The organism is Streptomyces sp. NPDC028722 (assembly GCF_040637655.1).
Classification (GTDB): Bacteria; Actinomycetota; Actinomycetes; order Streptomycetales; family Streptomycetaceae; genus Streptomyces.
This window is the reverse complement of the sequence record NZ_JBEZWU010000024.1, coordinates 1-57,671: the sequence shown is the minus strand read 5'-3', so window position 1 is coordinate 57,671 and position 57,671 is coordinate 1. Positions and strand designations below refer to the sequence as shown.

The window sequence follows — 57,671 nt, the reverse complement described above, 5'->3', positions numbered from 1 at the left end:
GAAGGCGTTCGAGCAGGTCGACGTGATCGTCTCCCCGACGACCCCGACCACCGCCTTCCCGATCGGCGAGCGCGCCGACGACCCGATGGCGATGTACCTCGCGGACCTGTGCACCATCCCGACCAACCTGGCGGGCAACGCGGCCATGTCCCTGCCGTGCGGTCTCGCCCCGGAGGACAACCTCCCGGTGGGACTCCAGATCATCGCCCCCGCGATGCAGGACGACCGGCTCTACAAGGTCGGCGCCGCCGTCGAGGCGGCCTTCGTGGAAAAGTGGGGGCACCCGCTGCTCGAGGAGGCTCCGTCGCTGTGAGTGCACTGACCAAGGCCAAGGGCTTCAAGAAGTCCAGGTCCGGTACCTACCTGTCCATGGCCGGGACCGCGTTCGGCGCGTTCGGTGTGGCCAAGCGTCTGAAGAAGGCCCGCGCCGAGCAGGACACGCTGGTCCTGATCGACGCCACCGTGTCCGCCGTCGCGATCGTCACCGGCCTCGCCATTCTCTACCGCGAGCTGAAGCGGCTGGGCGACGACGACGTCCTGCTGGGCTGAGAGGGAAGTTTTCACCGTGACCACCACGACCGACCTGGTGTCGTACGAGGACGCGCTGGCGTCGTACGACCCCGTCATGGGCCTCGAGGTCCATGTCGAGCTCGGCACCAAGACGAAGATGTTCTGCGGGTGCTCGACCGAGCTGGGCGCCGAGCCCAACTCGCAGACCTGCCCCGTCTGCCTCGGCCTGCCCGGCGCGCTCCCGGTCGTCAACGCGACCGGCGTCGAGTCCGCGATCAGGATCGGTCTCGCGCTGAACTGCGAGATCGCCGAGTGGTGCCGCTTCGCCCGGAAGAACTACTTCTATCCGGACATGCCGAAGAACTTCCAGACCTCCCAGTACGACGAGCCGATCGCCTTCAACGGCTACCTCGACGTGCAGCTGGAGGACGGCGAGACCTTCCGCGTGGAGATCGAGCGCGCCCACATGGAGGAGGACACCGGCAAGTCCACCCACGTGGGCGGCGCGACCGGCCGTATCCACGGCGCCTCGCACTCGCTGCTCGACTACAACCGCGCCGGCATCCCGCTGATCGAGATCGTCACCAAGCCGATCGAGGGCGCGGGCGAGCGCGCCCCCGAGGTGGCGAAGGCGTACGTCCGTGAGCTGCGCGAGGTCATCAGGGCGCTCGGCGTCTCCGAGGCCCGCATGGAGATGGGCCAGATGCGCTGCGACGTGAACCTGTCGCTGCGCCCGCACGGCCGCGAGAAGTTCGGCACGCGCAGCGAGACGAAGAACGTCAACTCGCTGCGGTCCGTCGAGCGCGCGGCCCGCTTCGAGATCCAGCGGCACGCGGCGGTGCTGTCGTCCGGCGGCACGATCGTGCAGGAGACCCGCCACTTCCACGAGGACACCGGATCCACGACCTCGGGCCGCGTGAAGGAGGAGGCCGAGGACTACCGGTACTTCCCGGAGCCCGACCTCGTTCCCGTGGCACCCTCGCGCGAGTGGGTCGAGGAGATCCGCGCGTCCCTGCCCGAGCTGCCGCTGGTCCGCCGTACCCGGCTGCTCGCCGAGTGGGGCATCTCCGCCACCGACATGCAGGCGATCCTCAACGCCGGCGCGCTGGACCTGATCGTCGAGACGATCGACGCCGGTGCCGACGCGGCCTCCGCCCGCAAGTGGTGGATGGGCGAACTGGCGCGCAGCGCCAACGAGTCCGGCACCGCGCTGGACGAGCTGGCGATCACCCCGCAGCAGGTGGCGCGGGTCACCGAGCTGGTCGCGAAGGGTGACCTGAACGACAAGCTGGCCCGTCAGGTCATCGAGGGCGTCCTCGCGGGCGAGGGCACCCCGGACGAGGTCGTCGACAAGCGCGGGCTGAAGGTCGTCTCCGACGAGGGCGCGCTGACCACCGCCGTGGAGGAGGCCATCGCCGGCAACCCGGGCGTCGCGGACAAGATCCGCGGCGGCAAGGTGGCCGCGGCCGGCGCTCTGGTCGGCGCGGTCATGAAGGCCACGCGCGGCCAGGCCGACGCGGCCCGGGTCAAGGAGCTGATCCTGGAGAAGCTGGGCGTCGCCGAGGGCTGAGCCCCGTCGTCGCACGGCTGACCGCACGGCCCCGGAGGCATGGCCTCCGGGGCCGTCGCCGTCTTCGCACCCGGGAACGCGACGGTCGTCCGGTCCCGCGTGCGGCCCCGCGTCCGGTCTCCCGGACGGGAGACGCTACGCTCGCCCGCCATGAGTGGACGCACCAATTCCGGCCCCGGGCCCGCGATAACCGAGCCGGACGACCCGCGGCGGACCGCGGCGGACGGCGGGCAGGAGACCGCCGACGGCGCGCAGGAGTACGTCGAGGACGCCCGGCGGGCCCGCTGGACGGCCACCGGCTCCGGAGCCCTGCTGACCCTGGCCGGACTGGCCGCCGCGCTCCTGCGGAGCACCGGCACGTCCCCGGCCCTCGTCCCCGCCGCCTACGCCCTCGGCGCCGCGGTGTGCGCCCTCGCCACGGCTCTCGGCGCCCGGGGCCGTACCCGCAGGGCCCTGTGGCTGCTGATCGCCGGGACGATGGTCATGGCGCTCGGAGACCAGTTCGACTGACGGACCGGTCCGGCCCCGCCCACCCCGGACGATCATTCTCACCCGCAAGAGCCCCGACACCGGTTCGTGCCCTCGCCGCCGGGGTGCCGCGCCGCCCGTGAGAGGCTCTGCGCGGTCTCGACGGAGGAACTGCGGAAGGAGCAGCGCCGCGATGTACGCGACATCCCTGGGTGACGACGGAGCCGAACTGCGACCCCTGGAGGTCTGGCACGCCGGGGAACTCCTCGCCCACATCGACCGGGGGCGGGAGTTCATCGGCCGGCACGTCGGCCTGCCGGACGTGGTGTCCGACCTGGACGGGGCCCGGGCGTGGCTGACGTCGTACGCGGACAAGCGCGGCGCCGACGCCGGCAGCGTGCACGGCATCTGGCGGGACGGAACGCTCGTGGGCGGGCTGCTGTTCCGCGTCTGGGACACCCCGAGCGGCGTCTGCGAGGCCGGCTGCTGGCTGGAGCCGGCGGCGGCCGGGCGCGGCCTGGTCACGCGCGGCCTGCGGGTGCTGCTCGACTGGGCCTTCGAGGAGCGCGGCATGCACCGGGTGGAGTGGCACGTGTCCTCCGCCAACGAGCCGAGCATCGGCGTGGCCCGGCGGCTCGGCATGAGCCGTGAGGGCGTGCTCCGCGAGAACTACCCGCACCGGGGTGTGCGCACCAGCACCGAGATCTGGGCGGTGCTGGCACCCGAGTGGCGTGCGGCACGCGCGCGTACCCCGCACAGCGGGCGTTAAGAGGCCTCTCAGACAGCGTCCGTACGGTGCCGGGCATGGCAACGAAGACATCGGAAGGCGCCGAGCCCGGCCCCGAGGCGCGCACGGACGACGAGACGACCACGGCGGCGGCCGGAACCGCCGGGCAGGCGCAGGCCCCCGGGAACACGGAGGCCATGGTGGCACCGGCTCCCGGGAACACGGAGGCCGGAAAGCGGGACGCCGAGGAGCGCGACGCGGAGGAGGAGGGCCCGGAGGAGCGTCCGGACGCGGCACTGTCCGGGGAGGACGGGCGCGGGACGGAGGCCGAGGCCGCCGGTGACCGGGCGCCCTCCGGCGTCGGCCAGGGCGCGGGGGCCGTCGTCTCCGCCGCGCTGGGCCTGGTCTCGCTCAGCGGCGGCTGGATCGGCACCGTCGCCTCCGCCCGCGAGCAGCTCGTCGGCCAGCTGCGGACCTCGTCCACGGCGAGCGTGTCCCGCCAGCTCAAGGAGGTCTACGGCGACGCCTGGCACACCACCGCCCTGTGGGCCGGTCTGTTCGCGCTGGCCGCCCTGCTCACCGGTGTCGTGGTGCTGGCCCGCCCCGCGTTCGGCGCCCCCGGCCGCCCGCAGGCCGCCTGGATCAGGTCGGTCGCCTGGGCGGGCGTCTCGCTCGGCGTCATCGGGCTGCTCCTGGCCGTCCTGAAGTACTCCGACGCACTGCTCGGCCTGCCCTCGGCCGGCTGAACTCCCGCGGTTCCCCGGGGCCTTAGGTCGTCCGTGCGCCCGGCACGGACGACCTAAGGCCCCTTACGCGCGCGTGCGGCCCGCCGGCCGGCCGAAGATGCGGAACTTCCCCGATGCGGCACGCCCCCTGCGGGGACGAGGGTGGAGTCCGTCGCAGAACGCGACGCACGACACCGCCCGCACCGAAGGATCTGCCATGTACGAGCTGGAACTGCAACGCATCCGGTCCGCCGAACTGCGCCGCGAGGCCCAGCGGGACCGCCTGGCCCGTGAGGTCGTCCGCGCCCGCCGCGCCGCCCGCCACGGAGCCCCGGCCGCCGAGTCCCATACCGAGCGGCCCCGCCGGACCCGGCTGCCGCGCACCGCGTGACGACGCAGGCGGAGGGCGACCGCACGGGGGTCGGCCGCCCACGCTCCGCCGGCCCGGGGCGTACGCCTGCCCGGCGCGGCAGCGGGCCTCTTCCGGCCACCGGTACGGCTCCTCCGTCCGTCGGTGGCCGCGCGCCCCTTCCGGCCACCGGTACGCCGCCTCCCCCTGCCGGTACGACCATCGCACCGGGGTTGTGGAAAACCGGTGCCCCGCCGTACCGGCCCCGTGCGATGCTCGGGCCCGTGGAGACCTGGTTCGTCAGTCCCGTGTTCGTCGGCCGCACCGACGAGCTGGGCACGCTGAAAGACGCGCTCGCCCGTGCCGCCGCGGCCGAGCCGCAGGCGCTGCTGCTCGGCGGTGAGGCGGGCGTCGGCAAGACCCGCCTCGTCGAGGAGTTCGCCACGGCCGCCGCCCGCCGCGAAGCCGTCGTCGCCGTCGGCGGCTGCGTGGAGGTCGGCGCCGACGGACTGCCGTTCGCCCCCTTCTCCACCGCGCTGCGCGCCCTGCGGGACGCCCTGCCCGAGGAGTTCGCCGCCGCCGCGGCGGGCCAGGAGGAGGAACTGGCCCGGCTGCTGCCCGACCTCGGCGAGGCCGGTGCCGGCCGCCACGACGAGCAGGGCATGGCCCGTCTGTTCGAGCTGACCGCCCGGCTGCTGGAGCGGGTCGCCGCCGCACACACCGTCGTGCTCGTCCTGGAGGACCTGCACTGGGCCGACGCCTCCACCCGCCACCTCCTGGCCTACCTCTTCCGCACCCTGCGCGCCGGCCGGCTCCTGGTCCTCGCCACCTACCGCTCCGACGACATCCACCGCCGCCACCCGCTGCGCCCCCTGCTCGCCGAACTGGACCGGCTGCGCACCGTCCGCCGCATCGAGCTGGCCCGCTTCACCCGCGACGAGGCCTGCCGTCAGATCGCCGGCATCCTCGCCGCCGAACCCGACCCCGCCCGGGTCGACGAGATCTACGAACGCTCCGACGGCAACGCCTTCTTCGTCGAGGAACTCGCCGTCGCAGGCCGCCAGGGCGACTGCGCCGGCCTCACCGACTCCCTGCGCGACTTGCTGCTGGTCCGGGTCGAGGCCCTGCCCGAGAGCGCCCAGCGGGTCACCCGCGTCGTCGCCGAGGGCGGCTCCACGGTGGAGTACCGACTGATCGCCGCCGTGGTCCAGCTCTCCGAGGACGACCTCATCGAGGCGCTGCGGGCCGCCGTCGGCGCCAACATCCTCACCGTCACCCGGGCCGGCGACGGCTACCGCTTCCGGCACTCCCTGGTCCGCGAGGCCGTCGCCGACGACCTCCTGCCCGGCGAACGCTCCCGGCTCAACCGCCGTTACGCCGAGGCCCTGGAGGCCGACCCCGGGCTCGTCCCGGCCGACGCCCGCGTGATGCGCCTGGCCAGTTACTGGTACCACGCCCGCGACGCCGCGAAGGCCCTGCCCGCCGTCCTGGCCGCCTCCGTCGTGGCCCGTCGCCGGCACGCCTACACCGAGCAGCTGGGCCTGCTGGAGCGGGCGATGGAGCTGTGGGACGGCGCCCCGCGAGAGGTGCGCCGCGCCCTGCGCCCCGTCGACTGCACCGAGGCGTACCCCCCGTGCGGCTGCGACCCGGCCACCACCCCCCTGCGCTACCTCGACCTGATGGCCGAGGCCGCCGTGGCCGGCCGCTTCGGCGGCGAACGGGAACGCGCCCTCAAAATCACCAAGCGGGCCCTGCGCCTCCTGGACGACGAACCGGACCCCCTGCGCGCCGCCTGGTTCTGGGTGCAGCGCTCCCGGCTCGTGCAGGCCCAGGCCCGCGGCGACGGCCGGCACGAACTGGCCACCGCGCAGGACCTGGTACGCGGTCTGCCGCCGTCCGAGGTGCACGCCGAGGTGCTGGCGGTCGCCGCCAACTGGTCCATGCAGCACCGGCCCGGCCCCGAGGCCTTCGCCGCCGCCGAGCGGGCCGTGGAGTACGCGCGGATGGTGGGCGCCCGCGAGACCGAACTGCACGCCCGCCTCACCCTGGGCGGTCTGATCGTCGACTCCGGCGACCCCGAGACCGGCCTGGCGCAGATGCGGCAGGTCCTGCGGGAGACCCGGGCGGAGGGCATGCACCCGGTCGCGGGCCGCGCCTACGTCAACCTGCCGTCCGCGTTGCAGAGCATCGGCCGGGACCGGGAGGCCGCCCCCCTGCTGCGCGAGGGCGTCGACTTCTGCCGCCGGTTCGGGCTGCTGGACTCCGAGGCCTGGGTGTGGGGCAACCTGTCCGACGCGCTGTACTCGCTCGGCCGCTGGACGGAGGCCGCCGAGGCCGCCGCGCACGCGACCCGGGTCGGTCACAGCGCCAAGCCCCGGGGCGCGGGTGCCCTGCGTCTGGCCCACCTCGCCCTGGCCCGCGGCGACCTCGCCGAGACCGCCCGGCAGCACACCGCCGCCCGCACCCGGTACGGCACCCACGACCCGATCCCCCAGCAGTCGCTGCCGCTGGCCCGGATCACCGTCGGTCTCGCCGCCGCGGAGGGCCGTCTCGCCGACGCCCGCGCCGCGCTGCACCAGGCCCTGGACGCCGGCCTGCCGCCCGGCACCCACCGCTACGGCTGGCCGTTGCTGCTGGCCGCCGCCACCGCCGAGGCCGACGCCCGCTCCCTGCCCGCCGCCCAGTCCGGCCGCGCCGAGTTCCTGGACCGCCTCTCGACGGCCGTGGGCACGCTCACCACCGGCGTCCCCCTCTGGCAGGCGTACGGCCAGTGGACGCGCGCCGAACTGCTGCGCGCGCGGGGCCGGGACACCGCCGGCACCTGGTCGCCGGTCGTCGCGGCCTTCGAGTGCCTGGACCGCCCCTACGACCTCGGCCGGGTCCGCCACCGTCTCGCCGGGGCGCTGCTGGCCGAGGGCGGCGAAGACGAGCGCGACCGCGCGGTGGAACTGCTCCGGCTGGCCGCCGCGGTCGCCGCCCACCTGGACGCCCGGCCGCTGGCCGACGCAGTCGCCCGGCTCGCCCAGCGCGCCCGCCTCAGCCTGACGCGCACGTCCCGGCAGGACGCGATCCCGGCCGACCCGGTCGCGGCGCTCGGCCTCACCAGCCGGGAGCGGGACGTCCTCGGCCTGGTCGCGGCCGGCCGCACCAACCGTCAGATCGCGCAGGAGCTGTTCATCTCCCCGAAGACCGCGAGCGTCCACGTCTCGCACATCCTCGGCAAGCTCGGTGTCTCGGGCCGGGGCGAGGCGGCGGCGGTGGCGCACCGGCTGGGACTGTTCACCGCCGAGCCCCTGGCCGCCGAGGCGCGGGGCTGAGACCTGTGCCGGAGAAGACCGGCAGTGAGGGGGAGCCGTGTTCGAAACCTTCGACGACCTGTTCGCACCCGGCCGCAAGCACACCCGGGACGAACGGAACCGGCTCGCGCTGACCCGCGAGGAAACCGGCGACAACGACCCCGGCCGAGGCCCCATAGACCTCACGTCCGGAAAGGCACTCGTACGCCTGCCCGCGCCGAAACCGCCGGGGCCGGCATCGGCGGGGCCGGGGCCGACGCGGCTGGAACCGACCGCACTGGAACCGGCTGCACCGGAAGCGGCCGGACCGGAAGCGGCCGAGCCGTCCGCCTGACCCGGCCGCCGAGTCGCTACCCGCCACGCCCCCCGGCCCGCCGAGCCGGCGCGACCGGGACCGGCCGAGCCGTTGGCCAAATCTCCGCCGGCCGAGCCGGAAACCGGCCGAGCCGTTGGCCAAATCTCCATCGGCCGAGGTGGAAACCCGCCGAGCGGGAAACCGGCCGAGCCCGCCGACCCTCGCCCGCCGAGCCGGCGCGACCGGGACCGGCCGAGCCGTTGGCCAAACCCAGCCGGCCGAGCCGCAAACCCGCCGAGCCCTTCGCCCCCGTAACCCCGGCCCGCCGAACCCCAACCCACCGACCGCCCGCCGAACCTCAACCCGCCGCCCCCACCCCCGGGCCGCCGAACCTCAACCGCCGCCCCCGGCCCGCCGAACCCCAACCCACTGACCGACCGCCCGCCGAACCTCAACCCGCCGCCCCCACTCCCGGTCCGCCGCCCCCCACTCCCCGCCCGCCGGAGCAGCACCGGACGAGCAGTGACCGGGGTGGAGGGGGTTACCGGACCCGGGCCTCCAGTAGGCGGTCGTCGCCCTTCTTCGGGGTGCCTCGGCCGTCCGTGTTGCTCGTCATCAGCCAGATCCGGTCACGGCCCGCCGGGACCACCGTACGAAGGCGGCCGTAGACGCCCGTGAGGAACGCCTGCGGGGCGGCCGACGCAGCCGTGCCGCGCAGTGGGACGCGCCACAGCCGCTTGCCCTTCAGGGCCGCCATCCAGATCACCCCGTCGACGGCGGCGATGCCACTGGGGGAGGCGTCGTCGGTGTGCCACTGGGCGACCGGGTCGAGGAACCCGGCCTTGTCGGACCTGCCCTCGGCGACGGGCCAGCCGTAGTCGCCGCCGGGCTTGATCGCGTTCAGCTCGTCCCAGGTGTCCTGGCCGAACTCGGAGGCGAACAGCCGCTGTTCGCGGTCCCAGGCCAGGCCCTGGACGTTGCGGTGGCCGTAGGAGTACACCACGGAGCCGGGGAACGGGTTGCCGGGCGCCGGTTCGCCGTCCGGGGTCATGCGCAGGATCTTTCCGCCCAGGGACTTCTTGTCCTGCGCCAGGCCCCGCCGCCCGCTCTCGCCGGTGCCCGCGTACAGCATGCCGTCCGGGCCGAAGGCGATCCGGCCGCCGTTGTGGATGAAGCCCTTGGGGATGCCCTTGAACACCGTGTCGGGAGCGCCGAGTTGTTCACCGTCAGGTCTCCGTTCGTCGTAGCGCATGCGGACGACGCGGTTGTCCGAGGCCGAGGTGAAGTAGGCGTAGATCATGTGGTCCGCGGCGTAGTCGGGGGAGAGGGCGATGCCGAGCAGGCCGCCCTCGCCGGCCGGCGCGACCCCGGAGACCGTGCCCAGTTCCGTCTGCCGGCCCGTCCGCTCGTCGATCCGGAGGATCGTGCCCTCGTCCCGGGAGGAGACCAGTAGATCGCCGCCGGGCAGCGGAGCCAGTCCCCACGGGGTCTTCAGACCCTCGGCCACCGTGCGCAGCACCTTCACCGAGCCCTTGGCGGGAGGTGCGGGGAAGGTGGCCCGCGGCGAGGAGGCACCGGGCGCCGTACCCGTCGCCGTACGCCCGCCGCCCGGCGACGGCCCGCCTCCGCCGCCGGAGCAGCCGGCTGCCAGCAGGAGGGAGGCCGCGGCCAGCACGGCCGTCACAGCTCGACGTTCCACGATCATGGTCCCTTCGACACGGCGGTCCGGCGGCACGCTCTCCCCCTCCTACCCCGCCCGCGCCCTCCCGGGTTCCCGCTTCCCGGTGGCCCATGGCGGGAACGTCAGTCCCACGACTCCTGTGCCGGCGGCAGCCGGGACACCTCCGCCAGGTCCTCCCCGGTCAGCCGCAGCCCGCCCGCCGCCGCGTTCTCCGCCGCCCAGCGTTCCCGTTTGGTGCCCGGCAGGGCGATCACATGGCGGCCCTGCGCCAGCACCCAGGCCAGGGCCACCTGGGCCGGCGTGACGTCGTCGCCGTACCGGCGGGCGATCCGGCGCAGGCCCGCGACGATCGGCTGGTTCGCCGCCATCATCTCGGCCGTGAACCGGGGGTGACGGGCCCGTACGTCGTCCGGTTCGAAGCCCTGCCCCGGCGTGAGCGTGCCGGTCAGGAAGCCGTTGCCGAGCGGCATCGCCGCCAGCAGGCCCACGCCGCGCGCCTCGCACCACGGCAGCAGCGCCTGGAGCGCCTGCGGCGACCACACCGACAACTCCGCCTGCACCGCGGTCACCGGGAACACCTGCTGCACCCGCCGCAGCTGGCGCAGCGTGGTGTCGTACAGCCCGGCACCGGGGCGGCGCCCGCCGCGCACCCCCATCGCGCACAGGCCCAGCGCCCGAACCTTCCCGGCGCGCACCAGGTCCGCCATCGCGCCCCAGGTCTCCTCGACGGGCACCTCGGGGTCGGCGCGGTGCAGCTGGTACAGGTCGATCACGTCGGTCTGCAACCGCCGCAGCGAGGCGTCGCAGGCCCGCTTCACATAGCCGGGGCGGCCGTTGGCCACGATGTGCTGATCGCCCACCAGCAGGCCCGCCTTCGTGGACACGAACGCGTCCCCGCGCCGCTCCTTGAGCGCCCGGCCCAGCAGCAGCTCGTTGGTGAACGGGCCGTACATGTCCGCGGTGTCCAGGAGGTCGCAGCCCAGGTCCAGCGCCCGGTGCACGGTTCTGAGCGACTCGTCGCCCCGCCGCCGGGATCCGCTGTACGCCCAGCTCATCGGCATGCACCCGAGTCCGACGGCCCCCACCGCGAGCGCCCCCGCGCCGATCGTCCTGCGCTCCACCTGCTCGTGACCCTCCCTCTGCCCGGCCACCAACCTAACCTCTGCACGCGCGCGTGCCTGACATAGCCTCCTGGCATGACTTCAGACGTGTGGCTGCCCCTTCCGCCCGACGGGATCGAGGGGCTTCCCGAGGGGCCCCGGTACCTGTTCTGGGACGGGGGCGAGGACGGCGAGCAGCCGTTTCCCGGCGACCCCGCCCGGTGCGCGGTGTACGTGGTGCCGTACATGAAGCCGTATCCCGTCAGGGTCCGCCCGCTGGCGCGGCTGACCGGCGTCCGGGTCATCCAGACGCTCACCGCCGGCGTCGACGACATCACCGCCCGGCTGGCGGACATCGCGCCGGGCGTCCAGCTGTGCAACGCCCGCGGTGTGCACGAGACGAGCACGGCCGAACTCGCCCTCACCCTGACGCTGGCCGCGCTGCGCGGCATCCCCGGCTTCGTCCGCGCCCAGCAGCGCGAGCGCTGGGAGAGCGGCTTCCACCCCTCGCTCGCCGACAAGAACGTCCTCATCGTCGGCTACGGATCCATCGGCGCCGCCGTCGAGGACCGGCTCGCACCCTTCGAGGTCGCGCGGGTGGCGCGCGTCGCGCGCTCCCAGCGCACCACGGCGCGCGGTCCCGTGCACCCGATCACCGATCTGTCCTCGCTGCTGCCGGACGCGGACGTCGTGATCCTCTGCACCCCGCTCACGGAGGCCACCCGGGGGCTCGTCAACGCCGGTTTCCTCGCCCGGATGAAGGACGGCGCGCTGCTCGTGAACGTCGCGCGCGGACCCGTCGTCGACACGAAGGCGCTGCTCGCCGAGGTGGAGACGGGCCGGATCAGCGCCGCCCTGGACGTGACCGACCCCGAGCCGCTGCCGCCGGGCCATCCGCTGTGGCAGGCGCCGGGGGTGCTGATCAGTCCCCATGTGGGCGGTCCGTCCTCGGCCTTCCTGCCGCGCGCCCGGCGGCTGCTCGCCGACCAGTTGACCCGGTTCGTGAACCACCGGCCGCTGCGGAACGTGATCCTTACGACGGGGGACGGCAGCACGGGATCAACCGGGCGGTAACCCGCTTCCGGCACCCTCCGCAACCTTTCGGACGCGGGCTGTACCGGCATATCCGCTGGTCGTCACGGAGCGTAGAGGAACTATGTCCCTGAGTGACGATCCTGGTGTATCGTCCCGACAGGGGCTGCGCCGCTGACCGTTCGGCGCGGGGGATGGACATTTCAGATTTGTGAGGGGGGCGACGGGCGATGCACGGCCTATGGACCAACGATCCGACGCGGCGGGGCCGTCGACGGCGACCCTGGCGGACGGCCACGCGCAGGCGCGGCCACCACACCCACCACACGCACCAGCAGCGCAGGCCCGGCGGCCGTCGCAGGCACGCCCGTCCGGCGCACCGGGACCGTCGGGCCCCGGGAGCGACGCGCAACGGGAGGCCCCGGTGAGCGCCCCGCCCTCGGTGACGACCGCCCTCGACGAAGCCGTGCGCGCACCGCACCCGTACCAGCCGCCGCCCCGGCGACCGGCCCCCGGTGAGAGTGCCCGTCTGGTGGAGCAGCTCGTTCTCGCCCTGGTCTGCGCGGCCTATGCCGTCGGCGCCGCGTCCGGCTGGGGCACGAAGGCAGTCGCGGACGTCATGGGCGACTTCGGGCTCAGCGCGGCGGCCGGCACCGCCGCAGTCTCCTGTTTCCTCTACGCCCGCAACCCGCGCGTGCGCTTCCGGTCCGCCTGGCTGCTGTTCGCCCTCTCCGCGACGATGACGGCCCTGGGCAACGCCGTCTGGGGATGGTACGAGGTCGTCCTGGACGTGGACGTGCCCAGCCCCAGCTACGCCGACCTGTTCTTCCTGTGCTTCGCGCCGCCCGCCATCGTGGGTCTGCTGGTCCTCGCCAAGCGGCCGGTCAGCCGGGCGGGCTGGATCTGTCTGGCCCTGGACGCCTGGCTGATCGGCGGCTCCCTGCTCACCCTCTCGTGGAGCCTCGCGCTCGCCCAGACGGCCAGGTTCGACGGGTCGAGCGTGGCCCACGCCGCGCTGTCGCTGGCGTACCCGCTGCTGGACATCGCGCTCGTCAGCATGGTCCTCGCGCTGCACTTCCGCCGCGCCCCGGGCAACCGTACGGCGGTGAACACCGCGATCGGCGCGCTCGCGCTGACCGTCATGTGCGACGCGCTGTTCACCTCGCCGCTGCTGCACAGCAGCTACCGCTCCGGACAACTGCTGGACGCCGGCTGGTTCGCCGGCTCCCTGCTGCTGGCCTACGCGCCCTGGGCCACCCCCCGGCGGCCGTCCGGCGCGCCGGAGACGCGCGCGCCGGACGGACACACGCGCGTGGTCCACGAGCACGTCCCCGGACAGCGCGGCGCGGCCCACCACCCGGTGTCCCCGCCCGCCCCGGGCGGCGAGCACTGCCGCTATCCGGCCGGACGGCCGCTCACCGGCTCCCTCGCCGCTCTCACCCCGTACCTCGCCGCCGCCGTCTGCACCCTGGGCATCCTGTACAACGTCCTGAACGGCCGCAGGCCCGACCACGTCGTGCTGATCACCGCGGGCTGCGTGGTGCTGGCACTCGTCATCCGGCAGGGCATCATGCTGCTGGACAACATCACCCTCACCCAGGAACTCGCGCAGAAGGAGAACCACTTCCGCTCCCTGGTGCAGGGCTCCAGCGACGTCATCATGATCGCCGCGCCCAACGGCATCCTGCGGTACGTCTCCCCGGCCGCCGCCGGGGTGTACGGCCGGCCCGCCGAGGATCTGGTCGGCAGCGAGCTGGCGAGCCTGATCCACCCGGAGGACCTGGGCTGCGTGGTGCACGAGGTGCGCCGCTTCCTCGCCGCCAGCCCGGCCGAGGAGCCGACCACGCGCATCGAGTGCCGGTTCCGGTCGGGCGCCGGCGGCTGGCTCAACGTCGAGTCCACCGTCAACCGGCACCACGGCGGACTGATCTTCAACAGCCGGGACGTGACCGAGCGGGTGCGCCTCCAGGCGCAGTTGCAGCACAACGCCGAGCACGACCCGCTGACCGACCTGCCCAACCGCGCGCTGTTCACCAAGCGGGTCCAGCAGGCCCTGTCCGGCCGCCGCGCCACCGACCGGGGCGCCGCCCTGCGCGGTACGGCGGTGCTCTTCATCGACCTGGACGGCTTCAAGGCCGTCAACGACACGATCGGCCACCAGGCCGGGGACGAGCTGCTGGTGCAGGCCGCCCGCCGGCTCCAGGACGCGGTCCGGCAGGGGGACACCGCGTCCCGGCTGGGCGGCGACGAGTTCGCCGCCCTGATCGTCGGGGACGGCACCCGGGACCGGGCGGCCCGGGAACGGAACATCCTGGAACTGGCCGACCGCCTCCGGTTGACCCTCTCCCAGCCGTACGCCATCGGTGGCAACGATGTCCGGGTCAACGCCTCCATCGGTGTCGCCTTCGCCGAGCCGGGCCTCGGCGCGGGCGAGCTGCTGCGCAACGCCGACCTGGCGATGTACCGCGCGAAATCGGCCGGCAAGGGCCGGGTCGAGCTGTACAGACCGCAGATGCAGCAGGACGTCGTCCGCAAGGCGGAGCTGGCCACCCGGCTGCGCGCCGCGCTGCACGACGGTGAGTTCGCGCTGCTGCACCAGCCCGTGGTGTGCCTCCGGAACGGCAGGATCACGGCGGTCTCCGCGCAGGCGCGCTGGCGCTCCTCGCAGGGGGTGCTGTTCACCCCGGCCGAGTTCCTGCGCGTGGCGGAGGACGGCGACAAGGCGGCCGAGCTGGACCGCTGGGTCCTGCACGAGGCCGTGGAGCGGGCCGCCGAGCGGGCCGGCACCGGGGCCGTCGTCCCGGTGGCCGTCCGGATGAGCGCCCGGCGGCTGCTGGACCGCTCCACGCCGCTCGCCTCCGTCGAGGCGCTGCTCGCCCGGCACGGGCTGCCGCCCGGGGCGCTGGTCCTGGAGCTGTCCGACACCGACCCGCGGGTCTCCCTGGACGAGCTGGAGCGCCGGCTGACCGCGCTCAGCCGGCTGGGGGTGCGGATCGCGCTGGACGGCCTCGGCAGCGGCTACGCGGCCATCACGGCGCTGCGCAGGCTGCCCGTGGACATCCTCAAGCTCGACCGCGGCCTGGTCGAGGGCGTGGTCGAGTCCGCGCGGCTGCACAAGATCACCAGTGGTCTGCTGCGGATCGCCGGGGACCTCGGGCTCCAGTCGGTCGCCGAGGGCGTGGACCTGCCGGAGCAGGTGGTCGCGCTGCGCGCGATGGGCTGCACGCACGGCCAGGGCATGGCGTTCGCCGGCGCGCTGGACGAGCTCCGGCTGCGCCGGGCGCTCGGTTCCGGTCACTATCCGGTGCCGCACGCCCCGGCGGAACCGGCGTTCGCGGGCGGTGTGCGCGAGCCGTCCGCCGCGCCCGGGAGATGAACGGCACCCGGGACGGGGCACGGGGAGGTGCACGGAGGGCGCGGGCGCTGTCCGCGGAGGTGGCCGCACCCTCTGCTCACATTCTGAGACTCCCGTCCCACCTACTTGACACGTGGTGCGTGCCGGGGGGAGGGTCAGTGCCATGCGCACCCGAATTCTCGTACTTGGACAGCGCGTCGGCTGAGCTGGGACCCACCGGAGGACGATCCGGAATCCCCAGCGACCACACCCGGCGCGCTCCCCTCGCTTGCCTTGCGGCACGAGGGGTTTTTTGTTGCACGAGCACTGTTCGGGCAACGCCCGAACTCCGTCCGAACCTCGCATAAACCCTCAGCATCGAGAAGAGAATGCCGATGACCGAGCAGGCCACCGGGGCCCACCATCCGCAGCCGCGGCCCCGTTCCGGAGGACACTCCGCCCCCGTCGAGCACGTCACGGGTGCGCAGTCCCTCATCCGCTCCCTCGAGGAGGTCGGCGCGGACACGGTGTTCGGCATTCCCGGCGGCGCGATCCTCCCCGCGTACGACCCGCTGATGGACTCCACCCGGGTGCGCCACGTGCTGGTCCGGCACGAGCAGGGCGCCGGCCACGCGGCCACCGGCTACGCGCAGGCCACCGGCCGGGTCGGCGTCTGCATGGCGACCTCGGGACCGGGCGCCACCAACCTGGTCACGCCCATCGCGGACGCGCACATGGACTCGGTGCCGCTCGTGGCGATCACCGGCCAGGTCGCCTCCAAGGCGATCGGTACCGACGCCTTCCAGGAGGCGGACATCGTCGGCATCACCATGCCGATCACCAAGCACAACTTCCTCGTCACCAAGGCCGAGGACATCCCGCGGGTCATCGCGCAGGCGTTCCACATCGCCTCCACCGGCCGCCCGGGTCCGGTCCTGGTCGACATCGCCAAGGACGCCCTCCAGGCGAAGACGGTCTTCTCCTGGCCGCCCACCATGGACCTGCCCGGCTACCGCCCGGTGACCAAGCCGCACGCCAAGCAGATCCGCGAGGCGGCCAAGCTGATCACCGCCGCCAGGCGGCCCGTGCTGTACGTCGGCGGCGGTGTCCTCAAGGCCGGGGCCACGGCCGAGCTGAAGGTCCTCGCCGAGCTGACCGGGGCGCCGGTCACCACGACGCTGATGGCGCTCGGCGCGTTCCCCGACAGCCACCCGCTGCACGTGGGCATGCCCGGCATGCATGGCAGCGTCGCCGCGGTCACCGCGCTCCAGAAGGCCGACCTGATCGTGGCCCTCGGCGCCCGCTTCGACGACCGCGTCACCGGCAAGCTGGACAGCTTCGCGCCGTACGCCAAGATCGTCCACGCCGACATCGACCCGGCGGAGATCGGCAAGAACCGCACCGCCGACGTGCCGATCGTCGGTGACGCCCGCGAGGTCATCGCCGACCTGGTCCAGGCGGTGCAGAAGGAGCACAGCGAGGGCCACCAGGGCGACTACACCGCCTGGTGGAGCGACCTGAACCGCTGGCGCGAGACCTACCCGCTCGGCTACGACCTGCCCGAGGACGGCTCGCTCTCCCCGCAGCAGGTGATCGAGCGCATCGGGCAGCTGGCGCCGGAGGGCACGGTCTTCGCCGCGGGCGTCGGCCAGCACCAGATGTGGGCCGCGCACTTCGTCCGGTACGAGCGGCCCGCCACCTGGCTGAACTCCGGCGGCGCCGGCACGATGGGCTACGCGGTCCCGGCCGCCATGGGCGCCAAGGCCGGCGTGCCGGAGCGGACGGTCTGGGCGATCGACGGCGACGGCTGCTTCCAGATGACCAACCAGGAACTGACCACCTGCGCCCTGAACAACATCCCGATCAAGGTCGCCGTCATCAACAACGGCGCCCTCGGGATGGTCCGACAGTGGCAGACCCTCTTCTACAACCAGCGCTACTCCAACACCGTGCTGCACAGCGGGCCCGACGACATCAACCCGCAGGCCCGGGGTACGCGGGTGCCGGACTTCGTGAAGCTGTCCGAGGCGATGGGCTGCGTGGGCCTGCGCTGCGAGCGCCCCGAGGACCTGGACCGGGTCATCGCGGAGGCGAACGCCATCAACGACCGTCCGGTCGTCGTCGACTTCATCGTCCACGAGGACGCGATGGTCTGGCCGATGGTCGCCGCCGGCACCTCCAACGACGAGATCATGGCCGCCCGGGACGTCCGCCCCGACTTCGGCGACAACGAAGACGACTGAGCGAGAGAGACGTAAAAAGACATGTCCAAGCACACGCTCTCCGTCCTGGTGGAGAACACGCCGGGCATCCTCGCCCGCATCGCCGCCCTGTTCTCGCGCCGCGGCTTCAACATCGACTCGCTCGCGGTCGGTGTCACCGAGCACCCCGACATCTCCCGCATCACCATCGTGGTGGGCGTCGAGGAACTGCCGCTGGAGCAGGTCACCAAGCAGCTCAACAAGCTCGTCAACGTGCTGAAGATCGTCGAGCTGGAGCCCGGTCAGGCCGTCCAGCGCGAACTCGTCCTGGTGAAGGTCCGCGCCGACAACGAGACCCGGTCCCAGATCGTGGAGATCGTCCAGCTGTTCCGCGCCAAGACCGTGGACGTCTCCCCGGAGGCCGTGACGATCGAGGCCACCGGCTCCGGCGAGAAGCTGACCGCCATGCTCAAGATGCTGGAGCCGTACGGCATCAAGGAACTGGTCCAGTCCGGCACGATCGCGATCGGCCGCGGCGCCCGTTCGATCACGGACCGCTCGCTGCGCGCGCTCGACCGGACCGCGTAGGGCCGTGGACGGGCGGCGGCGCGCCGCGCCGCCGCCCGTATACCGAGACCCCGAAACTTCCGTCCCGCCCACCGTCATACGGTGGGACGCATCACCTGCACACAAGGAGAGAACCCAAAGTGGCCGAGCTGTTCTACGACGCTGACGCCGACCTGTCCATCATCCAGGGCCGCAAGGTCGCGGTCATCGGCTACGGCAGCCAGGGTCACGCCCACGCGCTGTCGCTCCGTGACTCCGGTGTCGACGTGCGTGTCGGCCTGCACGAGGGCTCGAAGTCCAAGGCCAAGGCCGAGGAGCAGGGCCTGCGCGTGGTCACCCCGGCCGAGGCCGCCGCCGAGGCCGACGTCATCATGATCCTGGTCCCGGACCCCCTCCAGGCCCAGGTGTACGACGAGTCCATCGCCCCGAACCTGAAGGACGGCGACGCGCTGTTCTTCGGCCACGGCCTGAACATCCGCTACGGCTTCATCAAGCCCCCGGCGGGCGTGGACGTCTGCATGGTCGCCCCGAAGGGCCCGGGCCACCTGGTCCGCCGCCAGTACGAGGAGGGCCGCGGCGTGCCCTGCATCGCCGCCGTCGAGCAGGACGCCTCGGGCAACGCCTTCGCCCTCGCCCTGTCCTACGCCAAGGGCATCGGCGGCACCCGCGCCGGCGTCATCAAGACGACGTTCACCGAGGAGACCGAGACCGACCTGTTCGGTGAGCAGGCCGTGCTGTGCGGTGGCACGGCCGCGCTGGTCAAGGCGGGCTTCGAGACGCTGACCGAGGCCGGCTACCAGCCGGAGATCGCCTACTTCGAGTGCCTGCACGAGCTGAAGCTGATCGTGGACCTCATGTACGAGGGCGGCCTGGAGAAGATGCGCTGGTCCATCTCCGAGACCGCCGAGTGGGGCGACTACGTCACCGGTCCGCGCATCATCACCGACGCCACCAAGGCCGAGATGAAGAAGGTCCTCGCCGAGATCCAGGACGGCTCCTTCGCCCGCGCCTGGATGGACGAGTACCACGGTGGTCTGAAGAAGTACAACGAGTACAAGCAGCAGGACTCCGAGCACCTGCTGGAGACCACTGGCAAGAAGCTGCGCAAGCTGATGAGCTGGGTGGACGAGGAGGCGTAAGCCTCGGGACAGGGGCCGGGGCCAACGCTCCGGCCCCTGTTGTCCACCGCGTCCTGCCACGGACGGGTGATCCTTCCGCGGAGGCGCAATGCGGTCTTCGGCACGCCACTACACTTCTGCACAACACGCGTCAGGCCCACAGCGTCGTGCGTCTTCCGCGGCTAGCCCCCCTCCACCGCCTGCGGCCGTCGGGACGGCCGTCCGCATCGCACCTGTGAGGACTCACGTGAGCTCGTACCCCAGTCAAAAAGCCACGGTACTCATCGCTGAGGAGCTGTCGCCTGCCACCGTCGACGCACTCGGTCCGGACTTCGAGATCCGGCACTGCAACGGAGCGGACCGCTCCGAGCTGCTTCCGGCCATCGCCGACGTGGACGCGATCCTCATCCGTTCGGCCACCAAGGTCGACGCCGAGGCCATCGCCGCCGCGAAGAAACTGAAGGTCGTCGCGCGTGCCGGCGTCGGTCTGGACAACGTCGACGTCTCCGCCGCCACCAAGGCCGGCGTGATGGTCGTCAACGCCCCCACCTCCAACATCGTGACCGCGGCCGAGCTGGCCTGCGGTCTCATCCTCGCGACCGCCCGCAACATCCCGCAGGCCAACACCGCCCTGAAGAACGGCGAGTGGAAGCGCAGCAAGTACACGGGTGTCGAGCTGGCCGAGAAGACGCTGGGCGTCGTGGGCCTGGGCCGCATCGGCGCCCTCGTCGCGCAGCGCATGTCCGCCTTCGGCATGAAGGTCGTCGCCTACGACCCCTACGTGCAGCCCGCGCGGGCCGCGCAGATGGGCGTCAAGGTGCTGTCGCTGGACGAGCTGCTGGAGGTCTCCGACTTCATCACCGTCCACCTGCCCAAGACCCCCGAGACCCTCGGCCTGATCGGTGACGAGGCGCTGCGCAAGGTCAAGCCGAGCGTGCGTGTCGTCAACGCCGCGCGCGGCGGCATCGTCGACGAGGCGGCGCTGTACGCGGCGCTGAAGGAGGGCCGGGTCGCCGGCGCCGGCCTCGACGTGTACGCCAAGGAGCCGTGCACCGACTCCCCGCTGTTCGAGCTGGACCAGGTCGTGTGCACCCCGCACCTCGGCGCCTCGACCGACGAGGCCCAGGAGAAGGCGGGCATCGCGGTCGCCAGGTCGGTGCGGCTCGCGCTCGCCGGTGAGCTGGTGCCGGACGCGGTGAACGTCCAGGGCGGTGTCATCGCCGAGGACGTCAAGCCGGGCCTGCCGCTCGCCGAGCGTCTGGGCCGTATCTTCACGGCGCTGGCCGGCGAGGTCGCCGTCCGTCTCGACGTCGAGGTCTACGGCGAGATCACCCAGCACGACGTGAAGGTGCTGGAGCTGTCCGCGCTCAAGGGTGTCTTCGAGGACGTCGTCGACGAGACGGTGTCGTACGTCAACGCGCCGCTGTTCGCGCAGGAGCGCGGTGTCGAGGTGCGCCTGACCACCAGCTCCGAGTCGGCCGACCACCGCAACGTGGTGACCGTGCGCGGCACGCTGGGCACCGGCGAGGAGGTGTCGGTCTCCGGCACGCTGGCCGGCCCGAAGCACGTACAGAAGATCGTCGCCGTCGGCGAGTACGACGTCGACCTCGCGCTCGCCGACCACATGGTCGTCCTGCGCTACGAGGACCGTCCGGGTGTAGTCGGCACCGTCGGCCGGGTCCTCGGGGAGGCCGGCATCAACATCGCCGGCATGCAGGTCGCGCGTGCGGCGGTGGGCGGCGAGGCGCTGGCCGTGCTCACCGTGGACGACACGGTGGCCCCCGGCGTGCTGGCCGAGCTGGCCACCGAGATCGGGGCGGCCTCGGCCCGGTCCGTGAACCTGGTCTGAGCACACGACGGACGCCGGGCGTGCCGACTTCGGTCGGCCCGCCCGGCGTTCCGCGTATCCGCTACCGGTCGGTGGTCCGCAGGGTCAGCGCGGCGCCGGCCGCCGCCAGCGCCAGCAGCACCGCCCCGGCGACCGCCACGCCGTGCATGCCGCTGGTGAACGCCTCCCGGGCCGTGGCGAGCAGGGACGCGCCGGGCCGGGCGGGCAGCCGGGCGGCCGTGGTGAGGGCCCCGCCCAGGGTCTCGCGGGCCTCGGCCGGGGCCGTGTCCGGCATGGCGTGGCGGTAGACGGCCGTGCCGATGGAGCCCAGGACCGCCATGCCGAGCGCCCCGCCGAACTCGGTGCCGGTCTCCAGCAGGGCGGACGCCGTGCCCGCCTGTTCCGCGGGGACGCCGCTCATGGCCAGGTCGGTCAGCTGGGACAGCACCATGATCATGCCGCAGGCGAGGACGCCGGCCGCGGCCAGTACCAGCCACAGGGAGTCGGTGCCGGCGAGGGCGAGCAGGGCGTACCCGGCCGCGCTGACCGCGAAGCCGCTGGTGACGACGTAGCCGCGGTGGACGCCCCGCTGGACGAGGGCGGTGGTGAGGGGCCCGGCGGCCCCGATGAGCACCGACGGGAGCAGGCTCCACAGCGCCGCCGCCAGCGGGCTCTTGCCGAGGACCGACTGGAGGTACTGCGTGGTGAAGATGGCCGAGCCCATCATCCCGAACGCGGACACCAGGGTGAGGACCAGCGACGGGGTGAAACCCCGGCCCCGCAAGAGGGCCGGCGGGACCAGCGGGGAGGCGCCGGTGCGCTGGCGGCGGACGAACAGCGCCCCGAAGAGCAGGCCGACGACGACCGGGACGACGTACCGCGGGTGCCAGCCCTCGGACGGGATCTCCTTGAGGCCGTAGACCACCGGGAGTACGGCGGCCATCGACAGGGGCACGCTGGCCAGGTCGAAGCGGCCGGCCCGGGGATTGCGCGTCTCCGGCAGCAGGACCGGGCCGAGGACCAGCAGCAGCGCCATCGCGGGCAGGTTGACCAGGAAGACCGAGCCCCACCAGAAGTGCTCGACCAGGACGCCGCTCATCACCGAGCCGAGGGCGACCCCGCCGGTCATCACACCGGACCACAGGCCGATGGCCTTGGCACGCTGGGCGGGGTCGGTGAACATCGTGCGCAGCAGGGCCATCGTGGACGGCATGAGGGTCGCGCCGCCGACGCCGAGGATCGCGCGGGCCGCGATCAGGGTCCCGGCGCTGTTCGCGCAGGCCGCGAGCAGGGACGCCGCGCCGAAGGCCGCGGCCCCGGTCAGGAGCAGCTTGCGGCTGCCGAAGCGGTCGCCGAGCGAGCCCATCGTCATCAGCAGGCCGGCCAGGACGAAGCCGTAGATGTCGAAGATCCACAGTTGCTGGGTGCCGGTGGGGTGCAGGTCGGCGCTGATGGCGGGGGCCGCGAAGTAGAGGACCGACACGTCCATCGAGACCAGCAGCAGCGGCAGCATCAGCACCCCGAACGCGGTCCACTCGCGGCGTCCGGCGCGGACGGGGGCGCGTTCGGCGCCGACGGGGACGGTGGTGCTCGTCGAGTTCGTCATGCCGAGGAATGTACGGCTGTATTAAACGTCTGTCTAGGACGATTGTATAATTCAGTCGTCTAGGACGGATGTATGGACGCCGGTTAGGCTGGCGGACATGGGACACCGTGAGGATCTGCTCGAAGGCGCCAAGCGCTGCCTGCTGGAGAAGGGCTTCGCGCGGACGACGGCGCGCGACATCGTCAAGGAGTCGGGGACGAACCTGGCCTCGATCGGCTACCACTACGGCTCCAAGGACGCGCTGCTGACCCGGGCCTATGTCTCCCTGCTCGAGACCGTGGGCGAGAGCTTCGGCCCGGGCCTCGGCGGGGAGGTCACCCAGCCCCCGGGATCGCCGGCGCGCTTCCAGGAGATCTGGGCGAGCGTCCTGCGCACCGTCCCCGAGTCACGTGCCATCTGGCTGCTCAGCTTCGAGCTGATGTTCCAGGACGAGCGGGTAGCGGAGGTGCGCAAGCTGCTGGCCGAGGCGCAGGAGGAGGGCCGGACAGGGCTCGTGGCCCTCTTCAGCGGCGTGCCGGAGACGGAGATCGACCAGGAGACCACGGACAGCGAGGGCCGCCTCTACCAGACCCTTCTCAACGGCCTCATGGTCCAGTGGCTCTTCGACCCCGGTTCGGCGACCACCGCGGAGCAGCTCACCGAGGGGCTCAGGCGTGTCATGCGGCAGGCCGCGCAGCACTGACCGGCAGTCACAGCCGCGCCCGTTTCAACGTCATGTGCAGCAGCAGCCGGTCCTCCCCGTCGTCCAGGTCGAGCCCGGTCAGCTGCTCCACCCGGGACAGGCGGTAGTACAGCGTCTGGCGGTGGATGCCCAGCTCGGCGGCGGTGCGGCCGGCCTGTCCCGCGCAGTCGAGGTAGACCTCCGCGGTGCGGGCCAGCTCCCGGTGGGCGGGGGAGAGCAGCGGACCGGCCACGGGGTCGTACGCGGCCTCGGGGGGCAGTGCGGTCAGCAGCCGGTACGGCCCGATGCGCCCCCACTCCGCGATCGGCGCGAACCGTGGCTCGGCCAGCGCGGCGCGCGCGGCGGCCCGCGCCTCCTGCCAGACCGTGCCCAGCTCGGCGAGACCGGTGCGCGGCTCGCCGATCCCGGCGGCGCACCGCGCCCCGGCGGCGAACCCGGCCACCCGGCCGGCCCCGGCGGCTGCGGCCCCTGTGGTGCCTGCGGTCCCGGCAACCCCGGCGGTCCCGGCAACCCCGGCGGTCCCGGCGGCTCCGGTGGGCGCCGGGTGTCGCGCGGCCACGGCGGCGGCCGTACGCGCCCCCGCTCCCCGCGCCTTCGCTCCTCCGGCGCCCTCGGCGTCCCTGAGCAGCCGTGCCGCCGCCGTCAGCGCCGGTGTCGGCACAGCCGTCGTCCGCAGCCGCACCAGCACCGCGAGGGTCAGCCCGGTCGGCCCCCAGGGCAGCGTGCACAGGGCGGTGGCGTGCGGGACCGTACGCGGGGCCGGGGCGTCGTCCGGGTCGGCCGAGGGCCAGGGCGCCACACAGACCAGCGTGTGCGGGCCGTCCGCGCGGGGGCCCAGGGCGGTGCGCAGGTCGGCCACCGCCATGTCCCGCTGCCAGCCGCGCTCCGCCGTGAGCACCGCCCGCAGCTCCCGGCTCAGCCCCGCCCCGGCCTCCGCCTCGTCGGCGAGCAGCGCCCCGATCCGGTCCGCCACCCGCAGCGCGGCGGCCAGCTGGGCGTCCGTCGGCCCGGGGTCGCCGTCCAGCAGCCAGACGTAGCCGAGGACGACACCCCGATGGCGTACGGGGAGGCAGATCCGGCCGCGGTACACGCCGGCCTCCGGGCTCGGCGGGATGCGTACCGGACCGGTTGCGCGCGTGATGCCGAAGCCCTCGAACCAGGTGCGGACCGCCGCCGTGGAGCGCCGGGTCAGGATCGAACGGGTGCGGACCGGGTCCAGCGCGGACGGGTCCAGCTCGTCGTCGCTGTCGTACGCGCCGAACGCGATCAGCTCGAAGTCGCGGTTCTCCAGGGTCGCCGGAACGCCCAGCAGCTCGGAGATCTCGTCCACCAGCTCCTGGTAGTCACCCATGCTTCCGAAGGATGCGCCATCGGCCTTCACCCGGGCATTGTCCCCCATTCCCCGGCTGCCCTCATACACCTGTCTGAGAACCCGTGCACGGATGCGTGACAGCTGTCGATGGCTCAGGATCGGAGAGATCCCTAGGTTTCACGGTGGTTCTCCGTGTCGTACCCGAATCGTCGGGTAGGGCCGTTTCGGTGCTTGTCTGTGGAGGTGCCCCGTGCTGGGTCCCGTGATTCTCGCCGCGTCGCGCAGCGACCGGATGCGTCGTCTGATCTCGGCGGCCCCGGTGACCAAGCAGGTCGTCGACCGGTTCATCCCCGGCGAGACCGTGGCCGACATCGTCCCGATCATCGAGGACCTCACGGCCAAGGGCCTGGAGCTGACGATGGACGTCGTCGGCGAGGACATCACCACCCCGGAGCAGGCCGCCGCCGCCCGGGACGCCTACCTGGCGCTGGTCGGCCACCTCGAGCGGCTGGAGCTGGGCGAGAAGGTCGAGATGTCGGTCAAGCTGTCCATGTTCGGCCAGGCGCTGGAGGGCGGCCACGAGCTGGCACTCGCCAACGTCCGCCCGGTCGTCGAGGCCGCCGCCGCCATCGGGACGACCGTCACGCTCGACGCCGAGGACCACACCACCCTCGACTCGATGTTCGCCATCCACGAGGAGCTGCGGAAGGACTTCCCGCAGACCGGCTGCGTCATCCAGGCCTACCTCTTCCGCACCGAGGCCGACGCCCGCCGCCTCGCGGAGTCCGGCAGCCGTGTGCGCCTGGTGAAGGGCGCCTACAAGGAGCCCGCCGAGGTCGCCTACCAGCAGAAGCACGAGATCGACAAGGCCTACGTGCGCATCCTCAGGACGCTCATGGAGGGCGAGGGCTACCCGATGATCGGGTCCCACGACCCGCGTCTGATCGCCATCGCCCAGGAGCTGGCCCACAAGGCCGGCCGCAAGCTCGACGAGTACGAGTTCCAGATGCTGTACGGCATCCGGGGCGAGGAGCACCTGCGGCTGGCCGCCGAGGGCCACCGCATGCGCGTCTACACCGCCTACGGCACCGACTGGTACGGCTACTTCATGCGCCGCCTCGCCGAGAAGCCCGCCAACCTGCGCTTCTTCCTGCGCTCGATGGTCAGCACGGGCTGAGCCCGAACACCCGCTCACGTACAAGGAGTTACGGATCTCATGGACGCTGTGACCCAGGTCCCCACCCCCGTCAACGAGCCGGTGCACGGCTACGCCCCCGGCTCGCCCGAGCGCGCCCGCCTGGAGGTCAGGCTCAAGGAGCTGGCCGACAACCCGATCGACCTGCCGATGACCATCGGCGGCGAGAAGCGCATGGGCGGCGGCGAGACGATCCAGGTCGTCCAGCCACACAACCACAAGGCGGTCATCGGCACCCTGCGCAACGCCACCCGGCAGGACGCGCAGGACGCCATCGACGCGGCCCTGGCCGCCGCCCCGGCGTGGCGCGCGATGGCCTTCGACGACCGCGCCGCGATCATCCTGCGCGCCGCCGAGCTGCTGGCCGGCCCCTGGCGGGAGACGATCGCCGCCTCCACCATGCTGGGCCAGTCCAAGACCGCCCAGCAGGCGGAGATCGACAGCCCCTGCGAACTGGTCGACTTCTGGCGCTTCAACGTGCACTACGCGCGCCAGATCCTCGCCGAGCAGCCCCCGGCGAACTCCCCGGGTGTCTGGAACCGCCTGGACCACCGCCCGCTGGAGGGCTTCGTCTACGCGATCACGCCGTTCAACTTCTCGGCGATCGCGGCGAACCTGCCCACCGCGCCGGCCCTGATGGGCAACGTGGTGCTGTGGAAGCCGTCCCCGACGCAGACCCACGCCGCCGTCCTGCTCATGCAGCTGCTGGAGGAGGCGGGCCTGCCCAAGGGCGTCATCAACCTCGTCACCGGCGACGGCATCGAGGTCTCCAAGGTCGCCCTGGAGCACCGCGACCTCGCCGGCATCCACTTCACCGGTTCGACCAAGACCTTCCAGTACCTGTGGAAGACGGTCGGCAACAACATCGAGAAGTACCGCTCCTACCCGCGTCTGGTCGGCGAGACCGGCGGCAAGGACTTCCTGGTCGCCCACCCGAGCGCCGACCGCGCGATCCTGAAGACCGCCCTGACCCGCGGTGCCTTCGAGTACCAGGGCCAGAAGTGCAGCGCCACCTCCCGCGCCTACATCCCGGCCTCCATCTGGAACTCGGGCTTCAAGGAGGAGTTCGCCGCCGAGGTCGACTACCTGACCATGGGTGACGTCACCGACCTGTCCAACTTCATGGGCGCGGTGATCGACGAGCGGTCCTTCGCCAAGAACAAGGCGGCCATCGACCGCGCCAAGCAGGACCCGTCCTGCACCGTCGTGGCCGGCGGCAGCTACGACGACTCGGTCGGCTACTTCGTCCGCCCGACCGTCATCGAGTGCACCGACCCGGAGAACGAGGTCTTCACCACCGAGTACTTCGGCCCGATCCTCGCCGTGCACGTCTACGAGGACGACGCGTACGAGGAGATGCTGACCCAGATGGAGTCGGTGTCGGACTACGCCCTCACCGGTTCCGTCATCGCCAACGACCGCGCCGCCGCGGCCCACACGATGGAGAGGCTCCGCTTCGCCGCGGGCAACTTCTACATCAACGACAAGTCGACCGGCGCCGTCGTCGGCCAGCAGCCCTTCGGCGGCGGCCGTGCCTCGGGCACCAACGACAAGGCGGGCGCCCCGCAGAACCTGCTGCGCTGGACCCTGACCCGGGCCATCAAGGAGACCCTGGTCCCGCCGACCGACTACGCCTACCCGCACATGGGCTGACCGCCCCCGCGAACACGGCCCGGGAGGCCCGACATCTGGTCGGGCCTCCCGGGCCGTTCCCATCCCCCACGGGGCCGGACGCGGTCCGCGCCGACGCGGGCAGGGTGATACTGGCCTCGTGACTCCGCGCCCCCGCCTCGTCCACACCGCCGAACTGACCCCGGCCGAACTCCGCGAGCTGCGTGCCCTGTTGGACGACGCCTTCGACGGCGCGTTCGCCGACGAGGACTGGGACCACGGGCTGGGCGGCCTGCACGCGCTCGTCCGGGACGATGCCGGGCTCGTCGCCCACGGCTCGGTCGTGCTGCGCCGGACGCGGCACCGGGGGCGCTGGCTGCGCACCGGGTACGTGGAGGCCGTCGCCGTACGGGCCGACGCGCGGCGGACCGGGCTCGGCGGCCGGGTGATGGCGGAGCTGGAGCGGGTCATCGGCCGGGCCTACGACCTCGGCGTGCTCTCCGCCGGCGACGCGGGCGCCCGGCTGTACGCCGCCCGGGGCTGGCGGCGATGGCCCGGGCAGGTGCACGCGCTCTCACCGGAGGGGATCGTACGGCTGCCGGAGGAGGAAGGCGGCCTGTACGTGTGGCCCGCTCTCGCCGGGCCGCCCGACCCGGCCGGGGAACTGGTCCTCGACTGGCGCGACGGAGACGTCACCTGACGGGGAGCACCCTCACCGGTTACCCCCGAACACGCGAACGCCCAGTTCAGGGCGGGGTGAGCCGGTGTGCCGTCTCAGATAGTAGGAAGTCCGAGTAATGATGCAGACAGACGCGGACGGCTCCCTTAGCGTGGAAGGAGCCGAACGTCTCGCTCCATCCAGCGAATGGCGGTCGTGAGCCGGGCCCCGTGCAGGCAACCCCTGCGGCCATCGTTTCCCGCCCCTTTCCGGGAGTCTCCCTCCCACGCCTCCATGAGGCAGCGGGGGGCGTGCCCCCGCACCGCCGCACTCCGCGTCTGCCGAAGGAGTCGATTGCCATGGCCGAGACGACCGTCCGCCGCGTCCGCCACGTGCCCCGCACGAGCGAGTCCGACCGCAAGAACGCCGCCGCCGCCCTCCAGCGAGCCCTCGACCGCCGGGACAACGGCGGCGCGACCGGCCACTGAGCCGGTACGGGAACGGACCACCACCAGCCGGGAGCCGCACCCGCGCGGGGTGCGGCGCGGTCCTCATCCGCCGCGCCGCACCTCGAAGTGGTCGATCCGCCGCCCGTCGTGCGCCAGCGCCGACACCGCGAGCCGTGGTGCCGCGCCGGCCCGCACCTCCACCGAGAGCAGCGAGAAACCGGTGTAGCGGACCCTCGACCACTCCACCGTCTCCGGCGCGCGGTCCCGGTCCTTCGTCCAGGCGAAGGTGCCGACCGGCTCGTGCCGGGTGACGTGTCCCTCGTAGCTGTCCCGGACGCCCGGGGGGAACGCGTACAGGTCCCGGCCGCCGCCGCCCGCCGTGACGTACACCGTGCCGTCCCGGGCCGGGTCGGTGGAGCCGCCGACGGGCACGGCCCGGCCCACCCGCCCGCCGCGGACGGCGTCGGTGCGCTCGTACACGTGGTTGTGCCCGTTGATCACCAGGTCCACCCGGTGCTTCGCGAACAGCGGCAGCCACCGCGCGCGCACGCCCCCGTCGGACGCGTGCTGGGAGGTGGAGTAGGCGCAGTGGTGGAAGAAGACGACCACGAAGTCGATGCCGCGGGCCGCGCGCAGCGCGCCCAGGGTCCGGTCCAGCCAGGCCGTCTGCCGGCCGCCGCTGTGCCCGAGGTTGGCGGGGATCTCGTACGACACGTCGTTGGCGTCCAGTGCGACGAAGGCGGCGTTGCCGTAGGTGAACGCGTACGCGCCCGGCGTGCCGTGCGGGTCGAAGCCGTTGTCCGGCAGGGAGAACCGGGCCAGCTGGCCGCCGTAGCCGTCCGGCGAGTACCAGGCCTCCATGTCGTGGTTGCCGGTGGTCACCATCCACGGCACCGACCGGGCGACCGGCTCGTTCTGCTTCAGGAACAGGTCCCAGAAGGCGGGGTCGTAGCCGTCCGACCGCCGCCCGGTGCCGTTGACGTCCGCGTAGCAGAGGTCGCCGGCGTGCAGGTGGAACGCGGGTTCCTGGCGCAGCATCAGATCGTCGCCCGCGTGCGCCGCCCGGCCCACGCCCTGGTCGCCGAAGGCCGTGAACACGAACCGCTCCGGGTGCGCGGGTGCCGTGCGGAAGGAGGCGAGGGCCGCGCAGTGCGCGGACGCGGTGGGCTCCCAGCCGTCGTGGCCGACGCCGTAGTAGTAGGTCGTGCCGGGCGTGAGGCCGTCCACGGCCGCGTGCACGTAGTACTGCTCCAGCGCCGGACGCACCCCCGCCACCCCGGGCGTGCGCAGCGGGCGTATCTCGGCCGCCACGCGCGGGCCGAGGCCGTCGGGGCGCAGGCCCAGCCGGACGTACGGCCGGCGCACCGCGGAGGGCACCTGCCAGGCGATCCGCATCTGGGTCCGGGGGTCGGCGCCGAAGGCGAGATGCCGGCCGAACGGGCGGGCCGCCGCGCCGGACGCCCGCGAACCGGCCGTGGCGGGCGCGTGCCGGGAGCCGGTGCCGCAGCCGGTCAGCAGGCCGCCCGCCACCGCGCCCGCCGTCACCAGCGTGCGCCGGCGCACCACGCGCTCGCGCAGGTACGCGTACTGCTCGGCCATGCTCAGCCGTTCCGCGAGCCGCCGCGGGATGCCGACATCGGGAGTGTCCATGGCGGGAACCTTCCACCGGAGCCCGACGCCCGCGCCACCTACGGGTGAACGCCGTCCGGCGGAAGGGTGCCGGCCACCCGTCCGGTTGTCCGCATGCCGGACAGGGCATGTCATCCCCTGGGACGAGGAGTAGGGTGCCCGCATGTCTCGCAGCCTCAATCTCGCAGTGATCCCCGGTGACGGCATCGGCCAGGAGGTCGTGGCCGAGGGTCTGAAGGTCCTCTCCGCCGTCCTGCCGCAGGATGTGAAGCTGGAGACCAAGGAGTACGACTTCGGTGCCCAGCGCTACCACGCCACCGGTGAGACCCTCACCGACGCCGACCTCGACGCGCTGAAGCGGCACGACGCCATCCTGCTCGGCGCCATCGGCGACCCGTCGGTGCCGTCCGGCGTCCTGGAGCGCGGTTTCCTGCTCAAGCTCCGCTTCGCCTTCGACCACCACGTGAACCTGCGCCCGTCGAAGCTGCTCCCCGGCGTCGCCACCCCGCTCGCCGGCCAGCCGGAGATCGACTTCGTCGTCGTGCGCGAGGGCACCGAGGGCCCGTACACCGGCAACGGCGGCACCATCCGCAAGGGCACCCCGCACGAAGTCGCCACCGAGGTGTCCGTCAACACCGCCTACGGCGTCGAGCGCGTCGTCCGTGACGCCTTCGCCCGCGCCCAGGCCCGCCCGCGCAAGAAGCTCACGCTGGTCCACAAGAACAACGTGCTGACCTTCGCCGGACACCTGTGGACGAACGTCTTCACCAAGGTGGCCGAGGAGTTCCCCGAGGTCACCACCGACTACATCCACGTCGACGCGGCCACGATCTACCTGGTCACCGACCCGGGCCGGTTCGACGTCATCGTCACCGACAACCTCTTCGGCGACATCATCACCGACCTCGCCGCGGCCGTCTCCGGCGGCATCGGCGTGGCCGCCTCCGGCAACATCAACCCCGGCGGCGAGTTCCCGTCCATGTTCGAGCCCGTCCACGGCTCGGCCCCGGACATCGCCGGCCAGGGCAAGGCGGACCCCACCGCCACCGTCCTGTCCGTCGCCCTGCTGCTGCGCCACCTCGGCTACGACGCCGAGGCCGACCGCATCGACGCGGCGGTCACCGCCGACCTCACCGAGCGGGGCTCCCTGCCCGCCCGCCGCACCTCGGAGATCGGCGACGCGCTCGCCGTACGCGTAGCCGGCTGACCCGCCGCGCTCCACCCAAGCCGCCGGGTCGCTACCGCACCCGGCGGCTTTTCCTGTGCCTCGCCGGGTGCCACCATCAATCCCTGGACCGCTTCACCCCGATTCCGTCCGCCGCCGCCCCCGCGCGATAATCGAACGCGGAGCCGCGATATGAGGGAATGCTCGGACGTCCTAGCACTGACGACCCGCAGTACAGGCGTGAGCGCGGCCCGTCACTACAACCGGTGAAGGACAACCACTGATGACGACGCCCACGATCGAGCTCAAGCCCTCCGCCAGCCCGCTCGCCGCCGCAGAGCGCGAGGCGATCCTGGCCAACCCCGGGTTCGGCCGCCACTTCACCGACCACATGGTGACGATCCGGTGGACCGAGGGGCGGGGCTGGCACGACGCCCAGCTCGTCCCGTACGGCCCGATCTCCCTGGACCCCTCCACCCATGTCCTGCACTACGGGCAGGAGATCTTCGAGGGTCTGAAGGCCTACCGCCAGCCCGACGGCTCGATCGCGCTGTTCCGGCCCGAGGCCAACGCCCGCCGCTTCCGCAACTCCGCCCGCCGCATGGCCATGGCCGAGCTGCCCGAGGAGCTGTTCATCGCGGCGCTGGACGCGCTGCTCACCCAGGACGCCGGCTGGGTCCCGCCGCACGGCGGCGAGGAGGCGCTGTACCTGCGGCCGTTCATGTTCGCCACGGAGGCCGCGCTCGGCGTGCACCCGGCGAACGAGTACCTGTTCATGCTGATCGCCTCCCCGTCCGGCGCCTACTTCGCCGGCGGCGTGAAGCCGGTCACCATCTGGGTCTCGGAGGACCACGTCCGCGCCGTCCCGGGCGGCACCGGCGACGCCAAGACCGGCGGCAACTACGCCGCGTCCCTGCTGCCGCAGGCCGAGGCCGCCGCGCACGGCTGCGACCAGGTCGTCTACCTCGACGCGGTCACCCGCACCAATGTCGAGGAGAGCGGCAGCATGAACGTCGCCTTCGTCTACGGCGACCGGATCGTCACCCCGTCCCTCACCGGCTCCATCCTGGAGGGCATCACCCGCGACTCCCTCCTCCAGGTCGCCCGCGACCTCGGCTACACCGCCGAGGAGGGCGTGATCACCCTGGAGCAGTGGCGTGCGGACGCCGCCTCCGGCGCGCTCACCGAGGTCTTCGCCTGCGGCACGGCGGCCGTGGTCACCCCGATCGGCCACGCCAAGACGAAGACGGACCAGTGGACCCACGGCGACGGTACGCCCGGCCCGGTCACCCGGCGGCTGCGCGAGGCCCTGCTCGGCATCCAGCGCGGCCTGACCGAGGACGAGCACGGCTGGATGCACCGCATCGGCTAGGGTCTGTCGTTCGGATCAGGGCTCGGGGTGTCGACGGTGCCTGTCACCCCGCGTCCGCGGCATGATCCGAACAACAGGCCCTAACGCTCACCCGACATGCTGAGGGCCGCCCCGGACGGGTCCACGTCCGGGGCGGCCCCGGCGTGTTCCCGGCGGGAGGTCAGCAGCAGGTACGCCGCGCCGCCCACGGCCCCCGACAGCAGGAAGCTGCAGTCCACGCCGCCGGTCAGGCGCAGCAGCGGACCCTCGTACGACGGCAGGGACACCGCCAGCAGGCCGATCGCCGCGCCCAGCGCCCAGGACGCGGTCGCCCGGACGTTCCAGCCCGCCCGGTACCAGTAGACCCCGCCCCGGGCACGGCGGTTGAAGACCTGGAGGGCGTCGGCGTCGTACACGCCGCGGCAGCGGACGAAGCCGATGAGGGTGATGACCGCCCACGGGGTGCCGATGGCGGTGAGCAGGAGCACGAAGGACGTCATCGCCGACTGGGCGTCCCAGGCGTAGTGGCCGGCGAAGACGCAGGCGGTGGCGACGACGGCCACGGCGCAGGTGGCGCGGGCGCGGGAGGCGCGGGGCAGGATCGCGTCCAGGTCCAGGCCCATGGAGTACAGCATCAGGCCCGCGTTGCCGACGGAGCCGGCCGAGGCGGACAGCAGCAGCGGCACGAGGTACCAGGTGGGGGATGCGGTGACCAGCGGTCCGGCGTAGTCGGTGGCCGCGCGGGCCGCGTACGCCGTGAAGGTGCCGAAGAGCTGGGGGACCAGCAGGCCGAGGACCAGGCCGAGCCAGGTGGCGTGCAGGACGCGGCGGCGCGAGTGGCGGGCGGGGGATATGTAGCGGGTGTAGTCGCCGAGCAGGGTGATGAAGGCGATCGGCCCGGAAAGCCCCGCCGCGACCGCCGCGAGCAGCCAGGTCGGCCAGAAGGAGCCCAGCAGCAGGCCGCCCGCGCCCGGCGGCGCCGAGGTGGTGAAGTGCGGGGCGTAGGCGAGGACGCCGAGGGCCAGCAGGGCCGTCATGCCGACCGCCAGCACCCGGGACATGGCCAGCAGCACCCGGTATCCGTAGACGGCGCCGGCGACGGTCCCCGCGGCGAGCACGCCGTAGACGAGGGCGTACGACACCCCGTCCGCCGGCACGCCGAGGAGCCGGCCGAGGACGCCCAGCATCACGTCCCCGCCGATCCACACCGTCAGCGCGGTGTAGCCGAGGGCCAGGAGCAGGCCGACCACCGAGCCGACCAGCCGCCCGCGCACGCCGAACTGGGCGCCGGAGGAGGTGGAGAGGTTGGTCGCGGTGCGCAGGGAGACCAGCGCCAGCGGGGCCGTGAACAGCGTGCCCACGACGGTGCCCGCGACGACGGCGCTGACCGAGGCCCACCAGTCGAGCCCGAAGGACGGCGGCAGCCAGCCGAAGACGACCACGCCGAGGCAGAGGTTGGAGCCGAGCAGGATCGAGACGAGGTCCCGCGGGCGGCTGGTCCGCTCCTCGTCGGGGATGGCGTCGACTCCGTGCTGTTCTATCGGCATGGCTGGGTCTCCTTGAGCGGTGTTTGAGCAGCGTTCAATGTGACGTGTGCAGCCGTCCTCGGTCAATGCTTCTGTTTCCCCGATTCTGTGTTTAGAGTGATGTTCTAACCAAGGGAAGGCAAGGAGGTGCCGCGGCGTGAGACTCACCCCGACGGAACGTGACCGGCTGCTGCTCTTCGGAGCCGCCGAACTGGCCCGGGCCCGCCGGGCGCGCGGCCTCAGGCTGAACGTGCCGGAGGCCACCGCGCTGATCGCGGACACCGTCTGCGAGGCCGCCCGGGACGGCCGGCGGCTCGCCGAGGCCGTCGAGGCGGCCCGGTCGGTGCTCGGTCCCGACGACGTGCTGCCGGGCGTCGCCGACGTCGTCACCGAGGTGATGGTCGAGGCCGTCTTCGACGACGGCTCCCGGCTCGCGGTGGTCTCCGACCCCATCGGCGGCGGCCTGGGCGAGCACGCCCCCGGCGCGCTGCTGCCCGGCCCGGAGCACGCCGACCCCGAGCCTGCCGTCCGGCTCCGCGTCACCAACACCGCCGCCGTGCCGGTCTCCGTCACCTCCCACTTCCACTTCTTCGAGGCCAACCCGCGCCTCGACTTCGACCGCCGCCGTGCCTACGGCATGCGGCTCGCCGTACCGGCCGGCTCCTCGGTCCGCTTCGGGCCGGGGGAGAGCGAGGAGGTCGGGCTCCTGCCGATCGGCGGCGAGCGGATCGCGATCGGCTTCGCCGGCCTGGTCGACGGGCCGCTGGACGCGCCCGGAGCACGAGAGGAGGCCCTGCGCAGGGCCGCCGCCTGCGGATATCTCGGCGCCGGAACACAAGGAGGCGAGCGATGAGCCGCTCGAAGGGACGCGAGGTCAGCCGGTCGGTCCACATCGACGCGCAGGCCTACGCGGCCACCCACGGCCCCCGCGCCGGTGACCGCGTCCGCCTCGGCGACTCCGGGCTCACCGTCCGTGTGGAGTCCGACTCCCAGCGGTACGGCGACGAGTTCCTCGCCGGGTTCGGCAAGACCGCCCGCGACGGACTGCACCTGAAGGCCGCCGCCGTCCGCGCGACCTGCGACGTCGTGATCAGCAACGTCGTAGTGATCGACGCGGTGCAGGGCATCCGGAAGGTGTCGATCGGCATCCGCGAGGGGCGGATCTGCGCGATCGGACGGGCCGGCAACCCGGACACCCTCGACGGCGTGGACGTCGTCGTCGGCACCGGTACCTCGATCGTGTCCGGCGAGGGACTCATCGCCACCGCCGGGGCCGTCGACACCCACGTCCACCTGCTGTCGCCGCGCATCATGGAGGCCTCCCTCGCCTCCGGCGTGACCACGATCATCGGGCAGGAGTTCGGCCCGGTGTGGGGCGTCGGCGTCAACTCGCCCTGGGCGCTGCGCCACGCGTTCGGCGCCTTCGACGCCTGGCCGGTCAACATCGGCTTCCTCGGGCGGGGTTCGTCCTCGTCGGACGCGCCGCTGGTCGAGGCGCTCGCCGAGGGCGGCGCCTGCGGCTTCAAGGTGCACGAGGACATGGGCGCCCACACCCGGGCGCTGGACACCGCGCTGCGCGTCGCCGAGGAGCACGACGTCCAGGTGGCCCTGCACAGCGACGGGCTGAACGAGTGCCTGTCGGTGGAGGACACCCTGCGCGTGCTGGAGGGCCGCACGATCCACGCCTTCCACATCGAGGGCTGCGGCGGCGGACACGTCCCCAACGTGCTGAAGATGGCCGGTGTCCCGAACGTCATCGGCTCCTCGACCAACCCCACCCTGCCCTTCGGCCGGGACGCGGTCGCCGAGCACTACGGCATGATCGTCTCCGTCCACGACCTCAAGCCCGACCTGCCCGGCGACGCCGCCATGGCCCGCGACCGGATCCGCGCCGGCACGATGGGCGCCGAGGACGTGCTGCACGACCTGGGCGCGATCGGCATCACCTCCTCCGACGCGCAGGGCATGGGCCGGGCCGGGGAGACGGTCCGGCGCACGTTCGCCATGGCCGGGAAGATGAAGGCCGAGCTGGGCCCGCTGGAGGGCGACGGCGACGGCGACGACAACGCCCGCGTCCTGCGCTACATCGCGAAGCTCACCATCAACCCGGCCATCGCGCACGGGCTGTCGCACGAGGTCGGCTCGATCGAGGTCGGCAAGCTCGCTGACCTCGTGCTCTGGCGCCCGGAGTACTTCGGCGCCAAGCCGCAGCTGGTCCTCAAGTCCGGCTTCCCGGCGTACGGCGTGACCGGTGACCCCAACGCGGCCACCGACACCTGCGAACCCCTCGTACTGGGCCCGCAGTTCGGCGCGTACGGCGCCACGCCCGCGGACATCTCGGTCGCGTTCGTCGCCCGGGCCGCCGCCGAGGGGGGCTCCGACCTCATGCCCACCCGCCGCAGAAGGGTCGCCGTGCGCGGCACCCGCGGCATCGGCCCCGCCGACCTGCGCCTGAACGCCCGCACCGGAGCGGTCGACGTCGACCAGCGCACCGGCCTGGTCACCCTCGACGGTGACCCGCTGCGCTCGGAACCCGCCGACTCCGTCTCCCTCAACCGCCTCTACTTCCTCTAGGACCCCGGGACCTCACATGACCACCCCCGCCGCCGACGGCTTCCGCATGCCCGCCGAGTGGACCCCGCACGAGCGCACCTGGATGGCGTGGCCGGGCCCCAACCCCACCTTCGACGATCCCGAGGACCTCGCGGCCTCCCGGACGGCCTGGGCGTCCGTCGCCCGTGCCGTCCGCCGCTTCGAGCCGGTCACGGTCGTGTGCGGGCCCGGCCGGTCGGCCGAGGCGCGGGCGCTGCTCGGCCCCGGCATCGACACCGTCGAGCGGGACCTGGACGACGCCTGGATGCGCGACATCGGGCCCACCTTCCTCACCGACGACCGGGGCGCACTGGCCGCCGTGGACTGGACGTTCAACGGCTGGGGCGCGCAGGAGTGGGCCCGCTGGGAGCACGACTCCAGGATCGGCGCGTACGTCGCCGGCCTGGCGGGCGCGCGGACGTACGCCTCGAAGCTGGTCAACGAGGGCGGGGCGATCCACGTCGACGGCGAGGGCACCGTGCTGCTCACCGAGACCGTGCAGCTCGGCCCCGAGCGCAACCCGCACTGGTCCCGCCAGGAGGTCGAGGCGGAGATCCACGCCCACCTCGGCACCCGCAAGGCGATCTGGCTGCCGCGCGGCCTGACCGGCGACTACCCTCCCCACGGCTACGGCACCCTCGGCCACGTGGACATCGTCGCCGCCTTCGCCCGCCCCGGGGTCGTGGTCGCCCACCACCAGCCGGACCCGGCCCACCCCGACCACGAGGTCACCAAGGAGGTCATCGGCCTGCTGAGGTCGGCGACCGACGCCCGGGGCCGCCGCCTGGAGGTCGTGGAGGTGCCCGCCCCGACCGTCCTGGAGGCCGACGGCCACTGGGCCGACTACTCCTACATCAACCACTACCTGTGCAACGGCGGCCTGGTGCTGTGCGGTTTCGACGACCCGCGCGACGAGATAGCCGCCGGGATCTTCCGCCGGCTGTTCCCCGAGCGGACGGTGACCCTGGTCGACGCCCGCACGATCTTCGCGGGCGGCGGCGGCATCCACTGCATCACCCAGCAGCAGCCGAGGACCCGGTGACGGCCGGCGTCGGGTAGAACGTACGGGTGAACGTACGGGTGAACGTCCAGGTGTGCGCGGCCCGCGGCCGCCGTCCCAGCCCGCCGCCGCGCCCGCTGCCGCGGCGGCCCGAACGCCCGTCGCGCGACGGGCGGCAGGCTCCGTACGGGCGGCAGGCCCCCGGCGGCCTCCGGCACGCCCCGGCCACCGCCGGGGCGCGGCCGGTGACGCCGTCCGCCGGCCGCCGCGCGTCCCGCGCACCCCACACCCGGCCCCGCGTCGTACGGACGGTCGCGGCATGAGCACGCCCCCCTCACCCCGCCGCCGCACCCCGGCCCCGCCCCGCGAGGACGTCCTCGCCGCGGCCATGGACATGATCGCCGAGCGCGGTCTGGAGAAGCTCACCATGGCCGCGCTCGGCCGCGAGGTCGGCATGAGCAGCGGGCACCTGCTCTACTACTTCCGCTCCAAGGACGAGTTGCTGCTGCGGACCCTGGAGTGGAGCGAGGGCCGGCTGGGCGCCGAACGCGGCCGGCTGCTCACCCGGTCCGCGCCGGCCCGGGACCGGCTGGCCGCCTACGTCGACCTGTACGTCCCCGACGGCCACCGCGACCCGCACTGGACGCTCTGGCTGGAGGTCTGGAACCGCTCGCAGAACGCCGACGACGACGCCCGCGCCCGGCAGGCCGCCATCGAGGGCGCCTGGCACCGCGATCTGGTCGCCCTGGTCGCCGAGGGCATCTCGCGCGGCGAGTTCCGTCCGGTCGACGCGGACCGCTTCGCGGCACGGCTGCGGGCGCTCCTCGACGGGTTCTCCATCCACGTCGCGATCGGGCTGCGCGGCACCGACCGGGACCAGGTGCTCGCGCACGTACGGGAGTTCGTCGCCGGCACGCTGCTCGCCGACGGCTCCTGAAGGAATCGTTCCCTTGGCCGCCGGGCAGGTAAGGGCGCATGGGACGACAACACTGGAAGAAGATCTGGGTCGGCTCGGCGGGCAACATGGTCGAGTGGTTCGACTGGTTCGTGTACGCGAGCTTCGCCCCGTACTTCGCGGGCGCCTTCTTCCCCAGCGGCAACCCCACCGCGCAGCTGATGAACACCGCCGGCATCTTCGCCGTCGGGTTCTTCATGCGCCCCGTGGGCGGCTGGCTGCTGGGCAGGGTCGGTGACCGCAAGGGCCGCAAGGCGGCGCTCACCCTGACCGTCACGCTCATGTCGGCCTCGGCCGTCCTGATCGCCGTCGCCCCCACCTACGGGGTCGCCGGCTACGGCGGCGCCCTCGTCCTGCTCGTCGCCCGCCTGCTCCAGGGCCTGTCGGTCGGCGGCGAGTACGCGGCCAGCGCCACCTATCTGACCGAGGCGTCCGACCCGCGCAGGCGCGGCTTCGCCTCCAGCTTCCAGTACGTGTCCATGACCGCCGGCCAGATCGCCGGCCTCGGCCTGCTGATCCTGCTGCAGCGCACCCTGTCCGACGACGCCCTGCACGGCTACGGCTGGCGCATCCCGTTCGCCGTCGGCGCGCTCGGCGCGGCCGTCGTCTTCTACCTGCGCCGCAGCATGCTGGAGACCGAGGTCTACGCGGAGGACACCTCCCGCTCCGGGGAGCGCGGCACCCTGCGCGCCCTATGGCGGCACCGGCGGGAGGCGTTCCTGGTCGTCGCCCTGACGATGGGCGGCACGGTGGCGTACTACACGTACACCACGTACCTCACCAAGTACCTGTCCAACTCGGCGGGCCTGTCCAAGGAGACCGCGACCCTGGTCTCGTTCACCGCGCTGATCGTCTTCGCCTGCCTCCAGCCGCTCGCCGGCGCCCTCTCCGACCGCATCGGCCGCCGCCCGCTGCTGATCACCTTCGCGGTGGGCTCCACGGTCCTGACGGTCCCGGTCATGGCGCTGCTCCGGCACGTCCACGGCTACTGGTCCGCCCTCGGCCTCGCCCTGCTCGCGCTGACCGTGGTCACCGGCTACACCTCCATCAACGCCTGCGTGAAGGCCGAGCTGTTCCCGACCGGCGTGCGCGCGCTCGGCGTCGCCCTGCCCTACGCCCTCGCCAACGCCCTCTTCGGCGGCACCGCCGAATACGTCGCCCTGTGGTTCAAGAAGGCCGGTGCCGAGTCCGGCTTCTCCTGGTACGTGGCCGGCTGCGCCGCCGTGTCCCTGGTGGTCTACGTCACCATGCGCGAGACGAAGGACCTGGACCTGGCCCGGGTCGAGGCCGCCGAGGGCGCCGGGGAGTCCAGCTTGACGCCCGCATCCTGAGACGGCCGGTGAGCCGGGGGCCGTGCTGTGCCAAACTGCCCCCGTGCTCTCGTTCGCCGTGATTATGGGCAGCAGGCGCGCCGGTCCGCAGTGACCACCTCGTACGACCAGGTGCGGGTGGCCACCGTCGTCCTCGACCCGCGCGCATACCTCTCGCACCCGCGAGGGGTTTTTTCGTTTTCCGGCCCACCCACAGCCGGCGGCGGAGCGCGAGGGACCATGGGAGGAACGGTGGAGCCGGTCATTCCGGTAAAGACCGAAGATCCACAACAGGAGCCTTGAGATAATGACCGAGACGGCTACCAGCAGGCTCGACGACTCGTTCCACGTCTTCGACACCACGCTGCGCGACGGCGCGCAGCGCGAGGGCATCAACCTCACCGTCGCGGACAAGCTCGCGATCGCCCGGCACCTGGACGACTTCGGCGTGGGCTTCATCGAGGGCGGCTGGCCCGGCGCGAACCCCCGCGACACCGAGTTCTTCGCCCGCGCCCGGGAGGAGATCGACTTCCGGCACGCCCAGCTGGTCGCCTTCGGCGCCACCCGCCGCGCCGGCGCCACGGCAGCCGAGGACCCGCAGGTCAACGCGCTGCTCGACTCCGGCGCCCCGGTGATCACCCTGGTCGCCAAGTCGCACGACCGGCATGTGGAACTGGCGCTGCGCACGACGCTGGACGAGAACCTGGCCATGGTCCGCGACACCGTGTCGTACCTGCGCGGGCAGGGCCGCCGCGTCTTCGTCGACTGCGAGCATTTCTTCGACGGCTACCGCGCCAACCCCGAGTACGCGAAGGCGGTCGTCCGTACGGCCGCCGAGGCCGGCGCCGACGTCGTCATCCTCTGCGACACCAACGGCGGCATGCTCCCCGCCCAGGTCCACGCGGTCGTCGCCACCGTCCTCGCCGACACCGGCGCCCGGCTCGGCATCCACGCCCAGGACGACACCGGCTGCGCGGTCGCCAACACCCTCGCCGCCGTCGACGCGGGCGTCACCCACGTCCAGTGCACGGCCAACGGCTACGGCGAGCGCGTCGGCAACGCCAACCTGTTCCCGGTCGTCGCGGCCCTGGAACTGAAGTACGGCAAGCAGGTGCTGCCCGACGGCAAGCTCCGCGAGACGACCCGCATCTCCCACGCCATCGCCGAGGTCGTCAACCTCACGCCGTCGACCCACCAGCCCTACGTCGGCGTCTCGGCGTTCGCGCACAAGGCCGGCCTGCACGCCTCCGCCATCAAGGTCGACCCGGACCTGTACCAGCACATCGACCCCGAACAGGTCGGCAACACCATGCGCATGCTGGTCTCCGACATGGCGGGCCGCGCCTCCATCGAGCTCAAGGGCAGGGAACTCGGCATCGACCTGGGCGGCGACCGGGAACTGGTCGGCCGGGTGGTCGAGCGCGTCAAGGAACGCGAACTCAGGGGCTACACCTACGAGGCGGCGGACGCCTCGTTCGAGCTGCTGCTCCGCGCCGAGGTCGAGGGCAGGCCGCTGAAGTACTTCGACGTCGAGTCCTGGCGCGCGATCGTCGAGGACCGTCCCGACGGCACCCACGCCAACGAGGCGACGGTCAAGCTGTGGGCCAAGAGCGAGCGGATCGTCGCCACGGCCGAGGGCAACGGCCCGGTCAACGCCCTCGACCGCGCGCTGCGCGTCGCACTGGAGCGGATCTACCCCCAGCTCGCCCGGCTGGAGCTGGTCGACTACAAGGTCCGCATCCTGGAGGGCAAGCACGGCACCCAGTCCACCACCCGCGTCCTGATCTCCACGTCCGACGGTTCGGGCGAGTGGTCCACGGTCGGCGTGGCCGAGAACGTCATCGCCGCGTCGTGGCAGGCCCTGGAGGACGCGTACACGTACGGCCTGCTGCGGGCGTCGGTGGAACCGGCGGAGTAACCACCGCGCCCGCAGGCCCCGGCCCCGCCGTGCGGCCGAAGCCCCCGGGCCGCCCGCGCGCTCCCCACGCCCGTTGCGGGGTGGGAGCTGCGTCCGCCCGCGCCGGGGGCCCGGAGCCGCCGCGCCCCCCGGGGGCCGGAACCCGCGCCCGCCCCCACCGGAGGTCGCTACGGCGGCGCACCGGAGGTCGCTAGGTCGCCGCTCCGGAGGTCGCTAGGTCGCCGCTCCGGCGGACCCCGCGCCCCCCCGGGGGCCGGAACCCGCGCCCGCTCGCACCGGAGATCGCCACGGCGCCGCACCGGAGATCGCCACGGCGCCGCACCGAAGATCGCCACGGCGCCGCTCCGGCAATCGCTACGGTGCCCGCCAGATGTTGTCGAAGGCGATGTTCTCGATGCGGCGCCGTTCGCGTACGGCCTCCAGCTCTCTCACCGCGTCGCCGACCGCGGCCAGCACGGTGACGACCGCCTCGTCCTCGGGCTCGTCCGCGGCCGGCCGGTCGTCCTGGACGCCGAGGACCGTGGCGAGGCCGGTGAGGACGGGGTCGCGGGACTCCCAGCGGTCGGTCGCGTGGCGGCGGGCCGCGGTGTCGGCGGGCGCGGCGGCCCCGGCGCGGCGCGGCAGCCAGCGGTTGCCGCGCCTGCCGCCGTTCAGCTGCCCCGCGGCCTCCAGGGTGTCGTGGTAGGCCACGGCCAGGCCCTCTCCCCGCCGCCACAACCAGTCCGCGACCGTCTCCTGGGGCCCCTCCCGGACGAGTGCCGCCCCCGCCTCGTCCAGCATCCGGTCGCCCGTGGTCAGCACCGGCCCCGGGACGATGCGCTCGCCGTCCAGGGTGAGCGCCCGGACGCCGAGCAGGTCGATCAGCTCGGCCCCGGCGAGCGCGAGCGACAGGTCACCCTGCTCGACGGGGTGCTCGCCGGGGACGTCCAGCGTGACGAGGAAGAGATCCTGCGGTGTGGTCATACCCCCACGATGGTCCGCGGGCGGCCGATTCGCAGCACGGCACACCGTCCTCGTCGGGCAAAGGTCCGCGTCACCGCAGTGTCCACTTCTGGTTCGCGGCTCCGGTGCACGACCAGATCTGGATCCGGGCCCCGTTCGCCGACGAGTTGTCCGTGACGTCGAGGCACTTGCCGGCCGCCGTGTTCACCACGTCGCCCGTGGCCGCGTCGTACGACCACCGCTGGGCGCCGGTCCCGTTGCAGTCGTACAGCTGGACCTTGGCCCCGTCGGCCGTCGAAGCCGACGTCACGTCCAGGCACTTGCCCAGCGCCTGCACCGCCCCGTCGGCCGTCAGCGTCCACTGCTGGGCGGTGGAGCCGTTGCAGTCGTAGAGCTGTACCGCGGTGCCGTTGGCGGCCGAACCGCCCGCCGCGTCCAGGCACTTGCCGGCCAGCCCGGTGAAGGCTCCGCTCCGGCTGCCGCCGCCGGACTGGGTGCCGGACCAGGTGAAGGTCGCCGAGGTGCGGCCGGGCAGCGAGTAGGTGGCGTGCTGGGAGCCCCAGTCGACGGTCACCGTCCGCGCCGACGTCGAGCCGTTGTACGCGATCAGCGCCTTGCTGCCGTCCGGGTTGCGCCAGGCCACGTTGGGCACCGTGGTGGAGGCGGTGGAGGCGATCCGCTGGGCGCCGGGGCGGACGAACTTCGTGAGGTGGCCCATGGTGTAGTACTCGACGGTGTAGTCGACGGTCCCGCTCGCGCCGTCCCCGTTGTGCACGGTGATCAGCCCGGTGCAGGTGCCGCAGCCGCCGTTGTGCGGGCCCATGTTCTGGTCCACGGCGAGCGACCACTTGGTCACCGACTTCGCCCAGTTGCGGGTGTAGTCGATGATGTTGGTCATGTCCTCGCGCTGCTGGTCGGCGATCCAGGTGCCGCCGGAGTGCTCGGTGCCGAAGGCGTCCAGCGCGGGGTACTGGTCGTGCACGGCCGTCTGCTTGCCGACGTCGCCGCCGTAGCCGTGCCAGGCGATGCCGCCGAAATTGGGGTGGTTGCGGACGGCCGGGTCGTTCACGGTCTGGGCGGCGTAGGAGTCGTAGACGTCCCAGTTCCAGTCGTGGGCCAGCACCTTCGTGGTGAGGCCGGCCGCCTGGAGCTTCGGCAGGAGTTCGTTCTTGGTGAAGTAGGCGAGCCCGTCGGCGTTCCAGCTCATCGACGGGTAGCCGGAGCAGCAGGTGGGCTCGTTCTGCGCGGTGACGTACGAGACGTTCACGCCCTGGTCGCGGTAGCCCTGGAGGTACTTCACGAAGTACGAGGCGTACGCCCCGTAGTCCTCGGCCTTGAGCCAGCCGCCGTTGAGCGAGCCGCTGTCCTTCATCCAGGCCGGCGCCGTCCACGGCGAGGCCATCACGGTCAGCGACGGGTTCAGCTGGAGCGCCTGCTTGGTCAGCGGGACGACGTCCGCCAGGTCGTGCGCGAGGGTGAACCTGGCGAGCGCCGGGTCGCTCTGGCCGGCGGGCACGTCGTCGTAGGTGTAGCCGTAGCGCGCGAGGTCGGAGGCGCCCATCGGGTTGCGCAGAAACGACAGGCCGATGCCGTCCGTGGGGGAGAACAGCTTGCGCATGGTCGCGTCCCGGGTCGCCTGGGACAGTGCTCCGCTGCTGTTCATCAGCCAGGCCGCGGTGTCCGTGAAGGACGCGCCGCCGCCGGTGAAGGTCTGGTAGCGGGTGTTCTCGTCGACGGTGATGTTCTCGCCGGCGCCGCCCGTCCCGGACTGGAAGGCGAACGGTGCCTGGGGCGCCAGGCCGCGGACGACGTGCCGTCCGCCGGAGTCGTCGGTGGTGGTGAGCCAGGCCGTGACCTGCTCGCCGGCCGCGTGTGCGGGGGGTACGGCCGCGGTGACACCGGCGGCGGAGAGCAGTCCGGCGAGCAGCAGCCGGACGGTGCGGGGGGTTCTCCTCATGGTGCGTCGCTCTTCCTGTAGGGGGCGAAGGAGCTGACGGGTCGTCTTGACGGGCCTAGTGGCCCCTAGTTAACTCACGGCGTGATCTAAGTCCTGAGTGAAACACGAGAGCCGAGGGAAGGTAAATGCGAAGAACCGCCCTGCTCGCCTCCGCCGCACTTCTTGCCGGTCTGCTGCCCTGGGCGACCGCGCACGCCGCGGACGCACCAGCTCCCGTCCCCGTCGACCGCTTCGAGGGCGAGGTCCCCTTCGCCTCCCAGCCCGCCGAGGGCATCTTCACCTGGGGCGGCGACGCCGACGACCCGCCCGCCCTCCGGCTCACCGGCCGCACCGACGCCCCCGAGGGCGGCAAGGTGCTCACCGGCGACTACGACATCAGCGGCTACGGCGGCTTCACCCATGACTTCGCCGCCGGCGCGCCCGCCCACGACTGGTCCGCCCACCGGGGCATCCGCTTGTGGTGGGACGGCCGGAACAACGGCAAGAAGATCGTCTTCGAGATCAAGGACGGCGGCGCCCACGGCGAGGCCTCCGAGCTCTGGAACACCTCCTTCACCGACGACTTCACCGGCTGGAAGCAGATCGAGCTTCCCTTCACCGACTTCGCCTACCGCACCGACTACCAGCCCGTCGGCGGCATCGACCACGTCCTCGGCCTCAAGGAGATGTGGGGCTACTCCGTCACCCTCCCGCCCGGCGCCAAGGGCGACTTCGCCCTGGACGACGTGGAGCTGTACGGCACGGCCGACCCGTCGCTGAACGCCGCCGTCACCACCGACGCACCCCTCTACCCGGTCCGGGAGGGCGGGACGGCCAGGGTGAAGGTCACCGTGGCCACCACCGGCGCCCAGCCCCTCACCGCCCCGGTCACCGTCGCCTACGCCACCGCCGGCGGCACCGCGGACCCCGGCCGCGACTACACACCCGTCTCCGGCACCCTCACCTTCCCGGCCGGCACCGCGTCCGGCACCGCGCGGACCGTCGAGGTGCCCACCCACCGGGACCGGACGGCCGAACCCGCCGAGACCGTCCCCCTGAAGCTCACCGTCACCGGCGCGAAGGCTCCCGCCGAGACCCCGCAGATCGTCCTCGACGCCCACGGACTGCCCTACCTGGACGCCAGGTTGCCCGTGAAGAAGCGGGTGAAGGACCTGCTGGGCCGGATGTCCCTGGCCGAGAAGGCCGGCCAGATGACCCAGGCCGAGCGCGGCGCGGTGGGCCAGGGGAGCGACATCGCCGCCTACGCCCTCGGCTCCCTGCTCTCCGGCGGCGGCTCCACACCCACGCCCAACACCCCCGAGGCCTGGGCCCGGATGATCGACGGCTTCCAGCTCCGCGCGCAGGCGACCCGCTTCCAGATCCCGCTCATCTACGGCGTGGACGCCGTCCACGGGCACAACAACCTGTCCGGCGCCACGGTCATGCCGCACAACATCGGCATCGGCGCGACCCGTGACCCGCGACTCGCCCAGGAGGCCGGCTCGGTGACGGCCGCCGAGGTCCGCGCCACCGGCGTCCCCTGGGACTTCGCGCCCTGCCTGTGCGTGAGCCGCGACGAACGCTGGGGCCGCGCCTACGAGTCCTTCGGTGAGGACCCGGCCCTCGTCGAGTCCATGGAGACCGTCATCCAGGGCCTCCAGGGCCGCGCCGACGGACGGGACCTGAAGCGCGACGACAAGGTCCTCGCCACGGCCAAGCACTTCGTGGCCGACGGCGGCACCGCGTACGGCTCCTCGACCACCGGGACGTACACCATCGACCAGGGTGTCACCCACGTCACCCGCGAGCAGCTCGCGGACATCCACCTCGCGCCGTACCGCACGGCCGTCGACCGGGGCGTCGGCACGGTCATGCCGTCGTACTCCTCCCTGGACATCGCCGGCGACGGCAAGGGCGCGGTGAAGATGCACGCCCGCGGCGACATGATCAACGGTGTCCTCAAGGACCGGCTTGGCTTCGACGGCTTCGTCATCAGCGACTGGAACGCCATCGACCAGCTCCCCGGCGACTACGCGTCCCACGTCCGCACGTCCGTCGACGCGGGCCTGGACATGATGATGGTGCCGTACTCCTACAAGGACTTCACCAGCACGCTCACCGACGAGGTGCGGGCGGGCCGGATCAGCGAGGCCCGGATCGACGACGCCGTCTCCCGCATCCTCACCCAGAAGTTCCGCCTCGGCCTCTTCGAGCACCCGTACGCCGACACGAGCGGCGCCGCGCGGATCGGCTCGCCCGCACACCGGGAGGTCGCCCGCCGGGCCGCCGCCGAGTCGCAGGTGCTGCTGAAGAACGCGGGCGGCCTGCTGCCGCTGAAGAAGTCGCAGAAGGTGTACGTCGCCGGGTCCAACGCCGACGACATCGGCAACCAGACCGGCGGCTGGACCCTCACCTGGCAGGGCGCCTCCGGGAACACCGTGCCCGGCACGACCGTCCTCCAGGGCCTGCGCGCGGCGGGCGGGGACGTCACCTACTCCAAGGACGCCTCCGCCCCGACCGGCGGCTACGACGCCGGTGTGGTCGTGGTCGGCGAGACCCCGTACGCGGAGGGCGTCGGCGACGTCGGCAACGGCCACGACCTGCGGTTGTCCGCCGCCGACCAGGCCGCCGTGGACAAGGTCTGCGCGGCCATGAAGTGCGCGGTGCTGATCGTCTCCGGCCGGCCGCAGATCCTGGGCGACCGGCTGGACCGGATCGACGCCCTGGTCGCCTCCTGGCTGCCGGGCACCGAGGGCGAGGGCGTCGCCGACGTCCTGTACGGCCGCCGCCCCTTCACCGGGCAGCTCCCCGTCACCTGGCCGAAGTCGGAGGCGCAGCTGCCGATCAACGTCGGTGACGCGTCGTACGACCCGCAGTACCCCTACGGCTGGGGCCTGACCACCCGCACCCCTGTCCCGGAGGGCGGCACCGCCACCCTGCGCGGCCTCGCCGCCCGCGCCGCCGCGGCCGAACGCCACGGCGACGACCGGGCCGGCCGCGCCCTGGTGGACACGGCACGGCTGCTCGTCCAGCGCAAGGCGGACGGCCACCTCACCGAGGCCGTGGCCAAGCCCTTCGCCGACGCCGACCACCTGCTCCTGACGGGCAGGTACGGGAAGGCGGTGGAGAAACTGGCGCAGGCCTACCGCGCGGCGTGAGACCACAGCGGCACGAATGAACGGTGCGGGGAGGCCTCGGGCACTTTCGGGGTACTTTCGGAGTATGAAGGCCGTGCTGCGGACCCGAAGCCTCCCCGCCCTGCTGCTGGCCGTCCTGGCCCTGATGGCGGCGACCGCGTTCGCGCCCGCGGCGAGGGCGGACACCAGCGTCTCCACCATCGCCCGGGCCCTGCGCGAGAGCCCCGTCTACGTCGACCCGGCGGCCAGGGACCAGCTGTCCGCCGCGGACGCCGACACGCTCGCCCGGCGGATCGAGGACGCGGACAAACCCCTGTTCGTCGCCGTCCTCCCGGCCGGCTACAGCACCGAGAAGCTCTTCTACAAGCTGCGCGCCGCCACCGGGGTCACCGGCCTCTACGGCGTCCGCCTCGGCGACCGCTTCGACGCCCGCGCCGACGTGAGCGTCATGTCGGTCACGGCCCGCAAGAACCTGGTCGCCAGCGTCCAGGGCGAGGACGCCAAGGCCCAGCTGACCGACTTCACCGACCGCGCCCTGGCCAACATGGGCGGCCACGCTCCCAGCAGCTGGGGCGGCACGGACGGCGGGGGCGGCGTCTCCGACACGGGACTGATCACGGCCGGCGCGGTGGTGGTCGCCGGTGGCGCGGGCGCCTACGCGCTGGTCCGCCGCAACCGCCGCCGTCGCGAGGAGGAGCAGCGGGCCGCCCTGGACCGGCTCCGGGTCGTCGTGGACGAGGACATCACCGCCTTCGGCGAGGAACTCGACCGCCTGGACTTCCGGCCCTCCGAACCGGGCGCCGACGACGCGATGCGCGCCGACTACGCGAGCGCCCTGGACGCCTACGAGACCGCGAAGCAGCGGATGGCCGCGGCCCGGCGCCCGGAGGACGTCCGGACGGTCACCGAGGCCCTGGAGGACGGCCGCTTCTCCCTCGCCCGGCTGGCCGCCCGCCGCGAGGGCCGCCCCCTGCCCGAGCGCCGCCCGCCGTGCTTCTTCGACCCCCGCCACGGCCCCTCGGTCACCGACGCCACCTGGACCCCGCCCGGCGGCGCACCCCGCCAGGTCCCCGTGTGCGCGGCCGACGCCACCCGGCTGGCCGACGGCCTCGACCCCGCCGTCCGCGAGGTCGACACCGAGTACGGCCGCCGCCCCTACTGGGACGCGGGCCCGGCCTACGGCCCCTGGGCGGGCGGCTACTTCGGCGGCGGCCTGCTGCCCGGCCTCCTCGTCGGCACCGTCCTGGGTGGCATGATGGCCGCGCCCGCGTACGCCGCCGACTACGGCACCGGGTACGGCGACTTCGGCGGCGGCTTCGACGGCGGCTACCAGGGCGGCGACGTCTCCGGCACGGACTTCGACCCCGGGGACTTCGGCGGCGGCTTCGGCGACGGCGGCGGCTTCGACGGCGGCGGAGGCGGGGACTTCGGTGGCGGCGGAGGGGGAGGGGACTTCGGCGGCGGCTTCTAGCGGGCGGCGCGCCGATCGGGGAGGATCAGGCTTGATCAGGGGAGGGACCATGCGCATCGGGGTCTACCTGGCGCACCCGCGTCCGGGCAGCTTCAACCACGCTGTCTTCGGTGCCGTCGTGGCGGAACTCGGCGACCGCGGGTGCCACGTGCTCGCGCACGACCTCTACGCGGAGGGCTTCGCCCCGGCGCTGACCCCCGACGAGACCGGGACGGTCCTCTCGGCCACCCCCGCCCGGGACGCGCAGGTGGAGCTGCACCGGTCCGAGGTGGCCACCCTCGACGCCCTGGTGCTGATCCACCCGAACTGGTGGGGCATGCCGCCCGCCGTCCTCACCGGCTGGGTGCAACGGGTGCTGGCGCCCGGCGTCGCGTACAAGCTGGACACCGCGGACGGAGAGCCCGCCGGGCTGCTGAAGGCCGGCCGGGCGCTCGTCCTGAACACCTCCGACACCCCCGCCGACCGTGAGGAGAGCGAGTTCGGCGACCCGCTGCAAAGGATCTGGGCGGCCTGCGTCCTGCCGTACGTGGGTGTCACCGACGTCCGTCGAGTCGTCTTCCGTACGGTCACCGACTCGGCCGACGAAACGCGCGCGTCCTGGCTGCGCCAGGCGCGCCGGGAAGCCGCCGCGCTGCTGGCCTGACCGCCTCAGCGGGCGATGCCGTCCAGGAACTCGCCCCAGGTGGCGGGGGAGAGGGTGAGGATCGGACCGGCGGTGGCCTTGGAGTCGCGGATGTGAACGGCGGCGGGGTGGGCGGCCACCTCGACGCAGTCGCCGCCCTCGTTGCTGCTGTAGCTCGACTTGCGCCAGGAGCAGGCGATCTCTAGGCAGTTACCACCCTCACTGCTGCTGTAGCTGGACTTGAACCAAGCCAGTGCTGCTGCGGTGTTCATCACTCTCCTAGCAGTCCCTTCAGGAAGCGCTCGCTCTCTTCGCAGGAGAGCGCCTGAGATCGCAGCATCGCATACTTGTGGTGGTAGTAGCTGACCTCTTCCGGGTCATCGACGAGGAAGCTGGCGCGCTGGACTTCCAGGTAGACCAGCCGTTCATGCTCCGGAGTCTCAAGCAGCACCATGGGTCCGCCCAACGCTGCGTGGGGGGTCTGCTGCATCGGCATGATCTGAACGCTCATGCGAACCGGCCGGGTGAACTCCAGAATCTGACGGACCTGCTCGCGCAGGACGTAAGGGCCGCCCATCGGCCGCCGCAAAATGGCTTCCTCCAGGATGAAGTGGCCGACGGGTGGTTGCTCGCGCTGCCAGATCAACTGCCGCTCCATGCGAGCCTGAACCCATTGATCCGCAGTCTCGCTGCCCAGCGCCGGATAGCGGTAGTCGAAGACAGTCCGGCAGTAGTCCGGCGTCTGAAGGAGGCCCGGAACAACCAAAGTCTCGTATGACAGGAAGCTCAGCGCCTCCTGCTCGTGATCCACCAACCCCTGAGCGAACTGCACGATCCGGTCCCGGACGGGCAGCTTCTCCAGGAGGACCGTCAGCGCCCCGCCCGTCTCCAGCACCTCGTCGAACTGCTCGGCGCGGTACGGCTGGAGGGCCAGCCGCCCCTGCTCGATGGAGGCCACGGTGTCGACGTGGAGGTGGACGTGCTCGGCTAACGCCTCCTGCGAGAGGTGCGCCTTCTTCCGGTAGTGCGCGACCAGCGCGCCGACCGCCTGCCAGGTACTGACTTTCTTGGGCATGCGTCTGCCATTCCCCCGTGCCCCACGGTCGTCCTCGTAGTGGAGCCGTACAACCCGTCTCTACGACCTCACCCGGTGGCCCACTGTAGTCACGCACCGTGACCCTCGTCGCATGAACCAGGAAACACAACCCCTCGAAACACGCGTCGCGTTCTTCCGGAAGGACCGCAGGTCGGTCGGGTCGGCGCGGCAGTTCAGCCGGGCGGTGCTGACGGACTGGCGGCTGCGGCGGCGGGCGGAGGACGTGCTGCTGTGCGTGAGCGAACTGGCGACCAACGCGCTGCTGCACGGAGTGCCGCCCGGCAGGGGTTTCTCCGTCCGGTTCGACCTCGCGCGCGCCGAGGACCGGCTGCGGATGGAGGTGCACGACAGCGGCCCCGGTACCGTCCGGCTCCGTGAGGTGGATCCGGAGGCGAAGGGCGGCCGGGGACTGCTGCTCGTGGCGGCGCTGGCGGACAAGTGGGGGGTGGGGGAGCGCCACCCGGGCAAGATCGTGTGGTGTGAGTTCGAGGTGCGGGCCGGCCGCGCCTGAGCCGGGGGCCGCGTGATGTCCGGGCGGACGCTCCGGTCACCGGGCATGCCGGAGCGCCCGCCCTCTCCTTGGGGGGGAGTGGAGGGCGGGCGCGCTCAGGGGGCGAGTGCTCCGAAGTCGGCTGGGCCGCCGGAGGTTCAGGCGTTCTTGATGGCCGAGATGTCGAAGGCCAGCTTGATCTTGTCGGACACCAGGACGCCACCGGTCTCCAGCGCCGCGTTCCAGGTGAGGCCCCACTCGGAGCGCAGCAGTTCGGTCCTGCCCTCGAAGCCGACGCGCTCGTTGCCGAACGGGTCCGTGGCGGAACCGTTGAACTCCAGGTCGAGGGTGATCGACTTGGTGACGCCGAGCAGGGAGAGGTCACCGGTGATGCGGTAGTCGTCGCCGCCGAGCGCCTCCGCCTTGGTGGAGCGGAAGGTCATGACCGGGAACTCCTCGATCCGGAAGAAGTCGGCCGACTTCAGGTGGCCGTCGCGGTCGGCGTTGCCGGTCTCGATGCTCTCCATCCGGATGTCGAGCGTGGCGGTGGACCTGGAGGGGTCGGCACCGTCCAGGTGCAGGGTGCCGGTGAAGTCCTGGAAGCCGCCCTTGACGTTGGTGATCATGGCGTGCCGGGCGACGAAGCCGATCGTGCTGTGGCTCGGGTCGATCGTGTAGTCGCCGCTCAGCGCGGTGAGGTCGGTGCCGGCGGTGGCCTGCGGGGCGGGGGCGGCGATGGTGGCGGTGGCGGTGGCGGTGGCCTTGCGGCTGAAGATACCCATGACGAGCTCCTTGGTTGAAAGTTGAACGAACCGACGACCCCGAAGGTAGACCTATTCCGTTGAGAATTCAACTTCATCCGTTAAGTGGTCGTCCGGACGCGAAGAGTGATGGCGTACGCCCTCTGGCGCGGTCGCGGAGCGCTCGGGCACCATCTGGCTGCACCACCTGCACATGCCGCCCCCCAGGAAGCACGGCCCACCGCAGGAAGGCACCCCCATGAAGGTCCGCTCCGCCCTGACCGCGCTCGCCCTCGTCGTCGCCCCCGGCGTCGCCGTCCTCGGCACCGCGAGCGACGCGTTCGCCGTCACGAAGATCAGCCAGGCGACCGCCACCCAGATGTTCCGCAGCGCCGGCATCACCTGGTCGTCCTCCGGCAACTGCTCCGACCGGAACAACTCCACCTGTACGTCCTTCGACCAGCTCAACCTCGCCACCGCCCAGGGCGCCCAGACCCTCAAGGGGGCCAGCGGCTGCGCCCTCAACATCACCGGCGGCACCGAGACCGGCCACGCCTCCGGCACCTACTCGCACTGGAACGGCTACAAGCTCGACTACGGCAAGAACACGTGCGTGACGTCGTACATCAAGAACAACTTCACGTACATCGGGCTGCGCGGTGACGGCTATCCGCAGTGGCAGTCCGGCTCCGGCAACGTCTACGCCGACGAGGGCAGCCACTGGGACGCGCTGTACTACAACTGCGGCGGCTGCTGAGCCGGAGAGGGCGGTGACCGGCCCCATGCGCATGACCCGGCGCGCACTGCTGCTGGCCGCCGCCCTCGCCGCCGCCCCCGCGCCCGGCGCGCGGGCGGCGGACGGCGACCCGTACGACGCGCTGCGCCGCCGGTGGCTCGGCATCACGCTCGGCACGGGATACGACCCGGGCGCCGAGCCGTACGCCTCCCGGCTCGCGGAACTCGGGACGCGCGCACGGGACTTCCGGGCCACCATGACCCCCGCCCCGACTTCCCTCTGGCCCGGCCACCCCTTCGACCCGCCGTCCGGCATCACCTTCTCGTACGGCCGCCTGTGGACCATGGCCCAGGCCCACGCGCAGGACGGCACCGGCTCCACCGGCGACCCCGGTCTCCTCGCCGACGTGCTCCGCGGCCTCGACCACCTCTCCGCCACCGTCTACCACCCCGGCACCACCCCCTACGGCAACTGGTGGGAGTGGCAGATCGGCAGCCCCCGCCTCCTCATGGACATCACGGCCGCCCTGTACGACCCGCTCGGCCCGGACCGTGTCGCGGCGGCCTGCGCGGCCGTCGACCACTTCCTGCCGGACCGCCTGCTCACCGACTACTCCGGCACCTCCACCGGCGCCAACCGCGTCGACCTCTGCCGTTCGGTCGCCCTGCGCGGCGTCCTCGGCCGGGACCCCGGCCGGATCTCCCTCGCCCGGGACGCGCTCTCGCCCGTCTTCCCGTACGTCACCCGGGGCGACGGCCTCTACGCCGACGGCTCCTTCGTCCAGCACACCTCGGTCGCCTACACGGGCACCTACGGGCAGGTCCTGCTCGACGGCCTCGGGCGGCTGTTCGCGCTGCTCGCCGGCTCGGACTGGGAGGTGACGGACCCCGGCCGGCGGAACGTCCTGGACGGTGTCGAACACGCCTACGCGCCCCTGATCCACGACGGGCTGGTGATGGACTGCGTCAACGGCCGCGCCATCAGCCGCGGCCTGCTGCGCGGCGACGACCTGGCAGTCATGCGCAGCGACCACTACCACGGGCACGCCCTGATCGCCGCCGTAGCCCTCCTCGCGGGCGGCGCGGGCGAGGCCGAGCGGGAACGGTGGCACGGCCTGGTCCGGGGCTGGATCCAACGGGACACCGTCACCCCGCTGCTGACGTCACCCCAGTTCGGGGTCGCCGACCTCGCGCGGCTGCACGCCATCGCCCGGGCACCCGGCCCCGCCACCCCCGAACCCCTCGGCCACCGCCTCTTCCCGGCCATGGACCGCGCCGTCCACCGCGCCCCCCGCTTCACCGCCGCCCTCGCCATGGCCGGCGACCGCATCGCCCACTACGAGTGCGGCAACGGCGAGAACCCGCGTGGCTGGCACACCGGCTCCGGCATGCTCTCCTGGTGGCCGCGCGGCGGCGGCGACCAGTACACGGACTGGTACTGGCCCACCGTCGACCCGTACCGGCTGCCCGGCACCACCGTGTCGACCCGGCGGCTCGCCGACCGGGCCGGCGGCGAGTGGGGCGCCCCCCGGCCGGACGTCCGCGCCGTCGGCGGCACCACCGACGGCACGTACGCGGCCGTCGGACAGCACCTCAAGGGCCTCGGCTCCACCCTGGAGGCCCGCAAGTCCTGGTTCTTCCTGCCCGACGCCGTCGTCTGCCTCGGCGCCGGGATCAGCTGCTCCGACGGCGTCCCGGTCGAGACGGTCGTGGACAACCGGAACCTGGGCGAGAACGGCACCCAGAGCTTCGTACGGGGCCGGAACTGGGCGCACCTGGCGGGCCACGGCGGCTGGGTCCTGCTGTCCGGGCCGGACCTGCGCACCCTGCGCGAGGACCGCACCGGCGCCTGGTCGGACATCAACACCACCAGCGACGACGAACGGCGCACCCGGCGCTGGCAGACCCTGTGGCTCGACCACGGCACCGACCCGGCCGGCGCCCGGTACGCCTACGCCGTCCTGCCCGGTGCCTCCCGCGCCGAGACCGCCGCCCGGGCCGCCGCCCCGCACCGGCTGTCCGTCCTCGCCAACGACACCACCGGCCAGGCCGTCGCCGTACCCGGGCTGGGGCTGACCGCGGCCACCTTCTGGCGGGCCGGTACGGTGGGGGAGCTGACCGTCTCCGCCGGCGCGAGCGTGCTCGTCGTCCGCCGGGGCCGCACGGCCACCCTCCGCGTCAGCGAGCCGTCCCGCACCGGAGCGCCGCTGGAACTGGTCTGGGACCGTCCGGTGCGTGCCGTCGTGCGGGCCGGCGACGGCGTCGAGGTCCTTTCGGCCGACGGCCGTCTGAGGCTCCGTGTCACTCCGGGGAGGGCATGTGCCACCCACGAATGTGAGGTGGCTCTCGCGTGATCTCTTTGTGGCACACCTACAACTGTCCGGCCTCCTGAGCAGTCGGAACGGCTGCATGCGGGGATGGTTCTGTTCACTGGTACCAGGAAAACGGGCCGGAGACTGTACAGAGTCAACGGCTCGCTTTCCTTGGTCTCCTTCGTATGGTCACTACATGACCGTTTTGGAAGAGACGACGGGTGAGCCGACCGGCGAGCCGACGGACGCGCGCGGGCGGGTCGCCGAGCTGCACGAGATTCGTGCGCAGGCCGTCGCCGGCCCCAGCGAGAAGGCGACCGAGGCGCAGCACGCCAAGGGCAAGCTGACGGCGCGGGAGCGGATCGAGCTGCTCCTCGACCCCGGGTCCTTCCAGGAGGTCGAGCAGCTGCGCCGGCACCGGGCGACCGGCTTCGGCCTGGAGGCCAAGAAGCCGTACAGCGACGGTGTCATCACCGGCTGGGGCACGGTGGAGGGCCGTACGGTCTTCGTCTACGCCCACGACTTCCGGATCTTCGGCGGCGCGCTCGGCGAGGCCCACGCCACCAAGATCCACAAGATCATGGACATGGCCATCGCGGCCGGTGCCCCGCTGGTCTCCCTGAACGACGGCGCGGGCGCCCGCATCCAGGAGGGCGTCAGCGCGCTCGCCGGGTACGGCGGCATCTTCCAGCGCAACACCAAGGCGTCCGGTGTCATCCCGCAGATCTCCGTGATGCTCGGCCCGTGCGCGGGCGGCGCGGCCTACAGCCCCGCCCTGACGGACTTCGTCTTCATGGTCCGCGAGACCTCGCAGATGTTCATCACCGGCCCGGACGTGGTCAAGGCGGTGACGGGCGAGGAGATCACCCAGAACGGCCTGGGCGGCGCCGACGTCCACGCGGAGACCTCCGGCGTCTGCCACTTCGCGTACGACGACGAGGAGACCTGCATCGCCGAGGTGCGTTACCTCCTCTCGCTCCTGCCGCAGAACAACCGCGAGAACCCGCCCCGGGTGGAATCCTCCGACCCGCTGGAGCGCCGCGGCGACGTCCTGCTCGACCTGGTCCCGGCGGACGGCAACCGGCCGTACGACATGGCCAAGGTCATCGAGGAGATCGTCGACGACGGCGAGTACCTGGAGGTCCACGAGCGCTGGGCCCGCAACATCATCTGCGCCCTCGCCCGCCTCGACGGCCAGGTCGTCGGCATCGTCGCCAACCAGCCCCAGGTCCTGGCGGGCGTCCTGGACATCGAGGCGAGCGAAAAAGCTGCGCGCTTCGTCCAGATGTGTGACGCTTTCAATATCCCGATCGTCACGTTCCTGGACGTCCCCGGGTTCCTCCCCGGTGTCGACCAGGAGCACGGCGGAATCATCCGTCACGGCGCGAAGCTGCTGTACGCCTACTGCAACGCGACCGTGCCGAGGATCTCACTCATCCTGCGCAAGGCGTACGGAGGCGCCTACATCGTCATGGACTCCCAGTCGATCGGCGCCGACCTCACCTACGCCTGGCCGACGAACGAGATCGCCGTGATGGGCGCGGAAGGCGCGGCCAACGTCATCTTCCGCCGGCAGATCGCCGAGGCCGAGGACCCCGAGGCCATGCGTCAGAAGATGGTCAAGGAGTACAAGGCCGAGCTGATGCACCCCTACTACGCGGCCGAGCGCGGCCTGGTCGACGACGTCATCGACCCCGCGCAGACCCGCGAAGTCCTGATCAGGTCCCTGGCGATGCTGCACACCAAGCACGCCGACCTGCCCTCCCGCAAGCACGGCAACCCCCCGCAGTAACCCAGCGGACCCGCCGCGGCAATCCCGCGGACCTCTCTCTGACGGAGACTGACATCCATGAGCACTCCTGACATCCGCGTCGAGAAGGGCCACGCCGAGCCCGAGGAAGTCGCCGCCATCACGGCCGTCCTCATGGCCCGCGCCGCCGCCCGCCCCGCGCCGTCGGCCACGCACCGAGCCCGTGCCAAGGCGGGCTGGCGCCGCCTGGAACGCGAACCCGGCTTCCACGCCCCGCACAGCTGGCACTGAGCCCGTACGTCCCCGAAGGGGGCCCACCCGCCCGGGTGGGCCCCCTTCGGCGTGCGGGGACGACATGAGCACAGAAAAAGGGGGGTGCCCTCTCCGGACCGGAGAGGGCACCCCCCTTTTTTTGTTCACCGACCGCGCGGCAGCGTTACCGCAGGCGCGCCATGAGGGCGTGCTCGACGAGGGTGATCAGTGCCGACTTGGCGTCCGCGCGGTGGCGGGCGTCGGTGGTGATGATGGGGGTGTCGGGGCCGATCTGGAGGGCCTCGCGTACCTCGTCCGGTGAGTACGGCTGATTGCCGTCGAAGCCGTTGAGGGCGATGACGAACGGCAGGCCGCTGTTCTCGAAGTAGTCGACGGCGGGGAAGCAGTCGGCGAGGCGGCGGGTGTCC

General features: G+C 72.6%; 47 protein-coding genes and 1 pseudogene (1 of these 48 running past the window's edge). 36 read left to right on the top strand and 12 right to left on the bottom strand.

Translation table 11 applies throughout. From position 1 onward, the window contains the following. From gatA to AB0F03_RS29260, 9 genes are all read left to right on the top strand, one after another. Positions 1-313: the final stretch of an Asp-tRNA(Asn)/Glu-tRNA(Gln) amidotransferase subunit GatA gene (gene gatA, locus AB0F03_RS29300; protein WP_361997218.1), read on the top strand. 1,187 nt of this gene lie to the left of the window's left edge; 313 of the gene's 1,500 nt are visible here — the last part of the coding sequence; its start codon lies beyond the left edge, outside the window; the stop codon is at positions 311-313. After that, a complete protein-coding gene (locus AB0F03_RS29295) occupies positions 310-549 on the top strand; it encodes a hypothetical protein (RefSeq protein WP_356824359.1) in 240 nt (79 codons plus the stop codon). The genes gatA and AB0F03_RS29295 overlap by 4 nt, the downstream gene beginning before the upstream one ends. Before the next feature lie 16 nt (positions 550-565). Continuing rightward, positions 566-2,080 carry an Asp-tRNA(Asn)/Glu-tRNA(Gln) amidotransferase subunit GatB gene (gene gatB / locus AB0F03_RS29290; protein ID WP_361997216.1) on the top strand — a complete coding sequence of 505 codons (1,515 nt, stop codon included), beginning with the start codon at positions 566-568 and terminating at the stop codon, positions 2,078-2,080. A gap of 150 nt (positions 2,081-2,230) precedes the next feature. After that, positions 2,231-2,590, top strand: coding sequence for a hypothetical protein (locus tag AB0F03_RS29285; protein WP_361997214.1), 360 nt, complete (start codon positions 2,231-2,233; stop codon positions 2,588-2,590). 151 nt (positions 2,591-2,741) lie between these two features. Continuing rightward, positions 2,742-3,317 (top strand): GNAT family protein, encoded by a 576-nt coding sequence (locus AB0F03_RS29280; protein ID WP_361997213.1) that lies wholly within the window; start codon positions 2,742-2,744, stop codon positions 3,315-3,317. A gap of 35 nt (positions 3,318-3,352) precedes the next feature. Continuing rightward, a complete protein-coding gene (locus AB0F03_RS29275) occupies positions 3,353-4,021 on the top strand; it encodes a hypothetical protein (RefSeq protein WP_361997211.1) in 669 nt (222 codons plus the stop codon). Positions 4,022-4,217: 196 nt separating this feature from the next. After that, positions 4,218-4,391: a hypothetical protein gene (locus tag AB0F03_RS29270; protein WP_361997209.1), complete on the top strand. Its 174-nt coding sequence runs from the start codon at positions 4,218-4,220 to the stop codon at positions 4,389-4,391. A 230-nt stretch (positions 4,392-4,621) separates the two neighbouring features. Further along, a complete protein-coding gene (locus tag AB0F03_RS29265; protein WP_361997207.1) occupies positions 4,622-7,666 on the top strand; it encodes an AAA family ATPase in 3,045 nt (1,014 codons plus the stop codon). Positions 7,667-7,703: 37 nt separating this feature from the next. Next, positions 7,704-7,979, top strand: a complete 276-nt coding sequence (locus AB0F03_RS29260) for a DUF6191 domain-containing protein (protein ID WP_361997205.1) — start codon at positions 7,704-7,706, stop codon at positions 7,977-7,979. Between the two features lie 502 nt (positions 7,980-8,481). Here the strand turns inward: AB0F03_RS29260 and AB0F03_RS29255 are convergent. Continuing rightward, complete coding sequence (locus tag AB0F03_RS29255) at positions 8,482-9,645, bottom strand: PQQ-dependent sugar dehydrogenase (RefSeq protein WP_361997203.1); 1,164 nt, start codon at positions 9,643-9,645, stop codon at positions 8,482-8,484. Positions 9,646-9,743: 98 nt separating this feature from the next. After that, a complete protein-coding gene (locus AB0F03_RS29250) occupies positions 9,744-10,742 on the bottom strand; it encodes an aldo/keto reductase (protein ID WP_361997328.1) in 999 nt (332 codons plus the stop codon). Between the two features lie 75 nt (positions 10,743-10,817). On the opposite strand from AB0F03_RS29250, the gene AB0F03_RS29245 reads away from it, so the two are divergent. From AB0F03_RS29245 to serA, 6 genes are all read left to right on the top strand, one after another. After that, positions 10,818-11,795, top strand: a complete 978-nt coding sequence (locus AB0F03_RS29245; RefSeq protein WP_361997201.1) for a 2-hydroxyacid dehydrogenase — start codon at positions 10,818-10,820, stop codon at positions 11,793-11,795. 382 nt (positions 11,796-12,177) lie between these two features. Then, positions 12,178-15,129 carry an EAL domain-containing protein gene (locus AB0F03_RS29240; protein WP_361997199.1) on the top strand — a complete coding sequence of 984 codons (2,952 nt, stop codon included), beginning with the start codon at positions 12,178-12,180 and terminating at the stop codon, positions 15,127-15,129. A gap of 353 nt (positions 15,130-15,482) precedes the next feature. Continuing rightward, positions 15,483-17,330 carry an acetolactate synthase large subunit gene (locus AB0F03_RS29235; protein WP_361997197.1) on the top strand — a complete coding sequence of 616 codons (1,848 nt, stop codon included), beginning with the start codon at positions 15,483-15,485 and terminating at the stop codon, positions 17,328-17,330. A gap of 21 nt (positions 17,331-17,351) precedes the next feature. Beyond that, positions 17,352-17,876 (top strand): acetolactate synthase small subunit, encoded by a 525-nt coding sequence (gene ilvN / locus AB0F03_RS29230; RefSeq protein WP_361997195.1) that lies wholly within the window; start codon positions 17,352-17,354, stop codon positions 17,874-17,876. A 119-nt stretch (positions 17,877-17,995) separates the two neighbouring features. Then, complete coding sequence (gene ilvC, locus AB0F03_RS29225; RefSeq protein WP_356946220.1) at positions 17,996-18,994, top strand: ketol-acid reductoisomerase; 999 nt, start codon at positions 17,996-17,998, stop codon at positions 18,992-18,994. A 226-nt stretch (positions 18,995-19,220) separates the two neighbouring features. After that, the gene (serA, locus tag AB0F03_RS29220) at positions 19,221-20,822 is read left to right on the top strand and encodes a phosphoglycerate dehydrogenase (protein ID WP_361997193.1); all 1,602 of its coding nucleotides are present in this window, start codon (positions 19,221-19,223) and stop codon (positions 20,820-20,822) included. Positions 20,823-20,883: 61 nt separating this feature from the next. Here the strand turns inward: serA and AB0F03_RS29215 are convergent, their stop codons facing one another. Further along, complete coding sequence (locus tag AB0F03_RS29215; protein WP_361997191.1) at positions 20,884-22,407, bottom strand: MFS transporter; 1,524 nt, start codon at positions 22,405-22,407, stop codon at positions 20,884-20,886. Between the two features lie 97 nt (positions 22,408-22,504). Between AB0F03_RS29215 and AB0F03_RS29210 the strand changes: the two genes are divergently transcribed. After that, on the top strand, positions 22,505-23,089 hold the full coding sequence (locus tag AB0F03_RS29210) for a TetR/AcrR family transcriptional regulator (RefSeq protein ID WP_361997189.1): 585 nt from the start codon (positions 22,505-22,507) through the stop codon (positions 23,087-23,089). 7 nt (positions 23,090-23,096) lie between these two features. Here the strand turns inward: AB0F03_RS29210 and AB0F03_RS29205 are convergent, their stop codons facing one another. Then, positions 23,097-24,488: a helix-turn-helix domain-containing protein gene (locus tag AB0F03_RS29205; RefSeq protein WP_361997187.1), complete on the bottom strand. Its 1,392-nt coding sequence runs from the start codon at positions 24,486-24,488 to the stop codon at positions 23,097-23,099. 163 nt (positions 24,489-24,651) lie between these two features. On the opposite strand from AB0F03_RS29205, the gene AB0F03_RS29200 reads away from it, so the two are divergent. The 4 genes from AB0F03_RS29200 to AB0F03_RS29185 all read left to right on the top strand — a co-directional run bounded on the left by AB0F03_RS29200 (position 24,652) and on the right by AB0F03_RS29185 (position 28,353). Continuing rightward, positions 24,652-25,578: a proline dehydrogenase family protein gene (locus tag AB0F03_RS29200; RefSeq protein ID WP_361997185.1), complete on the top strand. Its 927-nt coding sequence runs from the start codon at positions 24,652-24,654 to the stop codon at positions 25,576-25,578. Positions 25,579-25,617: 39 nt separating this feature from the next. Continuing rightward, the gene (pruA, locus tag AB0F03_RS29195; protein WP_361997183.1) at positions 25,618-27,249 is read left to right on the top strand and encodes an L-glutamate gamma-semialdehyde dehydrogenase; all 1,632 of its coding nucleotides are present in this window, start codon (positions 25,618-25,620) and stop codon (positions 27,247-27,249) included. Positions 27,250-27,367: 118 nt separating this feature from the next. Beyond that, on the top strand, positions 27,368-27,907 hold the full coding sequence (locus AB0F03_RS29190; RefSeq protein ID WP_361997182.1) for a GNAT family N-acetyltransferase: 540 nt from the start codon (positions 27,368-27,370) through the stop codon (positions 27,905-27,907). Positions 27,908-28,224: 317 nt separating this feature from the next. Then, a complete protein-coding gene (locus AB0F03_RS29185; protein ID WP_121786747.1) occupies positions 28,225-28,353 on the top strand; it encodes a hypothetical protein in 129 nt (42 codons plus the stop codon). Positions 28,354-28,416: 63 nt separating this feature from the next. Here AB0F03_RS29185 and AB0F03_RS29180 read toward each other — a convergent pair whose 3' ends face one another. After that, the gene (locus AB0F03_RS29180; protein ID WP_361997180.1) at positions 28,417-29,964 is read right to left on the bottom strand and encodes a metallophosphoesterase family protein; all 1,548 of its coding nucleotides are present in this window, start codon (positions 29,962-29,964) and stop codon (positions 28,417-28,419) included. A 142-nt stretch (positions 29,965-30,106) separates the two neighbouring features. On the opposite strand from AB0F03_RS29180, the gene AB0F03_RS29175 reads away from it, so the two are divergent. Both AB0F03_RS29175 and AB0F03_RS29170 read left to right on the top strand, forming a co-directional pair. Continuing rightward, positions 30,107-31,150: a 3-isopropylmalate dehydrogenase gene (locus AB0F03_RS29175; RefSeq protein ID WP_361997178.1), complete on the top strand. Its 1,044-nt coding sequence runs from the start codon at positions 30,107-30,109 to the stop codon at positions 31,148-31,150. Between the two features lie 241 nt (positions 31,151-31,391). Further along, entirely contained in the window at positions 31,392-32,480 is a 1,089-nt protein-coding gene (locus AB0F03_RS29170) for a branched-chain amino acid aminotransferase (RefSeq protein WP_361997176.1), read from the top strand. 80 nt (positions 32,481-32,560) lie between these two features. Here AB0F03_RS29170 and AB0F03_RS29165 read toward each other — a convergent pair whose 3' ends face one another. Beyond that, positions 32,561-34,006: a cytosine permease gene (locus tag AB0F03_RS29165; RefSeq protein WP_361997174.1), complete on the bottom strand. Its 1,446-nt coding sequence runs from the start codon at positions 34,004-34,006 to the stop codon at positions 32,561-32,563. 136 nt (positions 34,007-34,142) lie between these two features. On the opposite strand from AB0F03_RS29165, the gene ureA reads away from it, so the two are divergent. The 6 genes from ureA (at position 34,143) to cimA (ending at position 41,760) form a co-directional block, all read left to right on the top strand. Continuing rightward, positions 34,143-34,838, top strand: a complete 696-nt coding sequence (gene ureA / locus AB0F03_RS29160; protein ID WP_361997173.1) for an urease subunit gamma — start codon at positions 34,143-34,145, stop codon at positions 34,836-34,838. Beyond that, positions 34,835-36,559 (top strand): urease subunit alpha, encoded by a 1,725-nt coding sequence (locus tag AB0F03_RS29155; RefSeq protein ID WP_361997171.1) that lies wholly within the window; start codon positions 34,835-34,837, stop codon positions 36,557-36,559. The genes ureA and AB0F03_RS29155 overlap by 4 nt, the downstream gene beginning before the upstream one ends. Positions 36,560-36,575: 16 nt before the next feature. Then, positions 36,576-37,619 carry an agmatine deiminase family protein gene (locus AB0F03_RS29150; RefSeq protein WP_361997169.1) on the top strand — a complete coding sequence of 348 codons (1,044 nt, stop codon included), beginning with the start codon at positions 36,576-36,578 and terminating at the stop codon, positions 37,617-37,619. Between the two features lie 277 nt (positions 37,620-37,896). Next, entirely contained in the window at positions 37,897-38,514 is a 618-nt protein-coding gene (locus AB0F03_RS29145) for a TetR/AcrR family transcriptional regulator (RefSeq protein WP_356946727.1), read from the top strand. A gap of 38 nt (positions 38,515-38,552) precedes the next feature. After that, positions 38,553-39,863 carry an MFS transporter gene (locus tag AB0F03_RS29140; RefSeq protein ID WP_361997167.1) on the top strand — a complete coding sequence of 437 codons (1,311 nt, stop codon included), beginning with the start codon at positions 38,553-38,555 and terminating at the stop codon, positions 39,861-39,863. Positions 39,864-40,149: 286 nt separating this feature from the next. Next, positions 40,150-41,760 (top strand): citramalate synthase, encoded by a 1,611-nt coding sequence (cimA, locus tag AB0F03_RS29135; protein WP_361997165.1) that lies wholly within the window; start codon positions 40,150-40,152, stop codon positions 41,758-41,760. 354 nt (positions 41,761-42,114) lie between these two features. On the opposite strand, the gene AB0F03_RS29130 is transcribed toward cimA, so the two are convergent. Next, positions 42,115-42,723 carry a GPP34 family phosphoprotein gene (locus tag AB0F03_RS29130; protein WP_361997163.1) on the bottom strand — a complete coding sequence of 203 codons (609 nt, stop codon included), beginning with the start codon at positions 42,721-42,723 and terminating at the stop codon, positions 42,115-42,117. Between the two features lie 70 nt (positions 42,724-42,793). Beyond that, on the bottom strand, positions 42,794-44,659 hold the full coding sequence (locus tag AB0F03_RS29125; protein WP_361997161.1) for a ricin-type beta-trefoil lectin domain protein: 1,866 nt from the start codon (positions 44,657-44,659) through the stop codon (positions 42,794-42,796). 125 nt (positions 44,660-44,784) lie between these two features. Between AB0F03_RS29125 and AB0F03_RS29120 the strand changes: the two genes are divergently transcribed. The 3 genes from AB0F03_RS29120 to AB0F03_RS29110 all read left to right on the top strand — a co-directional run bounded on the left by AB0F03_RS29120 (position 44,785) and on the right by AB0F03_RS29110 (position 49,889). Beyond that, positions 44,785-47,796, top strand: coding sequence for a glycoside hydrolase family 3 N-terminal domain-containing protein (locus tag AB0F03_RS29120; RefSeq protein WP_361997159.1), 3,012 nt, complete (start codon positions 44,785-44,787; stop codon positions 47,794-47,796). A 64-nt stretch (positions 47,797-47,860) separates the two neighbouring features. Then, positions 47,861-49,246: a hypothetical protein gene (locus AB0F03_RS29115; RefSeq protein ID WP_361997157.1), complete on the top strand. Its 1,386-nt coding sequence runs from the start codon at positions 47,861-47,863 to the stop codon at positions 49,244-49,246. Between the two features lie 49 nt (positions 49,247-49,295). Next, positions 49,296-49,889: an NAD(P)H-dependent oxidoreductase gene (locus AB0F03_RS29110; protein WP_361997155.1), complete on the top strand. Its 594-nt coding sequence runs from the start codon at positions 49,296-49,298 to the stop codon at positions 49,887-49,889. A 5-nt stretch (positions 49,890-49,894) separates the two neighbouring features. On the opposite strand, the gene AB0F03_RS29105 is transcribed toward AB0F03_RS29110, so the two are convergent. Together AB0F03_RS29105 and AB0F03_RS29100 are read right to left on the bottom strand one after the other, a co-directional pair. Further along, complete coding sequence (locus AB0F03_RS29105; protein WP_361997153.1) at positions 49,895-50,140, bottom strand: DUF397 domain-containing protein; 246 nt, start codon at positions 50,138-50,140, stop codon at positions 49,895-49,897. Beyond that, the gene (locus tag AB0F03_RS29100) at positions 50,140-50,943 is read right to left on the bottom strand and encodes a helix-turn-helix transcriptional regulator (protein WP_361997151.1); all 804 of its coding nucleotides are present in this window, start codon (positions 50,941-50,943) and stop codon (positions 50,140-50,142) included. Before AB0F03_RS29100 ends, AB0F03_RS29105 begins: the two co-directional genes overlap by 1 nt. A 112-nt stretch (positions 50,944-51,055) precedes the next feature. On the opposite strand from AB0F03_RS29100, the gene AB0F03_RS29095 reads away from it, so the two are divergent. After that, entirely contained in the window at positions 51,056-51,475 is a 420-nt protein-coding gene (locus AB0F03_RS29095) for an ATP-binding protein (RefSeq protein WP_361997149.1), read from the top strand. A gap of 137 nt (positions 51,476-51,612) precedes the next feature. Here AB0F03_RS29095 and AB0F03_RS29090 read toward each other — a convergent pair whose 3' ends face one another. After that, a complete protein-coding gene (locus AB0F03_RS29090) occupies positions 51,613-52,236 on the bottom strand; it encodes a YceI family protein (RefSeq protein WP_361997147.1) in 624 nt (207 codons plus the stop codon). Between the two features lie 217 nt (positions 52,237-52,453). On the opposite strand from AB0F03_RS29090, the gene AB0F03_RS29085 reads away from it, so the two are divergent. From AB0F03_RS29085 to AB0F03_RS29070, 4 genes are all read left to right on the top strand, one after another. After that, positions 52,454-52,951: a hypothetical protein gene (locus tag AB0F03_RS29085; protein ID WP_361997145.1), complete on the top strand. Its 498-nt coding sequence runs from the start codon at positions 52,454-52,456 to the stop codon at positions 52,949-52,951. A gap of 25 nt (positions 52,952-52,976) precedes the next feature. Further along, a complete protein-coding gene (locus AB0F03_RS29080; RefSeq protein WP_361997326.1) occupies positions 52,977-55,283 on the top strand; it encodes a polysaccharide lyase 8 family protein in 2,307 nt (768 codons plus the stop codon). A 154-nt stretch (positions 55,284-55,437) separates the two neighbouring features. Further along, complete coding sequence (locus tag AB0F03_RS29075; RefSeq protein WP_361997143.1) at positions 55,438-57,033, top strand: acyl-CoA carboxylase subunit beta; 1,596 nt, start codon at positions 55,438-55,440, stop codon at positions 57,031-57,033. A 57-nt stretch (positions 57,034-57,090) separates the two neighbouring features. Continuing rightward, on the top strand, positions 57,091-57,282 hold the full coding sequence (locus AB0F03_RS29070) for an acyl-CoA carboxylase subunit epsilon (protein WP_361997141.1): 192 nt from the start codon (positions 57,091-57,093) through the stop codon (positions 57,280-57,282). A 145-nt stretch (positions 57,283-57,427) separates the two neighbouring features. Here the strand turns inward: AB0F03_RS29070 and AB0F03_RS29065 are convergent. Further along, a pseudogene (locus AB0F03_RS29065) lies at positions 57,428-57,671 on the bottom strand (ATP-binding protein); the annotation flags it as partial.

Coding starts and splice junctions, on each gene's coding strand:
- AB0F03_RS29285 (WP_361997214.1), top strand. CDS start 2,231: ATGAGTGGACGCACCAATTCCGGCCCCGGGCCCGCGATAACCGAGCCG.
- AB0F03_RS29280 (WP_361997213.1), top strand. CDS start 2,742: ATGTACGCGACATCCCTGGGTGACGACGGAGCCGAACTGCGACCCCTG.
- AB0F03_RS29275 (WP_361997211.1), top strand. CDS start 3,353: ATGGCAACGAAGACATCGGAAGGCGCCGAGCCCGGCCCCGAGGCGCGC.
- AB0F03_RS29270 (WP_361997209.1), top strand. CDS start 4,218: ATGTACGAGCTGGAACTGCAACGCATCCGGTCCGCCGAACTGCGCCGC.
- AB0F03_RS29265 (WP_361997207.1), top strand. CDS start 4,622: ATGCTCGGGCCCGTGGAGACCTGGTTCGTCAGTCCCGTGTTCGTCGGC.
- AB0F03_RS29255 (WP_361997203.1), bottom strand. CDS start 9,645: ATGATCGTGGAACGTCGAGCTGTGACGGCCGTGCTGGCCGCGGCCTCC.
- AB0F03_RS29245 (WP_361997201.1), top strand. CDS start 10,818: ATGACTTCAGACGTGTGGCTGCCCCTTCCGCCCGACGGGATCGAGGGG.
- AB0F03_RS29235 (WP_361997197.1), top strand. CDS start 15,483: ATGACCGAGCAGGCCACCGGGGCCCACCATCCGCAGCCGCGGCCCCGT.
- ilvN (WP_361997195.1), top strand. CDS start 17,352: ATGTCCAAGCACACGCTCTCCGTCCTGGTGGAGAACACGCCGGGCATC.
- AB0F03_RS29215 (WP_361997191.1), bottom strand. CDS start 22,407: ATGACGAACTCGACGAGCACCACCGTCCCCGTCGGCGCCGAACGCGCC.
- AB0F03_RS29210 (WP_361997189.1), top strand. CDS start 22,505: ATGGGACACCGTGAGGATCTGCTCGAAGGCGCCAAGCGCTGCCTGCTG.
- AB0F03_RS29205 (WP_361997187.1), bottom strand. CDS start 24,488: ATGGGGGACAATGCCCGGGTGAAGGCCGATGGCGCATCCTTCGGAAGC.
- pruA (WP_361997183.1), top strand. CDS start 25,618: ATGGACGCTGTGACCCAGGTCCCCACCCCCGTCAACGAGCCGGTGCAC.
- AB0F03_RS29185 (WP_121786747.1), top strand. CDS start 28,225: ATGGCCGAGACGACCGTCCGCCGCGTCCGCCACGTGCCCCGCACGAGC.
- AB0F03_RS29180 (WP_361997180.1), bottom strand. CDS start 29,964: ATGGACACTCCCGATGTCGGCATCCCGCGGCGGCTCGCGGAACGGCTG.
- AB0F03_RS29175 (WP_361997178.1), top strand. CDS start 30,107: ATGTCTCGCAGCCTCAATCTCGCAGTGATCCCCGGTGACGGCATCGGC.
- AB0F03_RS29170 (WP_361997176.1), top strand. CDS start 31,392: ATGACGACGCCCACGATCGAGCTCAAGCCCTCCGCCAGCCCGCTCGCC.
- AB0F03_RS29165 (WP_361997174.1), bottom strand. CDS start 34,006: ATGCCGATAGAACAGCACGGAGTCGACGCCATCCCCGACGAGGAGCGG.
- AB0F03_RS29155 (WP_361997171.1), top strand. CDS start 34,835: ATGAGCCGCTCGAAGGGACGCGAGGTCAGCCGGTCGGTCCACATCGAC.
- AB0F03_RS29150 (WP_361997169.1), top strand. CDS start 36,576: ATGACCACCCCCGCCGCCGACGGCTTCCGCATGCCCGCCGAGTGGACC.
- AB0F03_RS29145 (WP_356946727.1), top strand. CDS start 37,897: ATGAGCACGCCCCCCTCACCCCGCCGCCGCACCCCGGCCCCGCCCCGC.
- AB0F03_RS29140 (WP_361997167.1), top strand. CDS start 38,553: ATGGGACGACAACACTGGAAGAAGATCTGGGTCGGCTCGGCGGGCAAC.
- cimA (WP_361997165.1), top strand. CDS start 40,150: ATGACCGAGACGGCTACCAGCAGGCTCGACGACTCGTTCCACGTCTTC.
- AB0F03_RS29130 (WP_361997163.1), bottom strand. CDS start 42,723: ATGACCACACCGCAGGATCTCTTCCTCGTCACGCTGGACGTCCCCGGC.
- AB0F03_RS29125 (WP_361997161.1), bottom strand. CDS start 44,659: ATGAGGAGAACCCCCCGCACCGTCCGGCTGCTGCTCGCCGGACTGCTC.
- AB0F03_RS29120 (WP_361997159.1), top strand. CDS start 44,785: ATGCGAAGAACCGCCCTGCTCGCCTCCGCCGCACTTCTTGCCGGTCTG.
- AB0F03_RS29115 (WP_361997157.1), top strand. CDS start 47,861: ATGAAGGCCGTGCTGCGGACCCGAAGCCTCCCCGCCCTGCTGCTGGCC.
- AB0F03_RS29110 (WP_361997155.1), top strand. CDS start 49,296: ATGCGCATCGGGGTCTACCTGGCGCACCCGCGTCCGGGCAGCTTCAAC.
- AB0F03_RS29105 (WP_361997153.1), bottom strand. CDS start 50,140: ATGAACACCGCAGCAGCACTGGCTTGGTTCAAGTCCAGCTACAGCAGC.
- AB0F03_RS29100 (WP_361997151.1), bottom strand. CDS start 50,943: ATGCCCAAGAAAGTCAGTACCTGGCAGGCGGTCGGCGCGCTGGTCGCG.
- AB0F03_RS29095 (WP_361997149.1), top strand. CDS start 51,056: ATGAACCAGGAAACACAACCCCTCGAAACACGCGTCGCGTTCTTCCGG.
- AB0F03_RS29090 (WP_361997147.1), bottom strand. CDS start 52,236: ATGGGTATCTTCAGCCGCAAGGCCACCGCCACCGCCACCGCCACCATC.
- AB0F03_RS29085 (WP_361997145.1), top strand. CDS start 52,454: ATGAAGGTCCGCTCCGCCCTGACCGCGCTCGCCCTCGTCGTCGCCCCC.
- AB0F03_RS29080 (WP_361997326.1), top strand. CDS start 52,977: ATGCGCATGACCCGGCGCGCACTGCTGCTGGCCGCCGCCCTCGCCGCC.
- AB0F03_RS29075 (WP_361997143.1), top strand. CDS start 55,438: ATGACCGTTTTGGAAGAGACGACGGGTGAGCCGACCGGCGAGCCGACG.
- AB0F03_RS29070 (WP_361997141.1), top strand. CDS start 57,091: ATGAGCACTCCTGACATCCGCGTCGAGAAGGGCCACGCCGAGCCCGAG.